The organism is Pseudomonas sp. MRSN 12121, from assembly GCF_000931465.1.
Taxonomy (GTDB): Bacteria; Pseudomonadota; Gammaproteobacteria; order Pseudomonadales; family Pseudomonadaceae; genus Aquipseudomonas.
The window spans coordinates 5,496,266-5,553,936 of sequence record NZ_CP010892.1; the positions used below are offsets into that span (position 1 = coordinate 5,496,266).

Below are 57,671 nucleotides of genomic sequence, written 5' to 3' on the forward strand. Positions count from 1 at the left end.
CCAGCGTGAATTCGCCCAGCATTACCCGCAAGCCGGCTGGGTCGAGCACGACCCGATGGAAATCTTCGCCACCCAGAGCGCGGTGATGGTCGAGGCCCTGGCCCAGGCCGGCCTGCACCATGACCAGGTCGCCGCCATCGGCATCACCAACCAGCGTGAAACCACCGTGGTCTGGGACAAGACCACCGGCCGGCCGATCTATAACGCCATCGTCTGGCAGTGCCGTCGCAGCACCGAGATCTGCCAGCAGCTCAAGCGCGACGGCCTGGAAGAGTACATCCGCGACACCACCGGCCTGGTCACCGACCCGTACTTCTCCGGCACCAAGCTGAAGTGGATCCTCGACAACGTCGAAGGCAGCCGCGAACGCGCGCGCAACGGCGAACTGCTGTTCGGCACCGTCGACAGCTGGCTGATCTGGAAATTCACCGGCGGCAAGACCCACGTCACCGACTACACCAACGCCTCGCGCACCATGCTCTTCAATATCCACACCCTGGAGTGGGACGCGAAGATGCTGGACGTGCTGGATATCCCCCGGGAAATGCTGCCGGAGGTGAAGTCGTCCTCGGAAATCTACGGCCGCACCAAGAGCGGCATCGCCATTGGCGGCATCGCCGGCGACCAGCAGGCCGCGCTGTTCGGCCAGATGTGCGTGGAGCCGGGCCAGGCGAAGAACACCTATGGCACCGGCTGCTTCCTGTTGATGAACACCGGCGACAAGGCGGTCAAGTCCAAGCACGGCATGCTCACCACCATCGCCTGCGGGCCGCGCGGCGAAGTGGCTTACGCCCTGGAAGGCGCTGTGTTCAACGGCGGCTCCACCGTACAGTGGCTGCGCGACGAGCTGAAGATCATCAACGACGCCCACGACACCGAATACTTCGCCGGCAAGGTCAAGGACAGCAACGGCGTCTATCTGGTCCCGGCCTTCACCGGCCTGGGCGCGCCCTACTGGGACCCTTATGCCCGTGGCGCACTGTTCGGCCTGACCCGTGGCGTGCGCGTGGATCACATCATCCGCGCCGCGCTGGAGTCGATCGCCTACCAGACCCGCGACGTCCTGGACGCCATGCAGCAAGACTCGGGCGAACGCCTCAAGGCCCTGCGCGTGGACGGTGGCGCAGTGGCCAACAACTTCCTCATGCAATTCCAGGCCGACATCCTCGGCACCCAGGTCGAGCGCCCGCAGATGCGCGAAACCACGGCCCTGGGCGCGGCCTACCTGGCGGGCCTGGCCTGCGGTTTCTGGGGCAGCCTGGAGGAGTTGCGCGGCAAGGCGCTGATCGAGCGCGAGTTCGCCCCGCAACTGGGCGAGGCCGAGAAGGAAAAACTCTACGCCGGCTGGAAAAAGGCCGTCAGCCGCACCCGCGACTGGGAACCGCACGAAGGCGCTGAATAAGCCAAGTCGCGGATTCGTATCGAGTTGTAACTGGTAGGGAGCACATTCCTGCGGCATCATGGGCAAATTTTGCACGGCAGCCCAAAGGACGCCCCATGAATCTGCCTCCCCGCCAGCAGCAAATCCTCGAGCTGGTCCGCGAACGCGGCTACGTCAGCATCGAGGAGATGGCCCAGCTGTTCGTCGTCACCCCGCAAACCATCCGCCGCGATATCAACCAGTTGGCGGAAGCCAATCTGTTGCGCCGCTACCACGGCGGCGCAGCCTACGATTCCAGTGTCGAAAACACCGCCTACGCGATGCGCGCCGACCAGATGCGCGACGAGAAACAACGCATCGGCGAAGCCATTGCCGCGCAAATCCCCGATCACGCCTCGCTGTTCATCAACATCGGTACCACCACCGAATCCATCGCCCGGGCGCTGCTCAACCACAGCCACCTGAAGATCATCACCAACAACCTGCATGTGGCCTCCATGCTCAGCGCCAAGGACGACTTCGACGTGCTGCTGACCGGCGGCAATGTGCGTCGCGATGGCGGCGTGGTCGGCCAGGCCAGCGTCGACTTCATCAACCAGTTCAAGGTCGACTTCGCCCTGGTCGGCATCAGCGGCATCGACGAAGACGGCAGCCTGCTGGATTTCGACTACCAGGAAGTGCGGGTTTCCCAGGCGATCATCGCCAACGCCCGGCAGGTGATCCTGGCCGCCGACTCAAGCAAGTTCGGACGCAACGCCATGATCCGCCTCGGCCCCATCAGCCTGATCGATTGCCTGGTCACCGACCAGCAGCCGGTTCCAGCCCTGACCCAGTTGCTGCAACAGCACAAGATCCGCCTGGAAGTCGTCTGATCCTGTAGCCCGTAGCCTGTAGCCGCTGCCTCGCCAGACCTCGGCAGCGGCTACATGGCGCGCGCCCTCCCTTGCCTGCCGTCCGTCCGACAATGTTCGTAAATTTTCCTTTCCCTGCCTTTCGATGAGTTTTTTCAATCGAAGTCGACTGGCTGTCGCCCGGTTTCTGCGCTACCATTTTCGCAAATGAACATTCATGTTCGATTTCAAATATCAAAAGAACACGAGGCCAGCCGATGCCCACTTCCACCTTGCCCGCGCCCCCTCTTGCCGAGATTTACGACATTGCCGTGATCGGCGGTGGGATCAATGGGGTCGGTATCGCCGCCGATGCCGCCGGACGCGGCCTGTCGGTGTTCCTTTGCGAAAAAGACGATCTGGCCAGCCACACCTCTTCGGCCAGCAGCAAGCTGATCCACGGCGGCCTGCGCTACCTCGAGCATTACGAATTCCGCCTGGTGCGCGAAGCCCTGGCCGAGCGCGAAGTGCTGCTGGCCAAGGCCCCGCACATCGTCAAGCCGATGCGTTTCGTCTTGCCGCACCGTCCGCACCTGCGTCCGGCCTGGATGATCCGTGCCGGCCTGTTCCTTTATGACCACCTGGGCAAGCGCGAAAAACTCGCCGGTTCCAAGAGCCTGAAGTTCGGCGCCGACAGCCCGTTGAAGGCCGAGATCAGCAAGGGTTTCGAATACTCCGATTGCTGGGTCGACGACGCCCGCCTGGTCGTCCTGAATGCCATGGCCGCCCGCGAAAAAGGCGCCCACGTGCACACCCAGACCCGCTGCGTCAGCGCCCGTCGCAGCAAGGGCATGTGGCACCTGCACCTGGAACGCGCCGACGGCAGCCTGTTCTCGATCCGCGCCAAGGCACTGGTGAACGCCGCCGGCCCGTGGGTCGCCAAGTTCATCAAGGACGACCTGAAGCTGGACTCGCCTTATGGCATCCGCCTGATCCAGGGCAGCCACCTCATCGTGCCGAAACTCTACGAAGGCGAGCACGCGCACATCCTGCAGAACGAGGACCAGCGCATTGTGTTCACCATTCCGTACCTGAATCACTTCACCCTGATCGGCACCACCGACCGCGAGTACACCGGCGATCCGGCGAAGGTGGCGATTACCGAGGGCGAAACCGACTACATCCTGAAAGTGGTCAACGCCCACTTCAAGAAACAGCTGGGCCGCCAGGACATCGTGCACACCTACTCCGGCGTGCGCCCGCTGTGCAACGACGAGTCCGACAACCCGTCGGCCGTGACTCGCGACTACACCCTGGCGCTGTCCGGCGGTACCGACGAGGCGCCACTGCTGTCGGTGTTCGGTGGCAAGCTGACCACCTACCGCAAGCTGGCCGAGTCGGCCATGGCCCAGTTGGCCCCCTTCTTCAAGGGCATCAAGCCGAGCTGGACCGCGCATTCGACCCTGCCCGGCGGCGAAGACATGAGCACACCGCAGGCGCTGGCCGAAGCGATTCGCCAGAAGTTCGACTGGATCCCCAGCGAAATCGCCCGTCGCTGGGCCACCAGCTATGGCAGCCGCACCTGGCGCCTGCTGGAAGGCGTGCACAGCCTGAGCGACCTGGGCGAACACCTGGGTGGCGGCCTGTACACCCGTGAAGTCGACTACCTGTGCAGCGAAGAATGGGCGGTCAACGCCCAGGACATCCTCTGGCGCCGCAGCAAGCTGGGGCTGTTCACCACCGCAGCCGAACAGGAGAACCTGCAGCAGTACCTGCAGAAGGTCGAGCAGAACCGGGCGAAGATCGAAGCCGCCTGATCGCCGCCCCCATAAAAAGCCCCCGCGCCGCACGGCCCGGGGGCTTTTTCATGCCCGCCGCTTTATGTAGGAGCGAGCGGACGGCGATCCGACTTGCCCGCGATGACGGCGCGACATTCGACATAGGTGTAGACAGTCGGATCGCTATCGCGAGCAAGCTCGCTCCTACAGGGGATAGGCCCGGCCTTGCTGGGCATTCGGTTTTCCGAACGCGACTTTCGGGTCGATTCGGATAACCGGATAAAGACTGCCGACAATCTCCGCCACAAATATTTAATAGCCTTTCAAATCAAGGCGTTGATACGGATTAGCTGGCCTGGCACGACTCATGCTCTACACTCTTCGACGAATGCCTGATGCGCCAACACTCATCAGGAGCCGTCAAGGCATTCGCTGTATAAGAGAGCCCGTCGAACTGGCTTCATAAAAAAAACAAATGTCGAGGAAATATTGATGCGCATCGTTCCCCATCTGTTGGGCGCAGCTATCGCTGCCGCTCTGATTAGCACTCCAGTGGTTGCCGCCGAACTCACCGGCACACTGAAGAAAATCAAAGACTCCGGCACCATCACCCTCGGACATCGCGACGCTTCCATCCCGTTCTCCTACATCGCGGATGCCTCCGGCGTTCCAGTCGGCTACTCCCACGACATCCAGCTGAAAATCGTCGAAGCCCTGAAAAAGGACCTCGACATGCCGGACCTCAAGGTCAAATACAACCTGGTGACCTCGCAGACCCGTATCCCGCTGGTGCAGAACGGCACCGTGGACGTCGAGTGCGGTTCCACCACCAACAACGTCGAGCGCCAGCAGCAGGTCGACTTCTCCGTCGGCATCTTCGAGATCGGCACCCGCCTGCTGTCCAAGAAAGATTCGCCTTACAAGGACTTCCCGGACCTGAAAGGCAAGAACGTGGTCACCACCGCGGGCACCACCTCCGAGCGCATCCTCAAGGCGATGAACGCCGACAAGCAGATGGGCATGAACGTGATCTCGGCCAAGGACCATGGCGAGTCCTTCCAGATGCTCGAAGGCGGCCGCGCCGTGGCCTTCATGATGGACGACGCGCTGCTGGCCGGTGAAATGGCCAAGGCTCGCAAACCGACCGACTGGGCCGTGACCGGCACCGCGCAATCCTATGAAATCTATGGCTGCATGGTGCGCAAGGGCGATGCCCCGTTCAAGAAAGCCGTGGACGACGCCATCGTCGCTACCTACAAGTCGGGCGAGATCAACAAGATCTACGACAAATGGTTCCAATCGCCGATCCCGCCAAAAGGCCTGAACCTGATGTTCCCGATGAGCGACGAGCTCAAGGCCCTGATCGCCAACCCGACCGACAAAGCGGCTGACGACAAAAAGTCCTGATTCCTGACTAACCTTGTCTCCCGAGGGGCCCGGCCCCTCGGGAGCCTGTCACTACCTGCTGGCATTTTTGGAAACACTCGAACCGGTGGTTGTCGAGCCGATCGTGTGTGCCTGGCCGTCATCCGGGCGGGAAAGGATTTCCCCAAGCGGGTGCTTGTACATCGATCGATCAGGGGGAGACCCTAATGAATTACAACTGGGACTGGGGCGTGTTCTTCAAGTCCACCGGCGTGGGCAGCGAGACCTATCTCGACTGGTTCATCGCGGGCCTGGGCTGGACCATCGCCATCGCCGTGGTGGCCTGGATCGTCGCGCTGTTTCTGGGCTCGATCCTGGGCGTCATGCGGACTGTGCCGAACCGCCTGGTAGCGGGCATCGCCACCGTCTACGTGGAGATCTTCCGTAACGTGCCGCTGCTGGTTCAGCTGTTCATCTGGTACTTCCTGGTACCCGACCTGCTGCCGGCCAACCTGCAGGAATGGTTCAAGCAGGACCTCAACCCGACCACCTCGGCCTACCTGAGCGTCGTCGTGTGCCTGGGCCTGTTCACCGCTGCCCGGGTCTGCGAACAGGTGCGCACCGGGATCCAGGCGCTGCCGCGCGGCCAGGAATCCGCCGCCCGCGCCATGGGTTTCTCGCTGCCGCAGATCTACTGGAACGTGCTGCTGCCCCAGGCCTACCGGATCATCATTCCGCCGCTTACCTCGGAATTCCTCAACGTCTTCAAGAACTCCTCGGTCGCCTCGCTGATCGGCCTGATGGAGCTGCTGGCGCAGACCAAGCAGACCGCCGAATTCTCGGCCAACCTGTTTGAAGCCTTCACCCTGGCCACGCTGATCTACTTCACCCTGAACATGAGCCTGATGCTGCTGATGCGCCTGGTCGAGAAGAAAGTCGCGGTGCCCGGCCTGATCTCCGTGGGGGGCAAATAATGGAATTCGATTTCTCTGGCGTCGTCCCGGCCATTCCCGGCCTGTGGAACGGCATGCTGATGACCCTCAAGCTGATGGCCCTGGGCGTCGTCGGCGGGATCATTCTCGGTACCATCCTGGCGCTGATGCGCCTGTCCCATAACAAACTGCTGTCGAACATCGCCGGCGTCTACGTCAACTACTTCCGTTCCATCCCGCTGCTGCTGGTGATCACCTGGTTCTACCTGGCGGTGCCGTTCGTGCTGCGCTGGATCACCGGCGAAGACACGCCGATCGGCGCCTTTGGCTCGTGCATCGTGGCCTTCATGATGTTCGAAGCGGCGTACTTCTGTGAAATCGTCCGGGCCGGCGTGCAGTCGATCCCCAAGGGCCAGATGGGCGCCGCCCAGGCACTGGGCATGACCTACGGCCAGATGATGCGCCTGATCATCCTGCCCCAGGCGTTCCGCAAGATGACCCCGCTGCTGCTGCAACAGAGCATCATCCTGTTCCAGGACACCTCGCTGGTGTACACCGTGGGCCTGGTGGACTTCCTCAATGCCTCGCGTTCGAGCGGCGACATCATCGGCCGTTCCAATGAGTTCCTGATCGTTGCCGGTCTGGTGTATTTCACAATCAGCTTTGCCGCCTCGCAGCTGGTCAAGCGTCTGCAAAAAAGGTTTGCCATATGATCTCTATCAAGAACATCAACAAGTGGTATGGGGACTTCCAGGTGCTGACCGATTGCAGCACCGAGGTCAAGAAAGGCGAAGTGATCGTGGTGTGCGGCCCGTCCGGCTCCGGCAAATCCACCCTGATCAAATGCGTCAACGCCCTGGAGCCGTTCCAGAAAGGTGACATCGTGGTCGACGGCACCTCCATCGCCGACCCGAAGACCAACCTGCCGAAACTGCGTTCCCGCGTGGGCATGGTGTTCCAGCACTTCGAACTGTTCCCGCACCTGACCATCACCGAGAACCTGACCATCGCGCAGATCAAGGTGCTGGGCCGCAGCAAAGAGGAAGCCACCAAGAAAGGCCTGCAACTGCTCGAGCGTGTCGGCCTGGCCGCCCACGCCCACAAGCACCCGGGCCAGCTCTCCGGTGGCCAGCAACAGCGTGTGGCGATCGCCCGTGCGCTGGCGATGGACCCGATCGTCATGCTGTTCGACGAACCGACTTCCGCCCTCGACCCGGAAATGGTCAACGAAGTGCTGGACGTCATGGTGCAACTGGCTCACGAAGGCATGACCATGATGTGCGTGACCCACGAAATGGGCTTCGCCCGCAAGGTCGCGGACCGAGTGATCTTCATGGACGCCGGCAAAATCATCGAAGACTGCCCGAAAGAGGAATTCTTCGGCGACATCAACGCCCGTTCCGAGCGTGCGCAGCATTTCCTCGAAAAAATCCTGCAGCACTGATGAAGCACAGCCTGTAGCGCCGCCGCGAGCGGCGACCAGCTTCCCTCGGAAGCGGTCGCAGCCCGCGGCAGCGGCTACAGCCATCGTGCAGTGGTTGACCCAAGGCATCTGTGATGAAATGCGACCCCAATCTCTATCGCGCAGCGCCGCCATCACTTGCCGTGAAACCCCGCCTGATCCGCCACCTGTTCCTGCCGCCACTGGTCATCCTGCTGATGATCGGCCTGGGTTATGTCGGCTTCTGGGTCAGTGAACACTACGGTATCCGCAGCCTCAGCGAGAACGGCGAACGCCAGCTGGAACTGCACGCTCGCGCCGTCGAAAGCGAGATCAGCAAATACACCTACCTGCCCAGCCTGCTGGAACTCGAATCCAGCGTTTCGCTGCTGCTCAACGACCCGACGCCGGAGCACCGGCAGACCGTCAACGATTACCTCGAAGGCCTGAACCGGCGCAGCCGCAGCCGGGCCATTTATGTGATGGACACCACCGGCCGCGTGCTGGCCACCAGCAACTGGCGCGACGTCGACAGCTATCTCGGTGAAGACCTGTCGTTCCGTGCCTATTTCCAGAATGCCGTGCGCGGCCAGCCCGGGCGCTTCTACGGCATCGGCAGCACCAACGGCGAACCCGGCTACTACCTGGCCCACGGCCTGGAAGAACAGGGCAAGATCATCGGCGTGGCCGTGGTCAAGGTGCGCCTGGAAGCCCTGGAAGAACGCTGGCAGCGCGCCCGCCTGGAAGCCTTCGTCAGCGACGAGAACGGCATCATCATCCTTTCCAGCGACCCGGCCCGGCGCCTGAGGTCGGTACGCCCGCTGAGCGACGACACCAAGGAACGCCTGGCCCGCAGCCTGCAGTACTACTGGTTCACCCTCAACGAGCTGGAACCCCTGGCCCGCGAACGCCTGGCCGAAGGCGTGGAGAAGCTGACCTTCCCGGCCAACACCGAGCTGGTGTCCGACGACAAGGAGATCAGCTACCTGTCCCAGACCCGGCCCCTGAGCGACACGCCCTGGAACTTCACCCTGCTGACCCCGCTCAAGGACCTGCGCCGCGAAGCCATCAACCAGGGCATCCTGGTGGCCGTGGCCTTCGCGCTGGTGGCCTTCCTGCTGATCGCCTGGAACGAACGGCGCAAGGTCCTGGCCACCCGCCTCGCCGCCCGCGAGGCCCTGCAAGAAGCCAACAGCCAGCTCGAACGGCGGATCGCCGAGCGCACCACCGACCTGCGCGCCAGCAACGAGCGGCTCAAGAGCCAGATCCGCGAACGCCGCCAGGCCGAGGAAACCCTGCGCCGTGCCCAGGACGAACTGGTCCAGGCCGGCAAGCTGGCCGCCATCGGCCAGATGTCCACCAGCATCGCCCATGAACTGAACCAGCCGCTGGCCGCGCTGCGCACCCTGTCCGGCAACACCGTGCGCTTTCTCGAGCGCGGCGCCCTGGACACCGCCAGCGCCAACCTCAAGACCATAAATGAACTGATCGACCGCATGGGCCGCATCACCGCCAGCCTGCGCTCCTTTGCCCGGCGCGGCGAAGACCAGGGCCAGGCGAGCCTCGGCAAGGCGGTGGACGCGGCCTTGCAGGTGCTCAATGCGCGCCTGGAAAACCTGCCGTTGCAGCTGCACCGCGACTTCGACGACGTGCAGTTGCAGATCGACCAGACCCGCCTGGAGCAGATCCTGGTCAACCTGATCGGCAACGCCCTGGACGCCATGCAGGCCCAGCCACGGCCGCAGCTGTGGCTGGAAGGCGCAAGCAGCGAGGACAAATACCGCCTGCGGGTGCGCGACAACGGCCACGGCATCGACGCCGAAGCGCGCAAGCATCTGTTCGAACCCTTCTTCACCACCAAACCCGGCGAACAGGGCCTGGGCCTGGGCCTGACCCTGTCCGCCAGCCTGGCCGCCGCCACGGGCGGCAACCTGGGCGTCGAGGATCCGGCCGACGGCGGCACCGTCTTCGTCCTCAGCCTGCCCCTGGTCAGCCCCACACAAGCCGAGCCGCTATGAACAACGACCTTACCGTCCTGATCGTCGAAGACGATCCCCATGTCCTGCTCGGCTGCCAGCAGGCCCTGGCCCTGGAAGACATTCCCTGCGTCGGCGTGGGCAGCGCCGAGGAAGCCCTGGAGCGGGTCGGCGACAACTTCGCCGGCATCGTCATCAGCGACATTCGCCTGCCGGGCATCGACGGCCTGGAACTGCTGACCCGCCTCAAGGCCCGCGATCGCAGCCTGCCGGTGGTGCTGATCACCGGCCATGGCGACATCTCCATGGCGGTCGGCGCGATGCAGAAAGGCGCCTATGACTTCATGGAAAAACCCTTCTCCCCCGAGCGCCTGGTGGACGTCGCCCGGCGCGCCCTGGAGCAGCGCGGGCTGGCCCGGGAAGTGTCGTCGCTGCGTCGCCAGCTGGCCGAACGCGATTCCCTCGAAGGCCGGATCATCGGCCGCTCGCCCGCCATGCAGCACCTGCGGGAACTGATCGCCAACGTCGCCGATACCTCGGCCAACGTGCTGATCGAAGGCGAGACCGGCACTGGCAAGGAACTGGTCGCCCGCTGCCTGCACGATTTCAGCCGCCGCCACACCCATCAGTTCGTCGCCCTGAACTGCGGCGGCCTGCCGGAGAACCTGTTCGAAAGCGAGATCTTCGGCCACGAGGCCAACGCCTTCACCGGCGCCGGCAAGCGCCGCATCGGCAAGATCGAGCACGCCCACGAAGGCACGCTGTTCCTCGACGAAGTGGAAAGCATGCCGATGAACCTGCAGATCAAGCTGCTGCGGGTGTTGCAGGAGCGCACCCTGGAACGCCTGGGCTCGAACCAGAGCGTGGCGGTGGACTGCCGGGTGATCGCCGCGACCAAGTCCGACCTCGACGAGCTGGGGCGCGCCAACCAGTTCCGCAGCGACCTGTACTACCGCCTGAACGTGGTGACCCTGGAGCTGCCACCGCTGCGCGAACGGCGCGAGGACATCCTGCAGTTGTTCGAGCACTTCCTGCAGCAGTCGTCGCTGCGTTTCGACCGCGCCGCGCCGGAGCTGGACAACCAGACCCTGTCGAACCTGATGAGCCACGACTGGCCGGGCAACGTGCGCGAGTTGCGTAACGTCGCCGAACGTTTTGCCCTGGGCTTGCCGGCGTTCAAGAAGGCCGCGGGCAATGCCGCCCAGGGCCTGGGGTTCGCCGAGGCGGTCGAGGCCTTCGAGCGCAACCTGCTCAGCGACGCCCTGCAGCGCAGCGGCGGCAACCTGACCCAGGCCAGCCAGGAGCTGGGCATGGCCAAGACCACGCTGTTCGACAAGGTCAAGAAATACGGCCTGAGCCACTAACCAACCTCTGCGAGAAGTACCGTGGACTTATTGCTGAAAGCCTGCCTGGGCGCCGCCGTGGTGGTGATCCTCGCCGCCCTGGCCAAGACCCGCAACTACTACATCGCCGGCCTGGTGCCGCTGTTCCCGACCTTCGCCCTGATCGCCCACTACATCGTCGGCAAGGGCCGCTCGATCGACGACCTGAAGACCACCATCGTCTTCGGCATGTGGTCGATCATTCCCTACTTCGTGTACCTGGCGACCCTCTATGTGCTGGTCGACCGCTTGCGCCTGGAAGCCTCCCTGGCGGTAGCCGCGGTGGCCTGGCTGATGGCCGCCACCGTGCTGGTCAGCGTCTGGGTCCGCGTCCACGCCTGACGGCCCCCTGCGCCTTTAGCCGGGCCGCGTTCGGGCGATAAGGCTTTCGGCGATCTCAAGACCTCTGCGCCCCCTGCGGGGGCGATCGCAGCCTCGCGGGCTCGGCAGCGGCTACAGGCGTCCGGCGCCCTGGCCCGGCCCTTGCATTTACCCGGGAAAGCCCGCTCTGCCTGCGTTTGCGACCCGTGACGCCGGCTTTTTCGAGGGGCGCTGCCAAGGGTAAAGCCTGTTTTGAACATTCTCGATCTCGACCACAGCCTGACCGCCCAGGAGCCTGTCCAACGCCGCTTGCGCAGCGGCCTGGCGCGGCGCCTGGACCTGCTGGACCTCGGCCCGCAATTGCGCCTCTGGTCCACCGAACGCACCTATCGCCGCTTCACCGAACGCCTCGGCCAGCGGCCCGTCCACAGCGGCCCGCAACCGGAAATCTTCTTTGTCGGCTCCGGCGACTATCACCACCTGACCCCGGCCTTCCTCGCCGGCCTGCAAGAACCGGTGAGCCTGATCCATTTCGACAACCATCCCGACTGGGTGCGCTTCGCGCCCCGCCGGCACTGCGGTTCGTGGGTCAACCGGGCGCTGCGGTTGCCACATATCCAGCGCATCGTCACCCTCGGGCCGTGCAGCGACGACCTGCACAACCCGCAGCTGCGCGGCGGCAACCTTGGCGCGCTGCGCCAGGGCAGGCTGCAGTTGTTTCCCTGGCAACACGAGCCGTCCAAGGTCTGGGGCCGGATCGGCGACGGCGCCGGGCACCGGCAGCAGGAAAACCAGCTGCACTGGCGCAACCTGGCCGGGCTCGACTGGACCGCGTTTCTCGAACAACTGATCGACAGCCTGCCCACCCGGGCGATCTGGATCACCATCGACAAGGACGTGCTGGCCAGCGCCGATGCGGCCACCAACTGGGACCAGGGCGGCATGCGCCTGGCCCACCTGCTGCAAGCCCTGCGCAGCCTGGCGGCGGCCAAGCGCATCCTCGGCATCGACGTCTGCGGCGAGTTCGCCGCGCCCGCCTTCAGCAACGCCTTCAAGCGTTGGGAAGCGCGCTCCGACCAGCCACCGGCGGCGCGCTGGAGCGAGGCCGACCTGCTGCGCAACGCGACCACCAACGAAGCCCTGATGGCGCTGTTCGAGGAGCTGTTCCCGTGACCCTGACCGTTGTCTTGCTGGTGGCCTTTTCCATCCTCCTGGATGTCGTCGGCCAGCTCTGTTTCAAACTCGGCCTGGACCGCCTGCCGGAGCTGGAAGGCGGTTTCCGCCTGAATGCCTTCTGGGGCCAGGTGTTCAACGCCCCGCTGCTGTGGTGTGGCATCGGCGCCTACGTGGTCGAGTTCTTCGTCTGGCTCGAAGCCCTGTCGCGCGCGCCGCTGAGCCTGCTGTTCCCGGCGGCGGCCCTGGGCTATTGCGGCGTGGTGCTGGCCGGCAAGGTGATCCTCGGCGAACACGTCAGCCGGCGGCGCTGGATGGGCACCCTGGTGATCACCCTCGGCGTGATGCTGGTGTACGTCGCCAGCACCTGACCTCTCTCGACGATTCACAAGGATATTTGGCATGACTGCACAGACTCATGACTGGCTTCACGGGCGCTTCGGCACGCTGGTGCTCTGGGCCTTGCTGATCGGCTTCGAAAGCGCCGGCCAGATCGCCACCAAGGTGGGCGGCGATCAATTGGGCCAGATGGATTTCAACCTGCAATGGCTGGCTGCCGTGGCGGTCAACCCGGGCGTGCTGCTGGCGATCGCCTGCTACATCGGCGCCTTTTTCGTGTGGATGCTGATCCTGCGGCGCAGCAGCCTGTCCCTGGCCTTCCCCCTCAGCTCGCTGGTGTTCGTGGTGGTCCTGCTCGGCTCCTGGCTGGGCCTGGGCGAACAGATCAGCCTGCTGCACTGGGTGGGGGTGTTCGTGATCATCGGCGGCATCGCCCTGCTGGCCGAGGGCGAGGAAGCCTAGGACAGAGAGGTCGCCTAATGCCCTGTAGCCGCTGCCGAGCCCCGGCGAGGCTGCGATCGGGTGGGCGGCATTCCGATGCAGCCCTGCCAACCTGGCGACGCGCTATGCCTGAAGGTTGGTGTGACCTGGCTTGGCGACCGCTGCGCGGTCGATCGCAGCCTCGCCTAGGCTCGGCAGCGGCTACAGGTACGCGGCGTCAGCGTTGCGGGTGTTTCAGCAAGAAGCCCAAGCCATGGGCCAGCGGGATCACCTTGACCCCCGCCGCCCGCTGCTGCGCGTGGATCTCGCGGTGGAAGGCCTTGACCCGCGTCCAGTGCATCTTCGGCCGGTAGTGGTGTTCGGCGTGGTAGCCGTTGTTCATCCAGAGCAGGTTGTAGAGCGGGCTGTAGCTGCTTACGCCCCAGGCGATCGGCAGGTCCGGGTTGCCCCCCAGGTGCTCGTAGTAGCCGTTGAGCGAGGACAGGCACTGCCCCAGGTACCAGAACGGCAGCAGCACCAGCACCGCGTGCCAGTCGTAGAGCGCCAGCGCCGCGTAGCCCAGCAGCGTCACGCCGATTTCCACCTTGACCCAGCGCGCGTCCGCCGGGCGCTTGCGTTGCATTTCCTGGTAGATGGCCTTGGGGTCGTCGCGGAAAAAACTCAGGAAGGTATAGGCCCAGACATTGTCCGGCTGGCCGTCGCGGCCATGCAGGTAGATCGACAGCGGATCGACCGTGGTGCCGTCCGGCGTGGGCCGGTCCGAGTTGCCGCGGTGATGGCGGTTGTGGATGTCGCGGTACAGGGTCTGGGAAAAACCGATGGTCACCGACAGCAGCAGGTCGAAGCCGCGGTTCATCCACGGCAGGCTGAAATAGGCGTTGTGGATCTGGTTATGGGAAATGCTGTTGATGCTCCACGACAGACTGATCGCATACAGCACCGCCGCCGGCAGGATCACCCACCACGACAGGCTGTGGAAGGCCAGTACCAGCCACAGGACAAACGCCAGATGCGCGACGCCCAGGACAATCGGGACAAGGTCCCACAGCGAATGGGCGAGCAGGCGATAAACGGGACGAGCCATGAAGAACTTCCTGGAAAAGTGGGTTCATGGCGGTCAGTGCAAAGGGTGGACCAAGTCAGCCAAGGCGCTTGCTGACGTGGGGTTTCAGGCAAGCCTCGCATGCCCGAGCTGCCCCGCGTTCCTGTAGGAGCGAAGCTTGCTCGCGATGAACGATGACGCGGAGTTTCAGGTGCTCCGCGGCGGCCGGATCGCGGGCAAGCCTCGCTCCTACAGAGGCCGTGCATGCCACAGTTGCCGCGCTTTCCTGTAGGAACGAGCTGGCGGCGATCCGACTTGCCCGCGATCGCGGGCCTGGAGGCCTCAGAAGTGGTAGCTGAGGGCGGTCTGCACCTGGCCCTGGTTGACCTCGCCGCGCTCGCGCACCAGGGTGCTGTCGGCCGCCGAACCGGTCAGGCGGATCCAGCTGGCGCTGGTCATCCACGACCAGTTGTCCCCCAGCGGCACCTGCAGGTTCTGGGTCAGGGTCAGGTTCTGCAAGCCGCCGCCGGCGCGGTAGGCGCCGATGCCCGTGGCCTGGGCTTCCTCGTCGCTGATGCCGAAAAAGGTCCGGGTCTGCCGGGCGTCGGCGAAATGCGCGGTGAGGTTATTGCTGCCGATGATGCCCAGGCCCAGCGGATAGCCGATCTCGCCGCCGACCTTGCCCAGCAGCCCGCCCTGGCCCTCGCCCGCGGCCACCGCGCTGCCGATGGAGGCGAACAGGCGCCAGAAATCGTCCGGCGCGTACTGGATATAACCGCCGACGTCGGCCATGTTCGGCACGTCCCGCAGGCCACGCAGCGAGCCATTGGCATTACGCCCCGGCAGGTAGTTGATATAGGGCCCGGCGCTGAAACCCTTGGCCTTGAAGGCGTCCCAGGTCAGGCCGTCGTCGGTGTCGAGGCTGACATCGCCCCACTCCAGGTCGACATAGGGCAAGGGCACGGTGTCATGCCGGCTGCCGCTGGGATCATGGGGCTGGTAACCGATGCCCAGGCCCAGCGCGCCGCTCAATCCATCCTGGCCTGCGTCCTCGGCGAAAGCCCCGCAGGCAACCCCCTGGATCAGCAGGACGGCAAGCAGGGCGGAGCGTGTGAAGCTGAACATGGCGCGGGTTTCCTGGAATGGCGATGCGCGCATCAATCACCAGCCCGGCCCTTTCGCGCAAGCACTGATGTTGTTTGTAGCGAGCTACAAAATTTGTAGCTCCAGCCCCCCGCGCCTGCCTGATTTTTTCACCCAGGGCCCGGCCCGCCTGGGCTCGCGCTACTTGGCACAGTCCCTGCTCCAGTGCCTGGCATGCGCAAGGTGCGCTCCTCTACAACAGGTAACTGCAGATGATGCACTGGCATATCGTGTGTGACTTCGACGGGACCATCTCCCGCACCGACGTGATCGATAACGTCCTTCAACGCTTCGCCGACCCGAGCTGGGAAGACATCGAGCAGCAATGGCTGGACGGCCATATCGGCTCCCGGGAATGCCTCAGCCGCCAGCTGGCGCTGGTCAAGGCTTCGCCGGCCGAACTGCTGGCCTACTTCGACAGCGTCGAGATCGATCCGGACTTCCCCGACTTCGTCGACCACGTGATCGGCCTGGGCGCGTCCCTGGAAGTGGTCAGCGACGGCATCGAGCAAGGCATCGCGCGGATCCTCGCGCGCCACTACGTGAGCCTGCTGCCGATCCTCGCCAACCGCCTGCGCCAGGTCGACCAGAACAGCTGGCGCATCGACTTCCCATACGCCAGCGACGCCTGCCGCGCCGCCTCGGGCAACTGCAAGTGCAAGTCCACGCCCAAGGGCAAGCGGGTGCTGGTGATCGGCGACGGCCAGTCCGACATGTGCGTGGCCGCCAGCGCCGACTTCGTCTTCGCCAAGGGCCGCCTGGCCGAATACTGCCAGCGCCACGGCATCGCCCACGCGGCCTTCGATTCCTTCGCCGAACTGCCGGCCCTGCTGGCCCTTCTGCCTAACGACGCGGCCAACGCCGGCGTGTTCGCCGCCGACGCCACCTCCGAACATTCCGTACACACCCAGGAACTCTTTCACCATGTCTGACATTCGTATCGCTACCCCGGAAGACCAGGTACTGCTGGAAAAAGAAGCCAAGTACTGCTCCTACGGCGACACCGTCCACTACATCGAACCGCCACGGATCTTCAGCCGCTGCGAAGGCTCCTACGTCTGGGACACCGAAGACCAGGCCTACCTCGACCTGCAGATGTGGTACTCGGCGGTGAACTTCGGCTACGCCAACCCGCGCCTGAACAACGCCCTGAAACAGCAGATCGACACCCTGCCGCAGATCGCCAGCCAGTACCTGCACAAGGGCAAGATCGAGCTCTCGGAAATGATCGCGGTCGACGCCAAGAAGAAGTTCGGCCTCGACGGCCGCGTGCACTTCAACGTCGGCGGCTCGCAGTCCATCGAGGACTCGCTGAAAGTGGTACGCAACGCCAGCCACGGCAAGAGCCTGATGTTCGCCTTCGAGGGCGGCTACCACGGCCGTACCCTGGGCGCCTCGTCGATCACCTCCAGCTACCGCTACCGTCGCCGCTACGGCCACTTCGGCGAGCGCGCGCAGTTCATCCCGTTCCCCTACCACTTCCGCGGCCCCAAGGGCATGACCAAGGAAGAGTACGGCAGCCACTGCGTGCAGCAGTTCGCCCGGCTGTTCGAGACCGAGTACAACGGCGTGTGGGACCCGAAGGTCGGCGCCAGCGAATACGCGGCGTTCTACGTCGAGCCGATCCAGGGCACCGGCGGCTACGTGATCCCGCCGATGAACTTCTACAGCGAGCTCAAGCATGTGCTCGACCAGCACGGCATCCTGATGGTGGTCGACGAAATCCAGATGGGCTTCTACCGCACCGGCAAGCTGTGGTCGATCGAGCACTTCGACGTCAAACCCGACGTGATCGTCTTCGGCAAGGCCCTGACTAACGGCCTCAACCCGCTGGGCGGCATCTGGGCCCGCGAAGAGCTGATCAACCCCAAGGTGTTCCCGCCAGGCTCGACCCACTCCACCTTCGCCTCCAACCCGCTGGGCACCGCGGTGGGCCTGGAGATGTTCAAGATGACCAGCGAGATCGACTACGGCGCGATGGTCATGGAGAAGGGCAAGTACTTCCTGTCCGGCTTGCAGGACCTGCAGAAACGCTACCCGATCATCGGCGACGTCGACGGCCTGGGCCTGGCCCTGCGCTGCGAGATCTGCGCCCCCGACGGCTTCACCCCGGACAAGGCGACCCTGGACTACATGGTCGAGGAAGGCATGAAGGGCGACATCGAGATCGACGGCCGGCGCCTGGGGCTGATCCTCGATGTGGGCGGCTACTACAAGAACGTCATCACCCTGGCCCCGTCGCTGGAAATCAGCTACGCGGAGATCGACCTTGGCATCGCCCTGCTCGACCGCCTGTTGGACCGGGCCATGAAGCGATGAGTGCGGCCGAGATCGATCTGGGCGAAGGCGATGCCGGCTTCGTCCTCGGCGACGGCCAGGTCGCGGTGTTGCTGATCCACGGCCTCACCGGCACCCCGACCGAGTTGCGGCGGGTGGCCACCGGCCTCGCCGCGGCGGGGTGCACGGTCTACGTGCCGACCCTGGCCGGGCATTGCGGCAACAACGCCGACCTGCAGGCCACCGGCTGGCAAGACTGGTACGAGGGCGTGCGCCGGACGTTCGCCGGCATCCGTCGCCGGCACCGCCAGGTGTTCGTCGGCGGCCTGTCCATGGGGGCCGTGATGTCCATGTACCTGGCCTCGGAGCACCCGGGCCAGGTCAGCGGCCTGCTGATGTACTCGACCACGCTCAAGTACGACGGCTGGAGCATCAACAAGCTGGCGTTCCTCACGCCGTTGCTGATGAAGATCCCGTTCGGCGTGCACATCTGCAGCTTCGAGGAGAAGCCGCCGTACGGCATCAAGAACCCGCGCCTGCGGGCGGTGGTCGAGCGGCAGATGAAGGCCGGCGAAAGCAGCAGTGCCGGCCTGCTGACCATGGAAGGGGTGACCGTGCGCGAGTTGCACCGGATGAACGCGGTGGTGAAGAAACGCATGCCGTCGATCACCACCCCGGCGCTGGTGCTGCACTCCATCGAGGACGACATCACCAGCCGCTGGAACGCCGACTACGTCGAACGCAAGCTCGGCGGCCCGGTGGTCAAGGTGCTGCTCGACAACTGCTACCACATGATCACCGTCGACCTGCAGTACCGCCGGGTGGTGGAGTTGAGCGTGGACTTCATCGAACGCCAGACAGCCCCACAGCCCGCGGTATACGGCAACCAGCTGCAACTCGCCTGACTCAAGGACCGGACGTGATCACCAGCCAAGCCTTTTCGAGCATCCGGGCCATCGACCGCAGCGCCTGGAACGACTGTTTTCCCGGGGCGCTGGAAGATTGGGATTATTACCGGGCGGTCGAGGACGCCGGCATCGAGGACTTCAGCTGGCGCTACCTGGCGGTGTTCGAGGATGCGCGGCTGGTGGCGGTCGCCCCGGCCTTCACCACGTACTACCGCCTGGACACCACGGTTTCAGGACCGGCCAAACGCCTGACCGAGCGCCTGCAACGCTGGTGGCCCGGGCTGCTGCAACTGCGCCTGTACGCCCTGGGCTCGCCGGTGGCCGAACAGTGCCATGCCGGCACCGCCAGCCATATCCCCGCCGTTCGCCGCCAGGCCCTGCTGGAGCAGTTGCTGCACCTGGCCCGGCGCGATGCCGACGCCCAGGGCATCGGCCTGCTGGCGGTCAAGGACGCCGCCAGCCACGACCGGCAGTGGACCGCCAGCTGCCGGACGTTCGGCCTGCACAGCATGCCCAGCCTGCCCAGCGCCCTGCTGCCGATCCCCTTCGCCTCGCTCGACGCCTACCTGGGCACGCTGGGCAAATCCACGCGCAAGGGCCTGCGCCGCACGTTGCGCGGACCCGGGCCGCGGATCGAATGGCGGCACAACGTCGACGACGTCCTGCCCGACATCAGCCGCCTGTACGAAGCCACGCTGCAACGCAGCGACCTGCAATTCGAACGCTTACCCGCCAGCTACTTCACCGGTATCCTCCAGCAGTTGCCGGAGCGTGCCGCCTGTGTGCTGTACTGGGTCGGCGAGCAACTGGTGGCCTTCAACCTGGTGCTGCTCGACGAGCACCGGCTGATCGACAAATTCTTTGCCCATGACCTGGAGGCCAGCCGTGAGCACAACCTGTATCTGCGCAGCTGGATGGCCAATGTCGACTACTGTATCGAGCAGCGGATCGCGCTGTACGAATGCGGGCAGGCCGGCTATGCCAGCAAGCTGCGCCTGGGGTGCCGCTTCACTGGCAACAGCCTGTTCTTCCAGCATCGCAATCCGCTGCTCGACACCCTGCTCAAAGGGTTGAAACATGTTCTCCGGCCGGATCGCTCCGACCCCGCCATGGCCGCTGCACTAAGCGAAAGTTCATGACCAGAAAAGACCGACGCGCTCCCCGCCCCTTCGCCATCTCCCGCTGGAGCCTGCAGCGCAAGCTGGTCCTGGCGTTCTGGATGGTCAGCGTGATTCCCACCATGATCGCCGCGGAACTGGCGGCCACCACCCTGTCGCAGATCTTCGACAGCAACGTGCGGGTCTGGCTGCAGGAATCGACCAAGATCGTCGAGGACGAAATCACCGAGACCCTGCGCGACAACGCCCGTATCGCCCAGCTGTTCCTGCGCTATGCCCGGCCGCCCACCGACCGCGCCGCGGCCCGGCACGACAAGCTGACCGCCGACATCGCCGACTCCATGGGCATCGACGTGGTGGCGCTGATCCGCAAGCGCGACCACCAGGTGGTGTTCAGCACCGCCGCCGACGATATCGTCGGGCAGATCAGCCTGGCCCCCAACGCCGTGCTGCAAACCCTGCAAATCGGCGGTGTGGCCACCGGCGCGGTGGTCTCGACCTTCCAGACCAGCCTCGACGGCATCGACTATCAGCTGCTGATCGCCACCTACCTGGACGCCAGCTTTCTCACCAGCGTGGCCGACGTGCATTCCCTCGACCTGCGCCTGTACCTGGCCAAGGCCAACGACTTCGCGGAGATCTTCGCCACCCAGCGCTTCGAGGACCACCCGAGCCAGGTGCCGGAGAAAATCGAAAGCATCCTGCGCGACACCCGCCAGCCCACGGAGCAATTCACCAGCCGCTACAGCGGGCTGTACCGGCCGATCTTCAACGACAGCGGCGACCTGGTGGGGGTGATTTTCAGCGGCCTGCTGCGCCACAGCAGCCTGATGGGGCTGGTCAACCAGAGCAACCTGTTCATCCTGATCTTCCTGCTCAGCTCCGCCGCCTCGCTGGCCGTCGGCTGGCTGGTCTCGCAACGCCTGACCCTGCCGCTGCGCGGCCTCTCCAAGGGGGTCCGGGCGGTGACCGCCGGGGACTACCGGCAGCGGGTGCCGGTGATCGGCAGCGACGAGCTGGCGGAACTGAGCAGCACCTTCAACCACATGAGCGAACGCCTGGGCGAATTGCAGCACCTGGAAGCTCAGTTGCGCCGGCGCGACCGCCTGCACGCCCTGGGCGAGGTGGCCATGGGCCTGGCCCACGAGATCCGCAATCCGCTGGGCATCATCAAGACCGCCACGCAATTGTTGCACCGTCGGGCGAACCTGCCCGAGGGCGACAAGCGCCACCTGGAATACGTGATCAGCGAAGTCAGCCGGATCAACGACCTGATCACCGACTTCCTCGACTTCGCCAAGCCCAGCGCACCGATCCGCGCGACCCTGGCGGCGCGGCCGCTGGTGGAGGAACTGATCGGCTTCTGCGAGCCGGAACTGGCCAGCCACAAGATCGATGCGCAGATCGACGACCAGGCGCCGGGCGCAACCCTCTACGCCGATTCGCGCCAGCTCAAGCAGGCCTGCCTGAACCTGATCCTCAACGCCATCGACGCGATGCCGGTGGGCGGCCGCCTGACCCTGGGCATCGCCCAGGACGCCGAGCACACCATCCTGCGCGTCAGCGACACCGGCCAGGGCATCGAGCCGGACATGCTCGAACGCATCTTCACCCCCTTCGTCACCACCAAGGCCTCGGGCACCGGGCTGGGCCTGGCCAAGGTGTTCTCGATCATGGAAAACCACGACGGGCACATCGAATGCAGCAGCGAAATAGATGCCGGCGCCACCTTCAGCCTGTACATTCCGGCCAAGGGCGAGGATGACGAAGACGATGAAGACGAAGACGAGCAAAAGGCACAGCCATGACGCATAACCTGCTGGTGGTCGACGACGAGCCCAAACTCTGCGACCTGCTGGCCTCGGCGCTGAGCCAGGATGGCATCCAGGTGTTCACCGCCGGCAATGGCCTGCATGCGCTCAAGGTGCTGGAGCAGGAAGAGATCGACCTGGTGATCAGCGACTGGCGCATGCCCGGCATGGACGGCCCGCAACTGCTGGCCGAGATCAAGCAGCGCTACCCGCAGGTCCCGGTGATCGTCATGACCGCCTACAGCACAGTGAAAAACGCCGTGCAGTCGATGCGCAACGGCGCCTACGACTACATCGCCAAGCCCTTCGACATCGACGAGCTGGACATCACCGTCAGCAAGGCCCTGCAGTTTCGCGACATCCTCAAGGACAACCAGCGCATGCGCGCCGAGCTCGACGAGCAGCGGCAGATCGACAGCCTGGTCGGCGACAGCCCGGCCTTCCGCACAGTGCTGCAGGCGGTGGACTCGGTGCGCGAAAGCAACGCCACCATCCTGCTGACCGGCGAAAGCGGCACCGGCAAGGAAATGGTCGCCCGGGCCATCCACCTGCACGGCAACCGCGCCAACAAGCCCTTTGTCGCGGTCAATTGCGCGGCGATTCCCGAAGGCCTGCTGGAGAGCGAGATGTTCGGCCACCGCAAGGGCGCCTTCACCGGCGCCGTGGCGGACCGGATCGGGCGCTTCCAGCAGGCGGACAAGGGCACGCTGTTTCTCGACGAGGTCGGCGACATGCCGCTGGCCCTGCAGGCCAAGATCCTGCGCGCCCTGCAGGAGCGGGTGATCGAGCCGGTGGGCGACCCGCGCGAACGCAAGGTCGATGTGCGGGTGATCGCCGCCACCAACAAGAACCTGTTGGAAGCGGTGGCCAACAAGGAATTTCGCGAAGACCTGTACTACCGCCTGAACGTCTTTCCGATCCCCCTGCCCGCCCTGCGCGAACGGGTCGAGGACATCGCGCCGCTGGCCCGGCATTTTGCCCACACCCTGGGCGCCACCGCCGGCAAGCGCATCACCGGCTTCAGCCCGCAGGCCTTGCAGGCCATGGCCCAATACGCGTGGCCGGGAAACATCCGCGAACTGCAGAACTGCGTGGAGCGGGCGACCATCGTCGCCGCGGGGTCGGTCATCGAGGAGGGCGACCTGCCGGGTTACCTGTTCAGCGGACACGCCGCCGACACCGGCACCCGCGCCCTGCCGGGCGACAGCCTCGAGGTGCCCGGCGACCTGGACGCGGCCCTGGCCGAAGTGGAAAAAGCCTACATCCTCGCCGCCCTGCAACAGAGCAACGGCGTACAGGCCGCCGCCGCGCAACTGATCGGCATTTCCGAACGCAGCTTCTGGTACCGCCTGAAAAAGCTCGGGATCCAGGTCGACAAGATCGTGCGCTGACCCGCCAGGGCCTGGTGCTCGCGGGGGGGCTATTTCAGACACACCGCGTAGCCTTCATCGCGGGCAAGCCTGGCTCCTACAAAAGCCAAGCCCACCACAGCCCCGTAGAAACCGGGCCCGCCACAGGCTTGCAGGAGACAGGGTCAGAGCAGGTTCGGCGCGCGCTGCGGATCGATCTGTGCCCAATGCGAAGTGTCTTCGCGGTGGCGTTGCAGGTAGGGCAGCACCGCCGCCAGCAGTGGCGCCTTGAAGGCTTCCTGGAAGCGATGGGCCAGGCCGGGGATCAGCTTCAGCTGGCTGCCCTGGATATGCGCCGCCAGGTGCACGCCATGCATCACCGGCAACAACGGATCGGCGGTGCCGTGCACCACCAGGGTCGGCACCCGCAACTGGTTGAGCAGGGCCACACGGCTCGGCTCGGCGAGGATCGCCATGATCTGCCGCTTCACCCCTTCCGGATTGAAGGCCCGGTCATAGGCCACCGCCGCCTGGTGCAACAGCGCCTGGCGATCGTCGGTGACCTGCGGGCTGCCCAGCGCGGCCAGCAGGTCGGCCTGCTGCTCCAGCGCCACTTCGCGATTCGGCGCGCTGCGCCGCGACAACAGCTGCACCAGCGCGGCGTTGGGCGCCGGCAGGCCTTCGGCCCCGGAGCTGGTCATGATCAGCGTGAGGCTCTCGACCCGTTGCGGCGCCATGGCCGCCAGGTGCTGGGCGATCATGCCGCCCATGCTCGCGCCGAGCACATGGAACTGCTCGACCTGCAGGGCATTCATCAGGCCCAGGGCATCGTCGGCCATGTCGGTCAGGCTATAGGGCGCGGCCACCGGCAGGCCGAGCTTGTAGCGCAGCACCTCGAACGTCAGGTTGGCGCTGGCCGGCGCCTGGCGCCAGGTCGACAGGCCGACGTCGCGATTGTCGTAGCGGATCACCCGAAAGCCCTGCTGGCACAGGGCGACGACCACTTCGTCGGGCCAGTGGATCAACTGCCCGCCCAGGCCCATCACCAGCAGCAGGGCCGGATCGGAGGCGCGGCCGATGCTCTGGTAGGCCAGGCTGACCTGCTCCAGCTCGACCCGTTGGGTCGGTACGTTGACATCGCAGCGTGACGCCGCCAGAGACGGCAAGCCGCACATGAGTGCGGCCAGGAAAACGGTGATGGAAAAAAAACGTGCCCACATGGAAAAACACCAAAACGCAGAACCCCAGTAGAGCGCGAGTCTGATGAACTTTGAGCGAGCGCGCTGCCACAGTTGCGTGACAGTTTGATGAAGATTGCCAAATGGTCGTTTTCGACGTGACTTTTGAAGGAGCGCAGCGTACGCGCGATGAACCCACAGACACCGCGGCTATACAGAAGCACCGCGTTATCGTTGGCGAGCATTGCGCGCAAGCTGCGCTCCTACAAAGGTTGGGGGTTGCCGGGCTCAGGCCAGCTGGCTGCGCAGCTGGCGGGCGGCGGCGACCATGTTGACCAGAGCCGCTTCGGTTTCCGGCCAGGCGCGGGTCTTCAGGCCGCAGTCCGGGTTGACCCACAGGCGCCGGGCGGGGATGCGCCGGACCGCCTTGCTCATCAGCTTGACCATTTCGGCGGTGTCCGGCACCCGCGGCGAGTGGATGTCGTAGACCCCCGGGCCGATGTCGTTCGGGTAGGCGAAGGCCTCGAAAGCCTCCAGTAGCTCCATGTCCGAACGCGAGGTCTCGATGGTGATCACGTCGGCGTCCATCGCCGCGATGGCCTCGATCACGTCGTTGAACTCGCTGTAGCACATGTGGGTATGGATCTGGGTTTCATCGCGCACCCCGCTGGCCGTCAGGCGGAAGGCGTGCACCGCCCAGTCCAGGTACGCCTGCCAGTCCGCCCGGCGCAGCGGCAGGCCTTCGCGGAATGCCGCCTCGTCGATCTGCACGATCCTGATCCCGGCCCGCTCCAGGTCCACCACCTCGTCGCGCAAGGCCAGCGCCAGTTGCCGGGCCTGCACTTCGCGCGGCACGTCCTCGCGGGGGAAAGACCACATCAGCATGGTCACAGGTCCAGTGAGCATGCCTTTCATGACCTTGTCGGTGAGGCTCTGGGCATAGGTGATCCAGTCCACGGTCATGGCATGCGGGCGGCTCAGGTCGCCGTAGATCACCGCCGGTTTCACGCACCGCGAACCGTAGCTCTGCACCCAGCCGAAGCGGGTGAACAGGTAGCCGTCCAGTTGCTCGGCGAAGTACTCGACCATGTCGTTGCGCTCGGCCTCGCCGTGTACCAGCACGTCCAGCCCCAGGCGTTCCTGGACCTGCACCGCATGGCGGATTTCACAGCGCATGGCGTCGTTGTAATCGTTGTTCGACAGCTTGCCCTGCTTGAACGCCTGGCGGGCCAGGCGGATCGACGCGGTCTGCGGGAACGAACCGATGGTGGTGGTCGGAAAGGCCGGCAGCTTCAGGCGCGCATGCTGCAGGGCTATGCGCTGGGCGAACGGCGACTGGCGCTGGCTGTCCGCCGCGCCGACCGCCTTGAGCCGCGCCTGGACCTCGGCCTTGTGGATCCGTGGCGACCGCGCGCGGCTGGCCTGCACCTCGCGGCTTTCGGCCAGGGCCGCTTGCACGGCCGGGGCCTGCGGATCGTTCAGGGCATCGCGCAGCACCGAAATCTCGCCGCATTTCTGCACGGCGAAGGCCAGCCAGCTTTTCAACTCGGCATCCAGCTGGTCTTCCCGGGCCAGGTCCACCGGGCTGTGCAGCAGGGAGCAGGAACTGCCGACCCACAGGTTGTCGCCAAAACGCTCCTGGGCGGCTTGCAGCTGCCGCAGCGCCTGCTCCAGCTCACAGCGCCAGACGTTGCGGCCGTTGACCAGGCCCACGGAGAGAATCTTGTAGGTCGGCAGGCGGTCGAGCACCTGGGTCAGTTGCTCCGGCGCCCGCACGGCGTCGATATGCAGGCCGTCCACCGGCAGGCCGACGGCCAGCCCGAGGTTGTCCTGCAGGCCGCTAAAGTAGGTGGCCACCAGCTTTTTCAGCGGCGAATACTGGAGGATGTGGTAAGCCCGCTCGAAGGCGCTCTTCCAGGCCTGCGGCAGGTCGAGGGTCAGGATCGGCTCGTCGATCTGCACCCACTCCACGCCCTGGGCCTTGAGCCGGTTGAGGATCTCGCCATAGACCGGCAGCAGGCGCTCCAGCAGTTCGAGCTTGTCGAAATCCTTGCCCTTGGCCTTGCCCAGCCACAGGTAGGTCAGCGGGCCGATGAGCACCGGCTTGACCCGGTGGCCCAGGGCGTGAGCCTCGTCGACCTCATCGAACAGCTGCTCCCAGCTCAGCGCGAACGACTGGTCGGCGCTGAATTCCGGGACCAGGTAGTGGTAGTTGGTGTCGAACCACTTGGTCAGTTCCTGGGCGTACTGGGTCTTGCCGTGCTCGCCGCCGCAGCAGGCGGCCGAGGCGCCGCGGGCCATGGCGAACAGGGTGTCGAGGGTCGGCCGGCCCTGGGCATCGCGCCGGCTGGCGAAGCGCTCGGGGATCACGCCAAAGGTCAGCGAGTGGGTCAGAACCTGGTCGTACCAGGCGAAGTCGCCCACCGGCAGCAGGTCGATGCCGGCGTCCTTCTGCACTTGCCAGTGCCGGGCCCGCAACTGTCGCCCGGCCTGTTCCAGCGCCGCCTGGTCGAGGTCGCCCTTCCAGTAGGCTTCCAGGGCTTTTTTCAGTTCGCGGTCGGCGCCGATGCGCGGAAAACCAAGAGTGTGGGCCAAGGCCATGAGTGGGTTCCTCCCTGTAAAAGATGGCGCCATTGTCGACAGCCAGGACAACATGAGACAAACTCAACCTTTTCGTGTTGATCACAAAATTTCCTCATGGAGACCCCGGTGCTCGAAATCCGTCACCTGAAGACCCTGCACGCCCTGCGCGAAGCCGACAGCCTGGTCGAAGCCGCCGAACGCCTGCACCTGACCCAGTCCGCCCTGTCCCACCAGTTCAAGGAGCTGGAAGAGCGCATGGGCATGCCGCTGTTCGTGCGCAAGACCAAGCCCGTGCGCTTCACCAGCGCCGGCCTGCGCCTGCTGCAACTGGCGGACGCCACCCTGCCCCTGCTGCGCGCCGCCGAGCGGGACATCGCCCGGTTGGCCGGCGGTACCGCGGGTCGCCTGCACATGGCCATCGAATGCCACAGCTGCTTCCAGTGGCTGATGCCGACCATCGACCAGTTCCGCGATGCCTGGCCGGAAGTCGAGCTGGACCTGGCCTCGGGGTTTTCCTTCGCCCCGCTGCCGGCCCTGGCCCGGGGCGACCTGGACCTGGTGGTGACCTCCGACCCGCTGGAGCTGGCGGGCATCACCTACGTGCCGCTGTTCACCTACGAAGCCATGCTCGCGGTGGCCAACCAGCATCGCCTGGCGAGCAAGCCTTATATCGTCCCGGAAGACCTGCTCAGCGAAACCCTGATCACCTATCCGGTGGAGCGCGACCGCCTGGATATCTTCACCCGCTTCCTGGAACCGGCCGACATCGAGCCGGCCCAGGTGCGTACCTCGGAGCTGACGGTGATGATGATGCAACTGGTGGCCAGCGGCCGCGGGGTGTGCGGCATGCCCCACTGGGCGCTGCACGAGTACAGCTCGCGGGGTTACGTGAAGGCCAAGCGCCTGGGGGAAAAGGGCCTGTTCGCCACGCTGTACGCGGCGATCCGCGCCGACATGCTGGATGCGCCCTATATGCGCGATTTCCTGCTGACGGCCAAGGACACCTCGTTCTCGACCCTGGACGGGGTCAGCGCGGTGCGTTGAAAGGCAGGAGCGAGCCTGGGCTCAAAGTGCGGCACCGACCTCGCGCCACAAGTGCAGCTTATCGAAGTACTCGATGCCCACCCGTACCGCCAGCGGCTCCAGGCCGAACTGGACGAAGCCGCAGCGCCGGTACAGGGCCAGGGCGGCGTCGTTGCCGGCGGTGACGGTCAGTTGCACCAGACGCAACCCGGGGCGCTGGCGCGCCTCCTGCAGCAGCGCCTGGATCAGCTGGTAACCCAGCCCGGCGTTGCGCTGGGCTGCCGTGACATACAGGCCGAACAGCGTAGCCTTGTGCCGGGCCTTTTCCCGGATCTCGAACGCCAGCCCGACGATCCCCACCAGCCGGTCGTCCTCGAACGCCCCGAGCAGCAGCTCCAGCGGGCTGTCCAGGCGCGATTCCCACCAGCTAAGGGGCATCGCCGCACGTTCGGCGACGCTGGAGGTGAACGCCTGCGGATGGCGCTCATAGGCCTCGAGCATCAGCGCCCGGTAGGCGCTGGCGTGAGTGGTATCGAGGCGTTGGATGATCATGGTCGGTGGCGGGTCCCGGGGTGAACCAGCGGGTCAGACCGTCTGGCGTTGATCGAGCAGCAAACGCACCGCCAGCCCCGCCAGCACGAACCCCATGAAATAACGCTGGGTGGAGAGCCACAGCGGGTTGTGCACGAACCAGGCGGCGATGCCCGAGGCGAACAGCGCGATCAGCAGGTTGACGCTGAAGCTCACGCTGATCTGGGTCAGGCCGAGGATGATGCTCTGGGTGAACACCGAGCCGTGCTCCGGGCTGATGAACTGGGGAAAGACCGAAAGGTAGAACACCGCGATCTTCGGGTTCAGGGCGCTGGTGAGAAAGCCCATCAGGATCAGTTTGCGCGACGAATCCGGCGGCAGCTGCTGCGCCTCGAACGGCGAACGCGCGCCCGGCTTGAGCGCCTGCCAGGCCAGCCACATCAGGTACAGGGCACCGAGCCACTTGAGCACTTCATAGGCCAGCGGCACCGCCATGAACACCGCGGTCAGGCCGATCGCCGCGGCGAACAGGTGCACGAAGAACCCCGCCACCACGCCGACCAGCGAGATCACACCTGCACGGCGCCCCTGGCAGATCGAACGGGAAATCAGGTAGATCATGTTGGGGCCTGGGGTCAGCACCATCAGCAGTGCGGCGGCGATGAAGATCAACATGTCGTGGATGGGAATCATGATGGGCAATCCTTTGTCCTAAAAATCAGGCCGAAGCCAGTTGCGAGGCGCGATAGAACGGCAAGATCAGGTCGCGTGTCAATGGTGCCAATGTGAGTTCATCGGCGTTCGCCGGATCGACCCAGCGCACCTCCTCGATCTCGGCCTCAGGCGTGACCTGGTCGCTGTCCAGGTCGAGGCGGAACAATTGCGCCTCGACCACATGGCCCGGCTCGTTGGCCGCCGGCGCAGAAAAACGGCCCAGGTAACGGGCGTCGTCCGGGGCGATGCGCAGGCCAAGTTCCTCTTCCAGTTCACGGGCCAGGGCGTGGCTGGGCAACTCGCCCGGCTCGATCTTGCCGCCCGGTTGCATGAAGGCCTGGGTGCCGCGCTTGCGCACCAGCAGGGTACGGCCGTCCGGCGCGACCAGCAGGGCCGCGGCAATGTGGATAAGAGGGGGGGTGGCGCTGGCAAGAGTCATGAAAAACCTGGATCGGGTACGCGAAGGGCGGCAAGCATCCCACGCCGGCAAGAGGTCGTCACGACACAGTCGGCGTCTGTTTTTTCCATACACCCTGCTCCTCGTCGGGCAGCTTGATGAAGATGCTGTAGCGCGCGCCCTCCATGGCTTCGTAGGCGATCAGCTTGTCCACCAGCGGCCCGTTGAGCACTTTGCCGGCATTGAGCAGCAACATGCCGTTATCGGCGTTGAGATTGCGCGCCAGCACCATGCCTTCCTGCAGTTCGCGCGAGCCCAGGACCTTGACCGACGGATCGCCCAGGGTCACGTCGCGCAGGTAGGCCGCGCAGACCTGGACGAAATCCTCCAGCAGCTGCGGGTCGTACAGGCGCCCGGCGTATTTGCGCAGGTACACCAGCGCTTCGTCGCTGTTCATGTGGCGCTCGAGGATCAGGCCGCGTTGCAGCTCGACGAAGTCCACCGCCAGTTTCAGCAGGCGCGACCCGAAGGGAATCGCCTCCCCCTTGAGATGGTCGGGAAACCCGCTGCCGTCCCAGTGTTCCTGGTGATGCAGGATCAACCGCGCCGCGTCCTGCATCGGCTCCAGGGTCATCAGCAGCGACTCGCTCTGTTTCGGGTAATCGCGGTAACGCTCCCGCTCCGGATGGTGCAGCAGGTCCGCCGGGGCGATCATCATGCTGTCGCTCCAGCCCAGCTTGCCAATGTTGTACAGCGCCGCCGCCATGCCCAGGTCGCGGCGGCTGCCCTCGTCGACCCCGTGGATCTTGCAGTAGGCCCGCACCAGCTCGATCACCTGCCGGTTGGTCTGCCGGGAGGGCGGCAAGCGCTGGTTGACCAGCAGGGAGAACAGCTCGGTGCTGGTGGCGTAGCTGTGCTTGAGCTCCTCATAGGCCAGGTCGAGCATGTCGGCGGTCTGTTGCAGCTCGGCGGTGCGCGCCGCAACCCGCTTTTCCAGCGCCGCGTTGAGCGCCTTGAGCTCGCCGTTCTGCTGCCGGGTCAGTGCTTCAAGGCGCAGGCGTTCGCGTTCGGCATGCCGATGAGCCAGGGCCTGGCGCAGGGTGAGGAGCATCTCATCGTCATTCCACGGCTTGCTGAGGTAGCGATAGACCTGGCCTTGGTTGATCGCCTTGGCGATCAGCGCCAGGTCAGGCTCGCCGGTGAGCAGGATCCGCGTGATCGCCGGATAGTCCCGATGGGCCAGGGCCAGCAGCGTCGCGCCGTCCATCTGCGGCAGGTGGGCGCTGCTCATCAGCAGGTCGATCGGCTCGCGGGCGAGGATCTGCAACGCCTCGGCGGCGCTGGACGCCAGGTGCAGGACATAGGGTTCGTGGCGCAACAACTGGCCCAGGCGCTGCAGTACGCCGGGTTGTTCATCGACCAGCAAGACGCCGGACAGGCGCGGGGAATCGGCAACGCTTGGCTCACCCATGGCGACACCTCGGGTCAACGTCGGTGCACATACTCCTTGTCGGTGGCAGCAGCTGTCCTTGTCCTTGAATCAAGCGTAGAAGTTTTTACTGGCCCAATGATGGCCATTTAATACCATTCATCCGAGAACCGGTTCCAGGACGCGGCATCGCCAGCGCACTCGCCCGACAGGGTCACGCCGTGGCGCGAGCGGGCTGGCGATAAAACACCTCTCAAGACTGATTGGCCTTGCTCGAACCAAAGGACGCGAAACGCTTGTTGAAACCGGCGATCCGGCCTTCGGACTGGGTCTTGCGCTGCTGGCCGGTGTAGACCGGGTGCGAAGCGCTGGAGACGTCCAGGGTGACATAGGGGTAGGTATGGCCATCGCTGTGGCGCTGGGTACGGTCGGTGTCCACGGTGGAGCCGATCAGGAAGTACACGTCCGCGGCGGTGTCGTGGAACAGCACGGTGCGATAGGCGGGATGGATATTGGCTTTCATGGGGACCTCCGGGTTGGTCAGGATCCAATACGTTATACAATAACATATAAATCCAGGCAAACGAGAACTAGTCGCAACAAGAAAGCCCCTGAATCCCCTGGCGCGCCTCCGCCTCTTCATCCCCTGGCGCTGAAAGCGCAAGACCGCAAACCGGCGCCTGCAAGCGCAGCGGTTGCTCCTTCCACAAGATCGCTCGTAAGCTGCCAGTCGCTGCACCCGTGAAACTCCATGAAGAATATCCACGGCAAGCCGGGCAATCGTGGCCCGGCCCGAGCTGTTTTCGATCTGCCTGCAGGCGCAGCCCGCCTGTCGCGCGACAACCGCTTCCCATAACAACAAGATCGTTGGCCAACTTAGAAGAATGAGTCGTAAAAAACGAAATCTATAGAGTCCGAACCAAGGAAACCGTATGAGCCTGTCCCTCCTGAGCCGCTACGCCTTCTTTGCTGCCTGCGTGATTTTCACCCTCGCCAGCTTGCCCTTCCTCGAATATGACTGGCTCTGGCCGATTACGCTGGTCACCGCCCTGCTGAGCCTGCTGGGCATTTTCGACCTGCTGCAAAGCCCGCACGCGGTACGGCGCAACTACCCGATCCTGGGCAATATCCGCTACCTGGTCGAAGGCATCCGCCCGGAAATCCGCCAGTACCTGCTGGAGTCCGACAGCGACGCCCTGCCCTTCTCCCGGGCCCAGCGCTCGCTGGTCTATTCCCGGGCCAAGAACGAAACCGCCGACAAGCCGTTCGGCACCCTGATCGACGTCTATCAATCGGGCTTCGAGTTCATCGGCCACTCCATGCGCCCGGCGCCGTTGAGCGACCCGAGCAGCTTCCGGGTCACGGTCGGCGGCCCGCAGTGCACCCAGCCTTACTCCGCCTCGGTGTTCAACATCTCGGCCATGAGCTTCGGCTCCCTCAGCGCCAACGCCATCCGCGCGCTCAACCAGGGCGCCAAGCTCGGCAACTTCGCCCATGACACCGGCGAAGGCAGCATCAGCCCCTATCATCGGGAACACGGCGGCGACCTGACCTGGGAGCTGGGCAGCGGCTACTTCGGTTGCCGGACCAGCGAGGGTCGCTTCGACCCGGAACGGTTCGCCGCGCAGGCGCAGAACCCGCAGGTGCGGATGATCGAAATCAAGATGAGCCAGGGCGCCAAGCCCGGCCACGGCGGCATCCTGCCCAGGCACAAGGTGACCCAGGAAATCGCCGACACCCGCGGCGTGCGCATGGGCGAGGACTGCATCTCGCCGTCGAGCCACAGCGCCTTTTCCACACCGCTGGAAATGATGCACTTCATCCAGCAGCTGCGTGAGCTGTCCGGCGGCAAACCCGTTGGCTTCAAGCTCTGCCTCGGCCATCCGTGGGAATTCATGGGCATCGCCAAGGCCATGCTGGAAACCGGCATCCTCCCCGACTTCATCGTGGTCGACGGCAAGGAAGGTGGCACCGGCGCGGCACCGATGGAGTTCACCGACCACATCGGCGTGCCGATGCGCGAAGGCCTGCTGTTCGTGCACAACACCCTGGTGGGCCTGAACCTGCGCGACAAGATCAAGCTCGGCGCCAGCGGCAAGATCGTCAGCGCCTTCGACATCGCCAGCGTCCTGGCGATCGGCGCCGACTGGGCCAACTCGGCGCGCGGCTTCATGTTCGCCATCGGCTGCATCCAGTCGCAAAGCTGCCACACCAACAAGTGCCCGACAGGCGTCGCCACCCAGGACAACCTGCGCCAGCGTGCCCTGGTGGTGCCGGACAAGGCGCAGCGGGTGTACAGCTTCCACCGCAACACCCTCAAGGCCCTGGCCGAGATGCTCGCCGCCGCCGGCCTGACCCACCCCTCGCAGCTGGAGGCCAAGCACCTGGTACGGCGCATGTCGGCCACCGAGATCAAGCTGTTCTCGCAGTTGCATGTGTTCCTCAAGCCCGGCGAACTGCTCACCGGCGCGGTCAATGGCGAGTTCTATTCGCGCATGTGGCAGCTGGCCCGCGCCGACAGCTTCGAGCCGAACAGCGAAGCCGCCGCCTGACCCACGCTGCGCCCCGCCACCCCGGCGGGGCGTTGCCTCTCCATTACGCAAAGGATGCCCGCAGTGCTCAAAGTCATCGCCGAAGACTTCATCAAGCCCGAACACCTCGACACCGTGCGCCCCTGGTACGCCGAACTGGTGGAGAAAACCCGCCAGGAACTGGACTGCATCGCCTATGACCTGTTCGTCGACCAGCAAGACCCGGGGCACTTCATCTTTATCGAACAGTGGCCGGACCGCGCCGCGCTCACCGCCCATTGCCAGACCGAACACTTCACCCGCCTGGTGCCCCGGATCAACGCCTTCCAGGCCAGGGAAGGCCGGGTGCTGCTGATGGACGAATTCTGAACGAACACCCCCTCGCCGCTTGACCGGACCACCGAAAGCACAGCGCTACCCCCTGACTCCTGGGAGCTCCCCATGCCGCTGCTGTCATTCGATTCACTGTCCAGCCAATTGCCCACCAGTTGGAAATCCTCCGTGGTGGGCCAGGTCGGGCCGGCACGCATCAAGGTCCTGCGCATGGACCAACAAGCCCACGCCGAAGAAAGCCACGACTACAACGAAGCCCTGCTGGTCATCCATGGCTGCCTGCGCCTGGGCATCGCCGGCCGCGAGGTGAGCGTCGGCGCGGGCCAGATGTACCTGGTCGAAGCCGGGCTGGCGCACGCGGTATTGCCCGGCAGCCATGGCACCCTGGTGATTATCGATGTCTAGGCCGGTGGCCGGCCTTCACCAGCGCAGCGTCGTGATCGGCCGCGGCTCCTCCAGGACGATGAAACGGTAGTCGCCCAGCGGGGAGTGCCACTATCCACTGGCCTGATCCGCTCCGCGCCCCGTGCGACAACTCTTATTTTGCATTTACGCATAAAATAATTTGCACAAATGCATATCGCAACTAAGGTTACTCCTGAGCCCGGCCGGAGCAGGCCATCGAGGATGGCAACCCCGTCAGCCGGCCAGGGCCCTTGCAATGCCGCTTTATCGAAACATGCAACGACGACGCAAGCTGGACGCTTGTTTTCACTCATGGAGGATGAAAAATGCTAACCCTTGAAGACACCCCCTTCACCCGTACAGGCCCCGCCCGGGAGCTGCCAAAGTGCCTGGCCAGCAGCCTGTTCAACGCCGGGCTGAACGAAGTCGAACACCACGCGGAGCGCGCCGGCCGGGCCGCCGCCAGCCTCAACTTCAACATTCAGCAGCAGACCCAGACCAACTGGTGCTGGGCCGCCCTGTCGGCCTCGGTCGGCCACTACTACGGCACTGGCGCCTGGACCCAGTGCGGCGTCGCCAACGCCGAGCTGGGCCGCAACTCCTGCTGTAGCCAACCGGGCCCCTGCAACGTGTACGGCTACCTGGATTCCGCCCTGCGGACCACCCGCAGCTTTGGCGGCATGAGCCAGGGCTCGCTGTCCCTGTCGGCCATCGAAAACCAGATCGGCCTGGGGCGCCCCATCGGCCTGCGCTGCGCCTGGTTCGGCGGTGGCGCGCACTTCCTGGCGATCCACGGCACCAACGGCGGCTATCTGCTGATTGCCGACTCGATCTACGGCTATTCGACCCGTGCGCTCAATAGTTTCCCCCGCTCGTACAACGGCGGCGGCAACTGGACCACCACCTACTTCACCCGCAAAAACTAGGAGGCCCCCATGCAACTGACTTATCCCAAGGCGCCCGCTAACGGCGTCCAGGCTCTGCGCCCGGCGCTCCAGGCCGCGCTGCGCCAGCAGGGCTTCGGTGTCAATCGCCGGTTCGCCCAGGCCACGTCCGGCAATGTGAGCCTGTCCGAACCCTGCCGGGGTTATTCCCTGAGCCTGGAAGACCTGGCCCGGGGCCAGGGCCTCACCCAGGCCACGGCGGGAGACTGGCATTACCTGGTGTTCGGCGACGCGGGGCCGATCGCCGACGCCCAACTGGCGGAAGTCGGCGGCCAGGTCGAGTTCTCTGCACTGAACCACGGCGCCCTGGCAGCGGCCACGGTCAATGCCCTGAACCTGGCGGAGAACACCCCGCACCTGAAGGGCCGGACCTATGAACTGCGCCTGCTGTTCGTCTCGGCGCTGCATGTCGCGGCGATCTGGCTGCACGCCCGCGATGAAGACGTGCTGATCCCGATCGAACCGACGCCCAAGCACCTGGCGAGCACCCGGCTGTACAGCGAAACCGCGCTGCTGGCCCTGTTGAGGGCCGCGGCGCAGCAGGCGAAAACGGCGTTCGATGCCGACACCACCGGGCTGTTGGGGAGCTGACCCGCCACCATGAAAAAAGCCCCGGTCACTGACCGGGGCTTTTCCTGTCTTGCAGACTGGCCTTACGAGGCCGAGCGCACCGCGCCCTGTCGCGCATCGTTCGGTTGCAGCTTGAACAGATAGAACAAGGCCGTCAGCAGCACCAGGAACGCCGGGCCCACATACAGCGCCACGCGGGTGTCGGGGAAATAGGCCATCAACCCGACCACCAGCACCAGGAACGCCAGCGCCAGGTAGGAACTGACCGGGTACAGCCACATGCGGTACTTCAGGCCCGCACGCTCCGAGGCGCTCAGGCCTTTGCGGAACTTGAGCTGCGCCAGCAGGATCATCACCCAGGTCCAGATCGCGCCGAAGGTGGCGATGGACGTCACCCAGACGAACACCTTCTCCGGCACCAGGTAGTTCAGCAGAACCCCCAGCAGCAGGGCGAAGATCGACAGCAGCAACGCGCGACGCGGGACGCCGCTGTTCGAGGTCTTGGCGAAGCTGGCCGGGGCCTGGCCGTTCTGCGCCAGGCTGTAGAGCATGCGCCCGGTGCTGAAAATGCCGCCGTTGCACGACGACAGCGCCGCGGTGATCACCACGAAGTTGATGATGCCGGCCGCGGTCTTGATGCCCAGGCGCTCGAAGGTCATCACGAACGGGCTGCCCTGGGTGCCGATTTCGTTCCAGGGGTAGATCGACAGGATCACGAACAGCGCGCCCACATAGAACAGCAGGATGCGCCAGAACACCGAGCCGATGGCATTGGGGATGGTCTTCTGCGGGTTCTTCGCTTCACCGGCGGTCAGGCCGATCATCTCCACGCCCAGATAGGCGAACATCACCATTTGCAACGACATCAACACGCCGGTCACGCCGTTGGGCATGAAGCCGCCGTGGGTCCACAGGTTGGAAATCCCCAGCGCCACACCGTCGTTGCCGAAACCGAAGGCGATGATGCCGATGCCGCCGATGACCATGGCGATGATGGTGACGATCTTGATCAGGGCGAACCAGAACTCGAACTCACCGAAGGCCTTGACCGCGATCAGGTTGATCGAGCCCATGCTCACCAGGGCCGCCAGGGCCCAGATCCAGCGCGGTACATCGGGGAACCAGATGCCCATGTATACCGCCACCGCGGTGATTTCCGCGACGCAGGTCACCAGCCACAGGAACCAGTAGTTCCAGCCGGTGAGAAAGCCCGCCAGCGGGCCCAGGTAGTCTTGTGCGTAACGGCTGAAGGAACCCGCGACCGGGTTATGCACGGCCATCTCGCCGAGGGCGCGCATGATCACCAGGATCGCCAGGCCGCCGAGGATATAGGACAGCATGATGGCCGGGCCGGCCATCTCGATGGCCTTGGCCGAGCCGAGGAACAGACCGACGCCGATACAGGCGCCAAGCGCCATCAAGCGAATATGCCGTTCGCCGAGTTCGCGTTTCAGCGGGCCGCCTTGAGCGGTCTCGCCGTGGGGCAGGTGGTTGCCAACGGGCATGGGGTACAACCTCATCTTGTTATTGGATATGAGCCACCGAATCTGCAAGGCATGGACGGATGATCCGTGCCCGCCAGAGCGGGTCGACCTTGTGGGCCGACGCGTCTTGTAGGACAAATCCTGCAAGATCAGTGGGGCGTGCAGTATAAAAAGCTCGCGAGAGGCTTTTTCACTCTAAAAGCAGCTAAATTCAGAGAGAAATCTCGGTATTGGCGGGTTTTGCGGAGGAGCATTACCTGAGATTTTCGCCTTTTGTCATTTTTGAACGGCGCCGAGTATTGCACAGCCATGGGGCAGCGTCATGCCCCTACCTAGGGCGTATTTACCGGTCATGATGGCTCTATCTCAGGCTTCTTTAGCCTCGCCCCATACCCTGCAGGAGCGAGCCTGCTCGCGATGAACCGAGGGCGCCGCAATGCTTCGGATCCACCGCGCTATCGGTGACGACCCTCGCGAGCACGCTCGCTCCTACAGCGGGAGGCGAATGCCTTCAGGCCGCGCACAAATTTTTCACCATCGGCCACCACCGTCTAAGCTTCAGGCAAGTCCGATCAATCTGCGTGAATGGATCAGTCGACTATGGGTGCTTTGTGGCAGACCGATTCGAGAAAAACCGTAGTGCCAACCGATCGCGTGGAAGAAGCGCCTATCCCTGAAAAATCCCACTCAAGCCGGCATTGGTGGCGGCTGTTCTGGCTGCTGTTGTTGATGGCGCTGGTCGCCCTGGGCTTTGCCGCCTCCAAGGAAGTACGCACCTCGAAACTGCAGGCCCGCGAATTCAGCAAGTTCGCCGCCGACCTCAGCTATTCCATGGCCCCCGGCCCCAGCGACGCCATCGTCTACCCCGGCGCCGGGCCCTTCGATAAGCGCCTGGGCTACAGCGCCCTCGACGAGTTCGTGCCGCGCCTGCTCAAGCGCGGCTATGTGGTGCAAGCCCAGTCGCGCTTCTCGGCCTCATTGATGAACTACAGCGAAAGCGGCTTTTTCGTACCCTATTCCGAGAAAATCCAGGCCGGGCTGTCGATCACCGACTGTCGTGCAGCGCCGCTCTACCAGTTCAAGTACCCGCAACAGCTGTACTCGAACTTCGCCGCCATCCCGCCGGTGATGGTGCACAGCCTGCTGTTCATCGAGAACCGCGAGCTGCTCGACCCCAACCAGCCCCTGGCCAACCCGGCGGTGGACTGGCCGCGCTTCGCCAAGGCGGCCTGGTCGCAAGTGGCCAAGCTGCTGCACCTGCCCGGGCAGACCGCCGGCGGCAGCACCCTGGCCACCCAACTGGAGAAATACCGGCACTCCCCGGACGGCCTGACCGTCTCCGGCGCGGAGAAGATCCGCCAGATGATTTCCGCCGGCGTGCGCGCCTACCAGGGCGGCGAGCAGACCCTCGAGGCCCGGCGGCGGATCGTCCGCGACTACCTCAACAGCGTGCCGCTCTCGGCGGTGCCCGGCCACGGCGAAGTGCATGGCATGGCCGAAGGGTTGCGGGTCTGGTACGGCGCCGACTTCGCCCAGGTCAACCAGCAGCTGGCGAGCACCGCCAGCGACCCGCAGAGCCTGGCGCAGCGAGGCCTGGCCCTGCGCCAGGTACTGTCGCTGATGATCGCCCAGCGCCGCCCCTCGCATTACCTGGCCAAGGGCCGCGAGGAACTGGCCGAACTCACCGACAGCCATATCCGCCTGCTGACCCAGAACGGGGTGATCGACGCGCCGTTGTCGGCTGCGGCCCTGGCGAGCAAGGCCACCTTTCGCGACTGGGTGCAGCAACCGACGATCCAGCCGATCGAGACCAACAAGGGCATCAGCGTGGCCCGCAGCCGCCTGGCCGGCCTGCTCAACCGGCCGCTGTACGACCTCGACCGCCTCGACCTGTCGGCCACCAGCACCCTGCAAAGCGACCTGCAACGCCAGGCCACCGAATACCTCAAGCACCTGGCCGACCCGGTGTTCGCGGGCCAGATCGGCCTGCTCGGCGAACGCCTGCTGACCCCGACCAGCACCACCCAGGTCCGCTACAGCTTCACCCTGCTGGAACTGACGCCGGACGGCTCGCGGGTGCGGGTGCAGACCGACAGCACCGACCAGCCCTTCGACATCAACGAAGGCAGCAAGCTGGAACTGGGCTCCACCGCCAAGCTGCGGGTGCTGACCACCTACCTGCAGATCATCGCCGAGCTGCATGACCAGTACGGCGCCGAAACGGCCGCGGCGCTGAAGAAAGTCGAGATCGCCGAACAGGATCGCCTGAGCCGCTGGGCCGTGGACTACCTGATCCAGAACAACGATCGCAGCCTGCCGAAAATGCTCGAGGCGGCCCTGGATCGCAAATACTCGGCCAGCCCCGGCGAAAGCTTCTTCACCGGCGGCGGGCTGCACACCTTTCATAACTTCCGCAAGGAAGACAACGGCCGCCTGCCGACCCTGCGCGACGCCTTGCGCGAATCCATCAACCTGCCGTTCATCCGCCTGATGCGCGACCTGGTGCGCTACAGCACCTACGCCGGCCCCAACAACAGTGCCGCCCTGCTCAAGGACGACGGCGACCCGCGGCGCCAGGAGTACCTGGCCCGGTTCGCCGACCGCGAGGGCACCTCGTTCCTGCTGCGGTTCTGGAAGAAATACCGCAACAAGGACACCCAGGAACGCCTGGACACCTTCCTGGACAGCATGCACCCGACCGCGATCCGCCTGGCCGCCGTGCACCGCTATCTGCTGCCGGAAGCCAGCCAGAGCAGTTTCAACACCTTCGTGCGCTCGCACCTCAAGGGCGCCAAGCTGACGGAAAAACTCACCGACGAGCGCCTCGACAAGCTCTACTACAGCTACGGCCCCGGCGCCTACGACCTGCCCGACCAGGGCTACATCGCCAAGGTGCACCCGCTGGACCTGTGGCTGCTCGGCTACCTGCTGAACAACCCCGACGCCAAGTTCAGCCAGATCGTCAAGGCCAGCGAATTCGAACGCCAGGAAGTCTATAGCTGGCTGTTCAAGAGCCGGCACAAGAGCGCGCGCGACAGCCGCATCCGCACCATGCTGGAGATCGAGGCGTTCCTCGACATTCACCAGCGCTGGCAGAAGGTCGGCTATCCCTTCGACCACCTGGTGCCCTCGCTGGCGACCGCCATCGGCAGCTCTGGCGACCGCCCTGCGGCGTTGGCCGAGCTGGTCGGCACCATCCTCAACGATGGGGTACGCATGCCGACCCTGCGTATCGACAGCCTGCATTTCGCCGCCGATACCCCTTACGAAACCCGGCTCACCAACGACCCGGCCGAGGGCAAGCGGGTGATGCCATCGGAAGTCGCCACCGCGCTGCGCGGCGCCTTGTCGCAAGTGGTGGATGCCGGCACCGCCAAGCGCGTTTCCGGCAGTTTCAAACTGGCCGACGGCACCCCGCTGGCCATGGGCGGCAAGACCGGCACCGGCGACAACCGGATCGAGGCCATCGGTTCCGGCGGGCGGATTCTCAGTTCGAAATCCATCAACCGCACCGCCACCTTCGTGTTCTATATCGGCGAGAACCACTTCGGCACCCTGACCGCCTATGTGCCGGGTGCCTCGGCGCAAGCCTTCAAGTTCACCTCGGCCTTGCCGGTCCAGGTCCTCAAGGGCATGGCGCCGATTCTCACGCCCTACCTGCAACCGGGCAGCAATACCCAATGCCTGGGCAGCCTGGCCCAGCGCTGACTCCTCCCCCTATCCTGTAGCCGCTGCCGAGCCTGCGAGGCTGCGAGGCTGCGATCGAGGACGAAGTCCTCGCAAAACCGGCCTCCGCTGTTGTATCTGGAGCAACGGGGGGGCCGGTTTGCGGCCGCTTCGCGACCGATCGCAGCCTCGCAGGCTCGGCAGCGGCTACAAGTATTTCCACTCTTTCTCTCCGACAGACGGCTGGCCGGGCTCGCGTAAAAGGGCTTGCGCAGATTTTAAGATATATCTTAAGTTATGTCTTAATCACACAGGAGAAAGAGAAAATGAGAGAGCACCACCCCCACCACCGCGAATTCGGCGATGGCCATGACGGTTTTGAAAAGCGTCCCGGACGCGAGCGCGGCGGCCGCGGCCCGCGAGTCTTCGCTCCCGGCGACCTGAAACTGCTGTTGCTGGCGCTGATCGCCGAACAGCCGTGCCACGGCTATGACCTGATCCGCCAGATCGAAGGCATGTTCGACGGCGCCTACAGCCCGAGCCCGGGCGTGATCTACCCGACCCTGACCTTCCTCGAAGAGAGCGAACTGATCAGCGGCGACGCCGAAGGCGGGAAAAAACGCTACAGCGTGACCGATGCCGGCCGTCTGTCCCTGCAGGACCAGGCGATTGCTCTGGACGGCGTGCGCATGCGCATCGACGTCAGCAAGCGCTCGCTGCGCGGCCACGATCGCCCGGCGGAAATCCACGAAGCGGTGCACAACCTGCGCCACGCCCTGCAGATGCACCACGGACGCTGGAACCCGCAGGAAATCGTGCGGGTCCGCGACCTGCTGAACAACACGGCCCGCGCCATCGTCGACGGCCCAGCCCCCAAGGAGTCAGAACAATGACCGCAGACCATTCGAAAACCATTCACCGGGTCAGCCACGAGATCAAGCGCCGCCGCCTGCAAGTGCTGCGGGTGATGGACCTGACCCCGCGCATGCGCCGCATCACCCTGGGCGGTCCGGAATTGGCCGGCTTCATCAGCCTGGGCAGCGACGACCATGTGAAGCTGCTGTTCCCGCAGAACGCCGAACAGCAGGCGGCCCTGGAAACCCTGGTGCTGGGCCCGGGCAAGGACAACGGCGCGATGCCGCCCATGCGCGACTACACGCCGCGGCGTTACGACCTGGAGACCGGCGAGCTGGATATCGACTTCGTCCTGCATGGCGACGGCCCCGCCTCGACCTGGGCCGAACAGGCCCGGCCCGGCCAGTTCCTGCATATCGGCGGGCCGCGCGGCTCGATGATCGTGCCGGACATCTTCGACAGCTACCTGCTGATCGGCGACGAAACCGCGATCCCGGCCATCGCCCGGCGCCTCGAAGAGTTGCCGGCCGGACGCCAGGTGCTGGCGGTGATCGAGGTGCAGGACGCGGCTGAACGCCAGGTATTGCAGAGCGCGGCGCAGGTCGAAGTGATCTGGGTCGAGCGCGACCGCAGCCAGGACCTGCTCGACACGGTGCGCGGGCTGGCGCTGCCGGGCGGCAAGCTGTATGCCTGGGTCGCCACCGAAAGCAAAGTCTCGCGCCAGGTGCGCCGGGTGCTGCTGGACGAGCACCGGCTGGACGATGAGTTCGTCAAGGCCGCCGGTTACTGGCGCCTGGACAGCAGCGAGGAAGAATAAAAGCGGCGGCTTCGCCGCCTATCGCGACAGCACGGCTCCCGGATCAACATTGGCCCTGTAGCCGCTGCCGAGCCCGCGAGGCTGCGATCGGCCGCGAAGCGGTCGTAAAACCAGGCGACCTGTTCTTCCCGGCACACCACATGCTCAGGCTTTGCGAGGACTTCGTCCTCGATCGCAGCCTCGCGGGCTCGGCAGCGGCTACAGGAATCTCGGCTCTTCCCGTCACCGCACAATCAAGCGACGCCCCAACCAACGATCCAACCCGACAATCCCCAGCGCCACCAGCACGAACCCCGCCAGGATCCCCAGCGCGTTCACGAACGCCTGGGCATAACCCAGCCTGTCCACATCGATGAAAGGATAGGGATACAGCCCCAGCACATGCCCGCGCAGCAGCACATAGGCGAAATACAGCAGCGGGTAAAGCATCCAGCCGGCGACATGCCGCAGGCGCAACTCGCCCTTGGGCACGCACCACCACCAGTAGGCCAGGAACAGCAGCGGCATCACGTCGTGCAACAACTCGTCGGCGATGAACTGCCAGCCCTGCGGGTGCCACAAGTGACGCAGCAACAAGCTGTACGCCAGCCCCACCACCAGGATGCTGACGGCGATCCCGCTGCTGACCCAGGGTTGCAGGAGGAACCGCTGCCCGCGCGAGCGGCGCAGGTCCAGGGCGCACGTCAGCACCACCGCCGCCAGGGTGTTGGTGAGTACGGTAAAGAAACTGAAGAAGTTGATCAGCCCACCCAGCAGGCTGGCTTCCACTGTCCAGCGCAGATGGAGGATCAAGTACAGCTGGATCGTCAGCCCCGCCCAGCCGAGCACGGCTGCCAGCGCCGTGAACAAGCGCTTGCCGCCTGCGGGAAAAACCGGTTCGAGCGCCATCGGATGGCCTTAGAGCGGGCGTTTGGTGCGCTGCAACTTCACGTACAACTGTTCGACCTTCTCCCGCGCCCAGGGTGTTTTGCGCAGGAAGGTCAGGCTCGACTTGATGCTCGGGTCGCTCTTGAAGCAACGGATATCGATACGCTCGGCCAACCCCTGCCATTGGTAATGCTCCACCAGCGCCTTGAGGATCTGTTCCAGGGTGACGCCGTGCAGCGGGTCGTTGTTCGTTGCAGTCATGCCGGGCCTTCGAGCAAGAGGAAAAAGGAAAGTCGCGCACCTTAGCCGAGGCGTCGATCCGGTGGAAGGGCCGGTGCGGTTACCGAATAACTGTAGGTGAGATCCCGGACACCGCCCCCCCTGTAGGAGCGAGGCTTGCCCGCGATGCAGGCACCGCGTACTGCCTGATGCACCGCGTCGTCGTTGATCGCGGGCAAGCCTCGCTCCTACGGAAAAAGATGTCTGAAAAAGTTCCTTTCTTTTTACACAAAAAGAGATGTTATATTGTATCAATACAAGACAACCCCCCCGATCCAGACACTTCGCCGTGTCGGCCTGTTCTCTTTTGACTCAAAGCGCCCCGCCGCTACGCTTGCCAAGGAATGACCGATGTCCCTCTACACCCACCGCCCCTCCCGCTCATTACTCTGGCGCCTGACGCCGCTCTCCGCCGCCTTGCTGCTCGGCTCCCAGGCCCACGCCCTGGAGTTGCAGCCGCAGGTCATCACCGCCAACCCGCTGGGCAGCCAGCAAACGGCCGCGCCAAGCACGGTCCTGGAAGGCGACGACCTGACCCTGCAACAACAAGGCAGCCTGGGCGAAACCTTGAACAAGCAGCCGGGCGTGTCTTCGTCCTACTTCGGCCCGGGCGCCAGCCGGCCGATCATTCGCGGCCTGGATGGCGATCGCATCCGCCTGCTGCGCAACGGCGTGGGCGCCCTGGACGCCTCGTCGCTGTCCTACGATCACGCCGTGCCGCTGGACCCGGTCAACGTCGACCGCATCGAGATCGTCCGCGGCCCGGCAGCCCTGCTGTACGGCGGCAGCGCCATCGGCGGCGTGGTCAACACCTTCGACAACCGCATCCCCACCGAAGCCATCGAAGGTATCCATGGGGCCGGTGAACTGCGCTACGGCGGCGCCGACACCACCCGCAGCAGCGCCGGCAAGCTGGAAGCCGGCAACGGCACATTCGCCTTGCACCTGGATGCCAACTCGCGGCAATTCAACGACCTGAAGATTCCCGGCTACGCCCGCAGCCGCCACGCCCCGCCCAGTGAAGACGGCGACGGCAAGAAAGGCCGCCTGGGCAACAGCGACGGCCGTCAGGATGGCGGCGCCGTCGGCGGCTCCTACACCTGGGACGACGGTTACGCCGGGCTGTCCTACAGCAACTACGACTCCAACTACGGCTCCCCCGCCGAAGACGATGTGCGTATCCGCATGAAGCAGGATCACTACGCCTTCGCCTCGGAACTGCGCAACCTCGACGGTCCTTTCAGTTCGCTGAAATTCGACGCCGGCTACACCGATTACGAGCACCGGGAAATCGAAGGCGGCGAGACCGGCACCATTTTCAAGAACAAGGGCTACGAAGCCCGCGTCGAAGCCCGCCACCAGCCCCTGGGCCCACTCAACGGGGTCATCGGCACCCAGGTCAGCCGCAGCGAATTCTCCGCCCTCGGCGAAGAAGCCTTCGTACCGCAGACCGACACCGACAGCGCCGCACTGTTCATCCTCGAAGAGCTGCAAGCCACCGAGCGCCTGAAGCTGAGCCTCGGCGGGCGCCTGGAACACACCCGCGTCGACCCGGACAGCAAAGGCAACGAGCGCTTCAGCCAGGCCGACAACGCCAGCAGCTTCACCGCCGGCAGCCTATCGTCCGGCGCGGTCTATACCCTGACGCCGATCTGGTCCGTGGCCGCCACCCTGGGCTACACCGAACGCGCGCCGACCTTCTACGAGCTGTACGCCAACGGCGCCCACGTGGCGACCGGCACCTATGAAATCGGCGACGCCAACCTGTCGAAGGAAAAAGCCGTGTCCAGCGACCTGGCCCTGCGTTTCGACAACGGCACCCATAAAGGCAGCGTCGGGGTGTTCTACAGCCACTTCTCCAACTACATCGGATTGCTCGGCAGCGGCCGCACCCTCAACGACGAAGGCGAGGAAGACGCCGGCGGCATGCCGGAATACACCTACTCCGGAGTCCGCGCGCGGTTTGCCGGGATCGAGGCCCAGGACCACTGGAAACTCGGCGAAAGCGCCTACGGCAAATTCGCCCTGGAACTGTCCGGCGACTACACCCGGGCCAAGAACCTGGACAACGGCGAAGCCCTGCCGCGCATCGCCCCGTTGCGCCTGAACAGCGGCCTGCTGTGGGAACTGGACCGCTGGCAGGCGCGCATCGATGTCGAACACGCCGCCAGCCAGGGTCGCGTGCCCGACAACGAAAGCGGCACCGACGGCTACACCACCCTCGGCGCCAGTGCCGGCTATCACTTCGACATCGGCAGCAGCCAGTGGCTGGCCTTCGTCAAGGGCGAGAACCTGACCAACCAGACTGTGCGTTACGCCAGCTCGATCCTGCGCGACATCGCCCCGGCCCAGGGCCGCAGCGTCGAGTTCGGCCTGCGCACCACCTTCTGACCCAGCGCCAGAAAATCGCAGCCTTCGGGCTGCGATTCCCCCTGCGATGAATCCCCTCGGCTCACACCTTAGAACCGCAGCCCCATGGCGTTCTGCCATTTCCGGCTGTACCGCCGGACCATGACCCGGCAAAATGCGCCACCTGTTCCACGGTTGCGTCCCCACCCTACCGGCCCGAAGCCCGGCCCTCGACACGCAACCTGCTGCAGAAACGGATCTCCACCCCACAAAGGAATGCCCCTTGCTCAACCTCACACGCTCGCTCGCCGCGCTCCTGGCCTTGACCTGCTCGCTGGATGCCGCCGCGCTGTCGCTTCACTCGGAAAAACGCGCGGATGGCAGCACCGTGCTGCTGCTCACCGACGCCCCCGCCCCGGCACGCCCGCCGCAGCTCAATGAAGATCCGGCGGTCCGCGCGGCCCTGGTTGATTTCATCGGCTATGCCACCGGCAGCTTCACCAACGACAACACCCTGATCGTGACCCAGGTCCTGGAAGCCCTCGATTCGGAGTTCACGACCTTTACCGAGGGCGTGCCCGCCGGACGCAAAATGCTCACCGCCATGGACGACGGCAATCATGGCGACGAACGCGCCGCCCTGCTGCTGGACGACAAGGGGCAACTGCTCGCCGTTGGCCTGGTGAATGGACACTGCACCGTCAAGTCCAGGGAAGAATCGTTGTCCTGCAACCCGGGGCCGGAAACCGTGCTGACCGTCTTCCAGGCCAAAGACGCGAAGAAGAGTGACGCCGAGCCGATCATTGCCTGGAGCAAGGAGCTGCCGCCCATGGTCGCGTACTGGGCCGAAAGCGAAGACCCCGAAACCCGTGCCAAGGCGCAAAAGATCGCCACCGTCGAGTACATCACCACGGCACCGAAAAAAGACTCCTGGAATGCCGCGCAACTGCCTGCCGACTTCCCGCAGGCGATGCTCGGGCTGCTGCCCAGGAACTCCCACCTGGTGGGCGCTGGCGTGGACGGCGTGTTCACCACGCCGGGCCTCAAAGGCGCGCCGATTTACGGCGACTACGACGAAATGGCGGGCAGGCCGCGGCATGATTTCGAGGTGCTGCTGCAAACCTACACGCCGTTCCCCGACGTCGTGAAGTTCTACCAGCAACAGGCAAAAGGCGCCGAGCTGCGGGCCAATGACGAAAAAGCGCTGATCGAGGGCGTGGCGGGCGGCGGTACTTATCAGATCGAGATCAAGGATAAAGAGGAAGAAGGCACCTCCATCACCTTCTCCGGCTGGAGAAAGGAAGTCTGAAGCAGGTCGTCGAGCGCGCCTGGAAAAACAACGGCGCCACGCCGGCTGCGCGCAAAGACATACTGTTACCGAATCCGAAATGATTCATGTCACGAAAAGCGCTTTCTCTCCATGAGAAGGCGCTTTATCCTTCCCGCCGCCAAAGCTGAATCGATTTTCGTCCTTAAAAACAGTAGCTGCCGCTGCGATCCCCCCGAGATCCGCAACGGACGATATTTGCTGTTTCTGCCCATCAATAAAAAGCACTCATTCAACGACTTATGCCTAATTTCAAGCCTCTAAAAGACAGCGCTGTCTTTCACCCGATCGCCAGCCAGAAAGCCATGACCCTGCTCGGCGCCCTCGGCCTTGCCACCTGCGCCCAGGCCGCTCCGGCCTTCGACAGCGAATCGCCCTGGATGCTCGGAGACTGGAACGGCGCCCGCACAGAACTGGCGAAAAAAGGCTACGACTTCAAGATCGACTTTGTCGGCGAAATGGGTTCCAACCTGCATGGCGGCTACGACCATGACCGCACCGCGCGCTTCAGCGACCAGTTCGCCTTCGGCAGCCACCTGGACCTGGACAAGATCCTCGGTTGGCACGATGCCGAGTTCCAGCTGACGGTGACCAAGCGCGACGGCGACAACATCAGCAACGACCGCATCAACGACCCGCGCGTCGGCGGCTTCAGCTCGGCCCAGGAAGTCTGGGGCCGTGGCCAGACCTGGCGCCTGACGCAGATGTGGTACCAGCAGAAATTCCTCGACCAGAAACTGGACATCAAGGTCGGCCGCTTCGGGCAGGGCGAAGACTTCAACAGCTTCCCCTGCGATTTCCAGAACCTGGCGTTCTGCGGCTCCCAGGTCGGCAACTGGGCCGGCAGCGTCTGGTACAACTGGCCGGTCAGCCAGTGGGCGCTGCGGGTCAAGTATCACCTGACGCCTGAGCTCTACGCGCAGATCGGCGCCTTCGAGCAGAACCCGTCCAACCTCGAGCGCGGCAACGGCTTCAAGCTCAGCGGCAGCGGCACCCAGGGCACCCTGCTGCCGGTCGAATTGGTGTGGACACCCAAGCTCAATGACCTGCCGGGCGAATACCGCGCCGGTTACTACTACAGCAGCGCCAAGGCCAGCGACGTCTACAAGGACAGCAACAGCCAGCCGGCCGCCCTGAGCGGCGAGGCCTATCGCAGCAGTTCGAGCAAGCACGGCCTGTGGCTGGACGCGCAACAGCAGGTCACCAGCCTGGCCAGCGACCACTCGCGCGGCCTGAGCCTGTTCGCCAACGCGACGATGCACGACAAGAAGACCAACGCCATCGACAACTACGTCCAGGCCGGCCTGGTCTACAAGGGCCTGTTCGATGCCCGCGCCAAGGACGACATCGGCTTCGCCATGGCCCGGATCCACGTCAACCCGGCCTATCGCAAGAATGCCGAGGCCAGCAACCGCGCCCGCCTCGTCCAGGACTACGACAACCTGGCCTACCTGCCGCCCCAGGACACCGAATACAGCGCCGAGCTGTACTACGGCGTGCACGTCACCAACTGGCTGACCGTGCGCCCGAACCTGCAATACATCCGCCACCCGGGTGGCGTGGACAAGGTCGACGACGCACTGGTCGGTGGCATCAAGATCCAGAGTTCGTTCTGACGGGCCCGGTGGCCCGCCCAATCTGAAGAAAACTGTTTTCCCCAAACAACACTGAACCAAGCCCGTGCCTGATCGTCATCTACAGTGAACATGCGCGGGACTACCTTAAACATCACGGAGAACCACACTATGAGCACTGAGGGTGCTTCAAGTCCGAGCCGCTTGCTGCCAAGCCTGCTCGGTATCTTGCTGCTGCTAATGGGCCTGGCCATGCTGGCCGGGGGGATCAAGCTGAGCATGCTCGGCGGCTCGCTGTACTACCTGTTGGCCGGTCTCGGCCTGATCCTCAGCGGCGTGCTGCTGCTGGCAGGTCGTAGCGCGGCGCTGCTGGTGTATGGGGTGGTGCTGTTCCTGAGCTCCGTCTGGGCCCTGTGGGAAGTCGGCCTGGACTGGTGGCAACTGGTGCCGCGCCTGTCGCTGTTCTTCGTCCTCGGCATCGTCCTGCTGCTGCCCTGGTTCCGTCGTCCGCTGCTGCGCAACGGCCCGGCGCCGCTGGGCACCGCGGTACTGAGCGTGGCCGTGGTCCTGGCCGGTGGCGCCGCGCTCGGCAGCCAGTTCACCAACCCGGGCGAAATCTCGGGCGAACTGGGCCGTGAAACCGCCGACACCGCCAGCGCCGCGCCCGCCATGCCCGAAGGCGACTGGCAGGCCTATGGCCGTACCGAATTCGGCGATCGCTACTCGCCGCTGAAGCAGATCACCCCGGCCAACATCGGCAAGCTGCAGGAAGCCTGGCGCATCCGCACCGGCGACATGCCGACCGCCAAGGACCCGGTGGAAATCACCAACCAGAACACCCCGCTGAAGGTCAACGGCAAGCTCTATGCCTGCACCGCCCACAGCCAGGTGCTGGCGCTGGACCCGGACACCGGCAAGGAAATCTGGCGTTTCGACCCGAAAATCCAGGGTCCGAACGGCGATGACTTCCGCGGCTGGGCCCACATGACCTGCCGTGGCGTGTCGTACTACGCCGAAGCCAACTTCACCCAGAGCGACGCCAGCAGCACCCCGGCCAGCCTCTCGGCCGCCGGCCAGGCCATCGCCGCCAGCTGCCCGCGCCGCTTGTTCCTGCCGACCGCCGATGCCCGCCTGATCGCGATCAACGCCGACACCGGCAAGGTCTGCGAAGACTTCGGCAACAAAGGCGCGGTGGACCTGAAAGCCGGTATCGGCCCCTTCACGCCAGGCGGCTACTACTCGACGTCGCCGGCGGCCATCACCCGCAACCTGGTGATCATCGGCGGCCACGTGACCGACAACGAGTCGACCAACGAACCGTCCGGCGTGATCCGCGCGTTCGACGTGCACGACGGCCACCTGGTGTGGAACTGGGACGCCGGCAACCCCGACGAGACCGCTCCGCTCGCCGAAGGCAAGACCTACACCCGCAACTCGCCGAACATGTGGTCCCTGGCCAGCGTCGACGAGAAGCTGGGCCTGATCTACCTGCCGCTCGGCAACCAGATGCCTGACCAGTGGGGCGGCAACCGCACCGCGGGCGCCGAGAAATTCAGCGCCGGCACCGTCGCCCTGGAGATCGACACCGGCAAGCTGCGCTGGAACTACCAGTTCACCCACCATGACCTGTGGGACATGGACGTGGGCAGCCAGCCGACCCTGGTGGACCTGAAGACCGCCGACGGCGTGAAGCCGGCGCTGATCCAGCCCACCAAGCAAGGCAGCCTGTATGTGCTGGACCGTCGCGACGGCACCCCGATCGTGCCGATCCGCGAAGTACCGGCACCGACCGGCGCGGTCGAAGGCGACCACACCGCACCGACCCAGGCCCGTTCGGACCTGAACCTGCTGCCGCCGCCGCTGGAAGAAAAAGGCATGTGGGGCGCCACGCCGTTCGACCAGATGCTGTGCCGCATCCAGTTCAAGGAACTGCGCTACGAAGGCCAGTACACCCCTCCGTCGACCCAGGGCAGCCTGGTCTACCCGGGTAACGTCGGTGTGTTCAACTGGGGCAGCGTGTCGATCGACCCGGTCCGCCACCTGCTGTTCACCAGCCCGAACTACATGGCCTTCGTGTCCAAGCTGGTGCCGCGCGCCGAAGTCGCCGCCGGCAGCAAGCGCGAAAGCGAAACCTCCGGCGTGCAGCCGAACACCGGCGCACCTTATGCGGTGATCATGCACCCGTTCATGTCGCCGTTCGGCGTCCCTTGCCAGGCCCCGGCCTGGGGCTATGTGGCCGGTATCGACCTGACCACCAGCAAAGTGGTGTGGAAGCACAAGAACGGCACCAGCCGTGACAGCTCGCCCGTGCCGATCGGCCTGCCTATCGGCGTGCCGAGCATGGGTGGCTCGATGGTCACCGCCGGCGGCGTGGGCTTCCTCAGCGGCACCCTGGACCAGTACATCCGCGCCTATGACGTGAACAACGGCAAGGAACTGTGGAAATCCCGCCTGCCAGCGGGCGGCCAGGCCACGCCGATGAGCTACACCGGCAAGGATGGCAAACAGTACGTGCTGGTAGTCGTGGGCGGCCACGGCTCGCTGGGCACCAAGATGGGCGACTACATCATTGCCTACAAACTGTCGGAATAAGCGTTACCAGCGGTGAACGAAAGGCGGCTACCCACGGGTAGCCGCCTTTTTTGTTGCCTGTACCGACGCCATCGCGAGCAAGCTTCGCTCCTATAAAAGCAGCGCTCCCCCGTAGGAGCGAGGCTTGCCCGCGATAAGCCCGCCCAACCGCCACAAGCCCCGCAGGCGATAGAGCCTCTGTAGCCGCTGCCGAGCATCAGCGAGGCTGCGAACGTCTGCGCAGCAGACGCAAGATCGGGCATCCCCAATTAATCTGACACACCGCGTTGCCTGGTTTGGCGTCCGCTTCGCGGCCGATCGCAGCCTCGCTAGCGCTCGGCAGCGGCTACAGGACCAATGTCGATCCCGCAGCGGCATTGCTGCCGTACGCTGATCGACTGTAGGAGCGAAGCTTGCTCGCGATAGGGCCCTCCCAACCACCACAAGGCCCGCCAGGCAACAGAGATCCATGTAGCCGCTGCCAAGCGCTAGCGAGGCTGCGATCGTCTGCGCAGCAGACGCAAGATCGGCATCCCCAATTAATCTGACACACCGCGTTGCCTGGTTTGGCGTCCGCTGCGCGGCCGTTCGCAGCCTCGCTGACGCTCGGCAGCGGCTACAGGACCAATGTCGATCCGGGGGTGATAGCGAAAATTCCTACAGCACGCGTCGACTCCCATCACCTTGTCCCGCTGGGACCCGGACTCTATGGTTTGGCCTGTCACTGCCAATTCAGTGACAGGGCGTAGGAACCCTTTTGATGACCCTGGGCGTACTGGAGCCAGTTCAATGAAAAAGGTCGTTCCCGATCCACCCGCCACAACCGACGACACCCCACCCCGCCGCTACATGGCCCTCACCAGCAACGACTGCAGCATTCCCACGCTGCTGATCGACACCGAGGCGCCGCTGGATGTGCTGCACGAGGCCGCCGCGCACCGGATCCGCGCCGTGGCCCAGTTGCTGGAGAACATCGCCAGCGACGACAACCTGCTCGGCAACCCGGCGCTGTTGCAGGATTTCGCCCAACTCTGCGTCATCCCGCTGCGCGACGGTTGCGACTTGCTGGACGTGCTGGGTCGGCGCCTGCAGGCGCCCCTGCTGGCCTGAACCTCGACTCCGGACCGGCTGCGCTACACCGGTCCTGCCAGCACAACCGCCCGTCATTGCAAAGGGACATTAGCCCATTTGTGCTAATCGACCCTCTCCCAGCGCACCGATATAGTGCCAACCAACCACCCGTTTCTCCCAACGCTGCCATTGCGCGGCGTCGGGAGCGGCTGCGCCGTGGAAAACACAACAACGCCAAGGAAGAGTCATCATGAAGCTCCATTCCAGCCTCCGCCCCCTCACCCTGCTCAGTATCCTGGCCCTCGCCCTGGGCGGCTGCGCGATTGCCAAACCGAGCAACGACGACCTCAAGAACCGCGCCCAGACCACCCTCGGCAAGCCCGTGACCACAGTCTCCAACGTGCGTAGCGACGCGTCCCAGACCTACTTCACCGCCAGCACCAGCAACGGCGAATACAACTGCATCCTGCCCAGTGGCGGCATGGTCGCCTTCGCCTCCATGGGCGGAGTGGTAGCGCTCCCCGCCGAGTGCACCAAGCAGTAAGCCAGCCCCTGCCGAGCGAGGTTTACCGCGACAGGTGGCCTGCCGGGCACAGCAGCGCCCGCGGATGGCCGGCCCGCAACTCCCGGGCCGCCCCTCCCGCGTGGCTCAACTCGATACCCGCGACTTGATCACCCACGCCTCGAACGCCGCAGCGGCCAGCGGCCGGCTGATCAGGTAGCCCTGGGCCGTGTCGCAATGCCAGCGCTCCAGCAGGCGCAGGCTGCGCTCCTGCTCCACCCCTTCGGCCACCACCTTGAGCCCCAGGTTGTGGCTCATCTCGATGGTGGAACGCACGATCACCGCGTCGCCGCTGGTTTCGTCGAGATTGCGGATGAACGACTGGTCGATCTTCAACTCCTGCACCGGCAGGCGCTGCAATTGCGCCAGCGACGAATAACCGGTACCGAAGTCGTCCACCGACAGGCTGATGCCGCAGTCGCGCAGGCTCTGCAACATCTCCAGCGCCTGCTCCGGGTGACGCATGATGGCGCTTTCGGTGATCTCGAAGATCAGTTGCTCGGCAGACAGCTGGTAACGCTGCAGCAGCACACTCACCCGCGCTGCCAGGTCCACGCCATGCAGGTCGTCCACCGAGATGTTCAGCGACAGCTGCAGGTGCAGCCCGCGCATGTTCCATTCGGCCAGTTGCCGCATCCCCTCCTCGATCACCCACAGGGTCAGGCTGTTCATGCTGCCGGTACGCTCGGCCAGGGGGATGAATTCCGCCGGCGAGACCATGCCGAACTCCGGGTGCTGCCAGCGCAGCAAGGCTTCGGCCTGGTGCACATGCCCATGGCGCAAGTCCAGCTTGGGCTGGTACAGCAGGAACAACTCGCCTTCCGCCGCGGCGCGGCGCAGGTCGCGGATCAACCCCACCTGGCGCTGATGGGCCAGGTCGCGATCCTGCTGGTAGATCTGCAAGTAACCGGGCTGCGTCGCAGCATCGTGACGGGCGATGGCGGCGCGGCTGATCAGCTCTTCCGCCGACTGCCCGTCGGTGGGGTAGACCGCCACGCCGATGCACACCTGGCGCTGCACTTCATCGCCATGGAGGGTCTGGGGCCGGCTCAACAGCGCATGCAGCCGATCGGCCATGGCCACCGCGCCATCGATCTCGGTGTTTTCCAGCAGCAACAGGAACTCGTTGGCGGTGATGCGCGCGGCGGTGTCCCCGGCGGACACCGTCTCCGACAGCCGCCGGCTGACTTCGCGCATCATCTGCTCCACGCCCTCCGGGCCCAGGCCTTCGTTGATCGCCCGATAGTCCTCGATCCCCAGGTACAACAGCACCACGTTGCGTCCGGCACCGATGGCGTTGCTCAGGCGCTCCATCGCCAGCGCGCGGTTGGGCAGGCCGGTCAGCGGGTCGTGCAGGGCATTGTGGGCCAGTTGCTGCTCGCGACTGGCAATGCCGCTCTGCATGGCGTTGATCGCATCGGCCAGCAGGCCGAACTCGTCGGTGCGCTTGAGCACCACCGGCGTCTGGTAGTTGCCCGCCCCGATGCGCTGGGCCGCCTCGGCCAGCACCGTCAACGGCCGCGACACCCGCCGCGCCATGAACAAGGCTCCGGCCAGCGAGATCACCAGCGCCGCCACGGCGATCGCCAGGAACTCCCGGTCCAGCGGCGCGAAGGCTTGCAAGGCATGATCCAGCGGGCTTTGCAGCAACGCCAGGACCTGCGGATCGCCGGGATCGCCGGTATTGGCCAGTTGCAACGCCTGGTTGAGAAAACGCTTGCCGTGGGCATCGCTCAATTGCGGTCGCGAACGCCAGGCCACATTGCGCAAGGTGGTGATGACGGTGGCCCAGAAAATATCCGGCTGGGTGCTGAACAACTCCCCGGCGCGGCCCTCCTGGAGGGTGAGGAAAGACACCTCCAGGTTGCTCATCGAACGCAGCTCGTTGGCGAACAGGTCGTCCATGCGGAACGCCATGACCACCCGGTGCAAATGCTCCGGCGTCAGCACCTGGCCCTGGACCAGCAGGTAGGGCTGGCCCTTGAGCGCGACGATCAACATGCTCTTGTTCTGCCGCAAGGCCGTGCGCAGCGCCTGGTCGTAAGGAAAATACTCATGCTCGGCAATCGCCGGCAGGGTACTGGCGATCACCCGCCCCTCGCCTCCGAGCACGAACAGCTCGCTGCCGCGGGTCCCGGTGCCGTGCTGGCGCAGCGCTTCGAGAATCTCTTGGGCGTCGCCGTTGATCACCGCCTGGCGAAACTCCGAGTCCACCACCAGCCAGTCCACGCCATAACGCAACCGTCGGCCGCGCAGCTCGAGCAGACGCTCGAACACCCGGGTGCCCGTCTGCAGTTGTACTTGCGCCTGGTTTTCCACCGCATGGTTGGTCGCGGCCTTGACGGCGAAATACACCACCCCGATCACGATCAACAGCAATAGCGCCAGTACCCCGGTGATCCTTACCTGGAATGTATGGCGCCACTTCATGAGTCGGCTCTCGCCGCCTCGACCCCGCTCTCGTCGTCCCTACATCCCCACGGCGACACCCGCCGCGCCCCGCTGCAAAGTCCTTTGATCATTACGCGTCCCTCTGGGCAGCTGTAGATGCGTCAAATAAATGCCATTTCCCTAATGGCATTTAATCGGTCCAGATTAGACCGCCAAGACCAGAAGATCACGCAATAAAATCAGGGGGTTTTAATGTCATTTTTCTGTCGCCGCCAATTTACCAACGCCCCGACGCAAAAATGACAGCCTCCCCGTCGCGGCTCGGGAAATTGCACCGCGTGCCGCTGACAAGGACTGAAATAATTGATCCGGCTCGCGCACCATTGAAACCGCTCATCCACCGCCCCATCTAACTGGGCATACCCCATTGCGCAGGTGCCCCATGAGCGACCAGCAAGAACTTCCTGACACCATGAGTGAATACGCCGACCCGGAAAACGCCGAACTTCATCCGTCTTCCGCTACCGGCCTGGCCCTGCCCGGGCAGAACCTGCCGGACAAGGTCTACATCATCCCGATCCACAATCGGCCGTTCTTCCCGGCGCAAGTGCTGCCGGTCATCGTCAATGAAGAGCCCTGGGCCGAGACCCTGGAATTGGTGAGCAAGTCCGAACATCACTCGCTGGCGCTGTTCTTCATGGATACGCCGCCGGAAGACCCACGGCATTTCGACACCTCGTCCCTGCCGCTGTACGGCACCCTGGTCAAGGTCCACCACGCCAGCCGCGAGAACGGCAAGCTGCAGTTCGTGGCCCAGGGCCTGACCCGCGTGCGCATCCGCACCTGGCTCAAGCACCATCGCCCGCCGTACCTGGTGGAAGTCGAATACCCGCACCAGCCGAGCGAACCGACCGACGAGGTCAAGGCCTACGGCATGGCACTGATCAACGCGATCAAGGAACTGCTGCCGCTCAACCCGCTGTACAGCGAAGAGCTGAAAAACTACCTCAACCGCTTCAGCCCCAACGACCCGTCGCCGCTGACCGACTTCGCCGCCGCGCTGACCTCGGCCACCGGCAACGAGCTGCAGGAAGTGCTCGATTGCGTGCCGATGCTCAAGCGCATGGAAAAAGTCCTGCCGATGCTGCGCAAGGAAGTCGAGGTCGCGCGCCTGCAGAAAGAGATTTCCGCCGAGGTCAATCGCAAGATCGGCGAACACCAGCGCGAATTCTTCCTCAAGGAACAGCTCAAGGTCATCCAGCAGGAGCTGGGCCTGACCAAGGATGATCGCAGCGCCGACATCGAGCAGTTCGAGCAGCGCCTGACAGGCAAGGTGCTGCCGCCCCAGGCTCAGAAGCGTATCGAGGAGGAAATGAACAAGCTGTCGATCCTCGAGACCGGCTCGCCGGAGTACGCGGTCACCCGCAATTACCTGGAATGGGCCACCGCGGTGCCCTGGGGCGTGTACGGCGAGGACAAGCTCGACCTCAAGCACGCGCGCAAGGTGCTGGACCAGCACCACGCCGGGCTCGACGACATCAAGAGCCGGATTCTCGAATTCCTCGCGGTCGGCGCCTACAAGGGCGAGATCAGCGGTTCCATCGTCTTGCTGGTGGGCCCGCCCGGCGTGGGCAAGACCAGCGTCGGCAAGTCCATCGCCGAGTCCCTGGGGCGGCCGTTCTATCGCTTCAGCGTGGGCGGCATGCGTGACGAGGCCGAGATCAAGGGCCATCGCCGCACCTACATCGGCGCCCTGCCGGGCAAGCTGGTGCAGGCGCTGAAAGAGGTCGAGGTGATGAACCCGGTGATCATGCTCGACGAGATCGACAAGATGGGCCAGAGCTACCAGGGCGACCCGGCCTCGGCGCTGCTGGAAACCCTCGACCCGGAACAGAACGTGGAATTCCTCGACCACTACCTGGACCTGCGCCTGGACCTGTCGAAGGTACTGTTCGTCTGCACCGCCAACACCCTGGATTCGATCCCCGGCCCGCTGCTGGACCGGATGGAAGTGATTCGCCTGTCGGGCTATATCACCGAGGAAAAACTGGCCATCGCCAAGCGTCACCTGTGGCCCAAGCAGTTGGAAAAGGCCGGCGTGTCCAAGGCCAACCTGAGCATCAGCGACGCGGCGCTGCGCGGGGTCATCGACGGCTACGCCCGCGAGGCCGGTGTGCGCCAGCTGGAAAAGCAGCTGGGCAAACTGGTGCGCA

The 57,671-nt window shown here is 64.7% G+C and carries 48 protein-coding genes (2 of these 48 running past the window's edge); 35 read left to right on the top strand and 13 right to left on the bottom strand.

Translation table 11 applies throughout. The features are described from left to right. The 13 genes from glpK to TO66_RS24980 form a co-directional block, all read left to right on the top strand. Positions 1 to 1,402, top strand: the 3' portion of a protein-coding gene (glpK, locus tag TO66_RS24920; protein ID WP_044464770.1) for a glycerol kinase GlpK. It extends 104 nt beyond the left edge of the window; the window shows 1,402 of its 1,506 coding nt (coding positions 105–1,506); its start codon lies beyond the left edge, outside the window; its stop codon occupies positions 1,400 to 1,402. 95 nt (positions 1,403 to 1,497) lie between these two features. Beyond that, a complete protein-coding gene (locus TO66_RS24925) occupies positions 1,498 to 2,253 on the top strand; it encodes a DeoR/GlpR family transcriptional regulator (RefSeq protein WP_044464771.1) in 756 nt (251 codons plus the stop codon). A gap of 236 nt (positions 2,254 to 2,489) precedes the next feature. Next, on the top strand, positions 2,490 to 4,028 hold the full coding sequence (gene glpD / locus TO66_RS24930) for a glycerol-3-phosphate dehydrogenase (protein ID WP_044464772.1): 1,539 nt from the start codon (positions 2,490 to 2,492) through the stop codon (positions 4,026 to 4,028). A 453-nt stretch (positions 4,029 to 4,481) separates the two neighbouring features. Beyond that, positions 4,482 to 5,396, top strand: a complete 915-nt coding sequence (locus TO66_RS24935) for a glutamate/aspartate ABC transporter substrate-binding protein (RefSeq protein WP_044464773.1) — start codon at positions 4,482 to 4,484, stop codon at positions 5,394 to 5,396. Positions 5,397 to 5,581: 185 nt separating this feature from the next. After that, positions 5,582 to 6,328, top strand: coding sequence for an amino acid ABC transporter permease (locus tag TO66_RS24940; protein WP_044464774.1), 747 nt, complete (start codon positions 5,582 to 5,584; stop codon positions 6,326 to 6,328). Beyond that, entirely contained in the window at positions 6,328 to 6,999 is a 672-nt protein-coding gene (locus tag TO66_RS24945) for an amino acid ABC transporter permease (protein WP_044464775.1), read from the top strand. Before TO66_RS24940 ends, TO66_RS24945 begins: the two co-directional genes overlap by 1 nt. After that, a complete protein-coding gene (locus tag TO66_RS24950) occupies positions 6,996 to 7,730 on the top strand; it encodes an amino acid ABC transporter ATP-binding protein (protein ID WP_044464776.1) in 735 nt (244 codons plus the stop codon). The genes TO66_RS24945 and TO66_RS24950 overlap by 4 nt, the downstream gene beginning before the upstream one ends. Positions 7,731 to 7,843: 113 nt before the next feature. Next, complete coding sequence (locus TO66_RS24955) at positions 7,844 to 9,745, top strand: sensor histidine kinase (protein ID WP_044464777.1); 1,902 nt, start codon at positions 7,844 to 7,846, stop codon at positions 9,743 to 9,745. Further along, positions 9,742 to 11,067, top strand: coding sequence for a sigma-54 dependent transcriptional regulator (locus tag TO66_RS24960; protein WP_044464778.1), 1,326 nt, complete (start codon positions 9,742 to 9,744; stop codon positions 11,065 to 11,067). The genes TO66_RS24955 and TO66_RS24960 overlap by 4 nt, the downstream gene beginning before the upstream one ends. A 30-nt stretch (positions 11,068 to 11,097) precedes the next feature. After that, entirely contained in the window at positions 11,098 to 11,427 is a 330-nt protein-coding gene (locus TO66_RS24965; protein ID WP_171820102.1) for a GlpM family protein, read from the top strand. A gap of 231 nt (positions 11,428 to 11,658) precedes the next feature. Next, entirely contained in the window at positions 11,659 to 12,579 is a 921-nt protein-coding gene (locus tag TO66_RS24970; protein WP_044464780.1) for an arginase, read from the top strand. Continuing rightward, entirely contained in the window at positions 12,576 to 12,950 is a 375-nt protein-coding gene (locus TO66_RS24975) for a transporter (RefSeq protein ID WP_044464781.1), read from the top strand. Before TO66_RS24970 ends, TO66_RS24975 begins: the two co-directional genes overlap by 4 nt. 31 nt (positions 12,951 to 12,981) lie before the next feature. Beyond that, the gene (locus TO66_RS24980) at positions 12,982 to 13,380 is read left to right on the top strand and encodes an EamA family transporter (RefSeq protein ID WP_044464782.1); all 399 of its coding nucleotides are present in this window, start codon (positions 12,982 to 12,984) and stop codon (positions 13,378 to 13,380) included. A gap of 196 nt (positions 13,381 to 13,576) precedes the next feature. Here the strand turns inward: TO66_RS24980 and TO66_RS24985 are convergent, their stop codons facing one another. Beyond that, the gene (locus TO66_RS24985; RefSeq protein WP_044464783.1) at positions 13,577 to 14,443 is read right to left on the bottom strand and encodes a fatty acid desaturase; all 867 of its coding nucleotides are present in this window, start codon (positions 14,441 to 14,443) and stop codon (positions 13,577 to 13,579) included. Positions 14,444 to 14,743: 300 nt separating this feature from the next. Further along, a complete protein-coding gene (locus TO66_RS24990) occupies positions 14,744 to 15,526 on the bottom strand; it encodes a MipA/OmpV family protein (protein WP_044464784.1) in 783 nt (260 codons plus the stop codon). 230 nt (positions 15,527 to 15,756) lie between these two features. Here TO66_RS24990 and TO66_RS24995 point away from each other — a divergent pair, with 230 nt between their 5' ends. The 6 genes from TO66_RS24995 to TO66_RS25020 are packed head-to-tail and all read left to right on the top strand — an operon-like array spanning position 15,757 to position 23,049. Then, positions 15,757 to 16,476 carry an MtnX-like HAD-IB family phosphatase gene (locus tag TO66_RS24995; protein WP_044464785.1) on the top strand — a complete coding sequence of 240 codons (720 nt, stop codon included), beginning with the start codon at positions 15,757 to 15,759 and terminating at the stop codon, positions 16,474 to 16,476. Continuing rightward, a complete protein-coding gene (locus tag TO66_RS25000; protein ID WP_044464786.1) occupies positions 16,469 to 17,863 on the top strand; it encodes an aspartate aminotransferase family protein in 1,395 nt (464 codons plus the stop codon). The genes TO66_RS24995 and TO66_RS25000 overlap by 8 nt, the downstream gene beginning before the upstream one ends. Continuing rightward, positions 17,860 to 18,726, top strand: coding sequence for a carboxylesterase (locus TO66_RS25005; protein WP_044464787.1), 867 nt, complete (start codon positions 17,860 to 17,862; stop codon positions 18,724 to 18,726). The genes TO66_RS25000 and TO66_RS25005 overlap by 4 nt, the downstream gene beginning before the upstream one ends. Before the next feature lie 14 nt (positions 18,727 to 18,740). Continuing rightward, positions 18,741 to 19,868, top strand: coding sequence for a GNAT family N-acetyltransferase (locus tag TO66_RS25010; RefSeq protein WP_044464788.1), 1,128 nt, complete (start codon positions 18,741 to 18,743; stop codon positions 19,866 to 19,868). Further along, on the top strand, positions 19,865 to 21,655 hold the full coding sequence (locus tag TO66_RS25015; RefSeq protein WP_044464789.1) for a HAMP domain-containing sensor histidine kinase: 1,791 nt from the start codon (positions 19,865 to 19,867) through the stop codon (positions 21,653 to 21,655). The genes TO66_RS25010 and TO66_RS25015 overlap by 4 nt, the downstream gene beginning before the upstream one ends. Further along, a complete protein-coding gene (locus TO66_RS25020; protein WP_044464790.1) occupies positions 21,652 to 23,049 on the top strand; it encodes a sigma-54 dependent transcriptional regulator in 1,398 nt (465 codons plus the stop codon). The genes TO66_RS25015 and TO66_RS25020 overlap by 4 nt, the downstream gene beginning before the upstream one ends. Positions 23,050 to 23,192: 143 nt before the next feature. Here the strand turns inward: TO66_RS25020 and TO66_RS25025 are convergent, their stop codons facing one another. Further along, the gene (locus TO66_RS25025) at positions 23,193 to 24,227 is read right to left on the bottom strand and encodes an alpha/beta fold hydrolase (protein ID WP_044464791.1); all 1,035 of its coding nucleotides are present in this window, start codon (positions 24,225 to 24,227) and stop codon (positions 23,193 to 23,195) included. A 246-nt stretch (positions 24,228 to 24,473) separates the two neighbouring features. Then, on the bottom strand, positions 24,474 to 26,786 hold the full coding sequence (gene metE, locus TO66_RS25030) for a 5-methyltetrahydropteroyltriglutamate--homocysteine S-methyltransferase (protein ID WP_044464792.1): 2,313 nt from the start codon (positions 26,784 to 26,786) through the stop codon (positions 24,474 to 24,476). Positions 26,787 to 26,894: 108 nt separating this feature from the next. Here metE and metR point away from each other — a divergent pair, with 108 nt between their 5' ends. Further along, entirely contained in the window at positions 26,895 to 27,812 is a 918-nt protein-coding gene (gene metR, locus TO66_RS25035) for a transcriptional regulator MetR (RefSeq protein ID WP_044466155.1), read from the top strand. 21 nt (positions 27,813 to 27,833) lie between these two features. On the opposite strand, the gene TO66_RS25040 is transcribed toward metR, so the two are convergent. The 5 genes from TO66_RS25040 to TO66_RS25060 all read right to left on the bottom strand — a co-directional run bounded on the left by TO66_RS25040 (position 27,834) and on the right by TO66_RS25060 (position 31,385). After that, positions 27,834 to 28,343, bottom strand: a complete 510-nt coding sequence (locus TO66_RS25040) for a GNAT family N-acetyltransferase (RefSeq protein WP_044464793.1) — start codon at positions 28,341 to 28,343, stop codon at positions 27,834 to 27,836. A gap of 33 nt (positions 28,344 to 28,376) precedes the next feature. After that, complete coding sequence (locus TO66_RS25045) at positions 28,377 to 29,015, bottom strand: LysE family translocator (protein WP_044464794.1); 639 nt, start codon at positions 29,013 to 29,015, stop codon at positions 28,377 to 28,379. A 25-nt stretch (positions 29,016 to 29,040) separates the two neighbouring features. Continuing rightward, entirely contained in the window at positions 29,041 to 29,475 is a 435-nt protein-coding gene (locus tag TO66_RS25050; RefSeq protein ID WP_044464795.1) for an NUDIX domain-containing protein, read from the bottom strand. 58 nt (positions 29,476 to 29,533) lie between these two features. Further along, positions 29,534 to 30,904 carry an HD domain-containing phosphohydrolase gene (locus TO66_RS25055; protein ID WP_044464796.1) on the bottom strand — a complete coding sequence of 457 codons (1,371 nt, stop codon included), beginning with the start codon at positions 30,902 to 30,904 and terminating at the stop codon, positions 29,534 to 29,536. A 211-nt stretch (positions 30,905 to 31,115) separates the two neighbouring features. After that, on the bottom strand, positions 31,116 to 31,385 hold the full coding sequence (locus TO66_RS25060; protein ID WP_044464797.1) for a type B 50S ribosomal protein L31: 270 nt from the start codon (positions 31,383 to 31,385) through the stop codon (positions 31,116 to 31,118). A 409-nt stretch (positions 31,386 to 31,794) separates the two neighbouring features. Here TO66_RS25060 and TO66_RS25065 point away from each other — a divergent pair, with 409 nt between their 5' ends. The 5 genes from TO66_RS25065 (at position 31,795) to TO66_RS25085 (ending at position 35,666) form a co-directional block, all read left to right on the top strand. Next, complete coding sequence (locus TO66_RS25065; RefSeq protein WP_044464798.1) at positions 31,795 to 33,414, top strand: FMN-binding glutamate synthase family protein; 1,620 nt, start codon at positions 31,795 to 31,797, stop codon at positions 33,412 to 33,414. Between the two features lie 63 nt (positions 33,415 to 33,477). Further along, on the top strand, positions 33,478 to 33,762 hold the full coding sequence (locus tag TO66_RS25070) for a putative quinol monooxygenase (RefSeq protein ID WP_044464799.1): 285 nt from the start codon (positions 33,478 to 33,480) through the stop codon (positions 33,760 to 33,762). Between the two features lie 72 nt (positions 33,763 to 33,834). Beyond that, a complete protein-coding gene (locus tag TO66_RS25075; protein WP_044464800.1) occupies positions 33,835 to 34,131 on the top strand; it encodes a cupin domain-containing protein in 297 nt (98 codons plus the stop codon). A gap of 326 nt (positions 34,132 to 34,457) precedes the next feature. Beyond that, positions 34,458 to 35,057: a papain-like cysteine protease family protein gene (locus TO66_RS25080; protein WP_044464801.1), complete on the top strand. Its 600-nt coding sequence runs from the start codon at positions 34,458 to 34,460 to the stop codon at positions 35,055 to 35,057. Between the two features lie 9 nt (positions 35,058 to 35,066). Beyond that, complete coding sequence (locus tag TO66_RS25085; protein WP_044464802.1) at positions 35,067 to 35,666, top strand: hypothetical protein; 600 nt, start codon at positions 35,067 to 35,069, stop codon at positions 35,664 to 35,666. Between the two features lie 62 nt (positions 35,667 to 35,728). Here TO66_RS25085 and TO66_RS25090 read toward each other — a convergent pair whose 3' ends face one another. Then, positions 35,729 to 37,150, bottom strand: a complete 1,422-nt coding sequence (locus tag TO66_RS25090) for an amino acid permease (protein ID WP_044464803.1) — start codon at positions 37,148 to 37,150, stop codon at positions 35,729 to 35,731. 579 nt (positions 37,151 to 37,729) lie between these two features. Here TO66_RS25090 and TO66_RS25095 point away from each other — a divergent pair. The 3 genes from TO66_RS25095 (at position 37,730) to TO66_RS25105 (ending at position 42,467) form a co-directional block, all read left to right on the top strand. Then, positions 37,730 to 40,837, top strand: coding sequence for a transglycosylase domain-containing protein (locus tag TO66_RS25095; protein ID WP_044464804.1), 3,108 nt, complete (start codon positions 37,730 to 37,732; stop codon positions 40,835 to 40,837). 284 nt (positions 40,838 to 41,121) lie between these two features. Beyond that, positions 41,122 to 41,688 carry a PadR family transcriptional regulator gene (locus TO66_RS25100; protein WP_044464805.1) on the top strand — a complete coding sequence of 189 codons (567 nt, stop codon included), beginning with the start codon at positions 41,122 to 41,124 and terminating at the stop codon, positions 41,686 to 41,688. Further along, positions 41,685 to 42,467 carry a siderophore-interacting protein gene (locus tag TO66_RS25105; RefSeq protein ID WP_044464806.1) on the top strand — a complete coding sequence of 261 codons (783 nt, stop codon included), beginning with the start codon at positions 41,685 to 41,687 and terminating at the stop codon, positions 42,465 to 42,467. The genes TO66_RS25100 and TO66_RS25105 overlap by 4 nt, the downstream gene beginning before the upstream one ends. 222 nt (positions 42,468 to 42,689) lie before the next feature. Here TO66_RS25105 and TO66_RS25110 read toward each other — a convergent pair whose 3' ends face one another. After that, a complete protein-coding gene (locus TO66_RS25110; protein ID WP_044464807.1) occupies positions 42,690 to 43,355 on the bottom strand; it encodes a Pr6Pr family membrane protein in 666 nt (221 codons plus the stop codon). Positions 43,356 to 43,364: 9 nt separating this feature from the next. Beyond that, complete coding sequence (locus TO66_RS25115; RefSeq protein WP_044464808.1) at positions 43,365 to 43,595, bottom strand: VF530 family DNA-binding protein; 231 nt, start codon at positions 43,593 to 43,595, stop codon at positions 43,365 to 43,367. 369 nt (positions 43,596 to 43,964) lie between these two features. Between TO66_RS25115 and TO66_RS25120 the strand changes: the two genes are divergently transcribed. From TO66_RS25120 to TO66_RS25145, 6 genes are all read left to right on the top strand, one after another. Then, positions 43,965 to 46,004: a TonB-dependent receptor gene (locus TO66_RS25120; protein ID WP_044464809.1), complete on the top strand. Its 2,040-nt coding sequence runs from the start codon at positions 43,965 to 43,967 to the stop codon at positions 46,002 to 46,004. A gap of 241 nt (positions 46,005 to 46,245) precedes the next feature. Beyond that, positions 46,246 to 47,271 (top strand): hypothetical protein, encoded by a 1,026-nt coding sequence (locus TO66_RS25125; protein ID WP_044464810.1) that lies wholly within the window; start codon positions 46,246 to 46,248, stop codon positions 47,269 to 47,271. A gap of 260 nt (positions 47,272 to 47,531) precedes the next feature. Beyond that, positions 47,532 to 48,905, top strand: a complete 1,374-nt coding sequence (locus tag TO66_RS25130; RefSeq protein ID WP_044464811.1) for a carbohydrate porin — start codon at positions 47,532 to 47,534, stop codon at positions 48,903 to 48,905. Positions 48,906 to 49,034: 129 nt separating this feature from the next. Beyond that, positions 49,035 to 51,455: a glucose/quinate/shikimate family membrane-bound PQQ-dependent dehydrogenase gene (locus tag TO66_RS25135; protein ID WP_044464812.1), complete on the top strand. Its 2,421-nt coding sequence runs from the start codon at positions 49,035 to 49,037 to the stop codon at positions 51,453 to 51,455. Between the two features lie 768 nt (positions 51,456 to 52,223). Then, positions 52,224 to 52,544, top strand: a complete 321-nt coding sequence (locus TO66_RS25140) for a hypothetical protein (RefSeq protein WP_044464813.1) — start codon at positions 52,224 to 52,226, stop codon at positions 52,542 to 52,544. A 211-nt stretch (positions 52,545 to 52,755) separates the two neighbouring features. Next, positions 52,756 to 53,049, top strand: coding sequence for a hypothetical protein (locus TO66_RS25145; protein WP_044464814.1), 294 nt, complete (start codon positions 52,756 to 52,758; stop codon positions 53,047 to 53,049). A 105-nt stretch (positions 53,050 to 53,154) separates the two neighbouring features. Here the strand turns inward: TO66_RS25145 and TO66_RS25150 are convergent, their stop codons facing one another. Beyond that, positions 53,155 to 55,497, bottom strand: a complete 2,343-nt coding sequence (locus tag TO66_RS25150) for a bifunctional diguanylate cyclase/phosphodiesterase (protein WP_044464815.1) — start codon at positions 55,495 to 55,497, stop codon at positions 53,155 to 53,157. Positions 55,498 to 55,900: 403 nt separating this feature from the next. On the opposite strand from TO66_RS25150, the gene lon reads away from it, so the two are divergent. Then, positions 55,901 to 57,671, top strand: the 5' portion of a protein-coding gene (lon, locus tag TO66_RS25155; RefSeq protein ID WP_044464816.1) for an endopeptidase La. The gene runs 650 nt beyond the window's last position; only the first 1,771 of its 2,421 coding nucleotides appear in the window; its start codon is at positions 55,901 to 55,903; its stop codon lies off the right edge, out of view.

What these genes read in the sequence shown, in the direction of transcription:
- TO66_RS25090 (WP_044464803.1), bottom strand. Translation starts at nt 37,150, where the DNA reads ATGCCCGTTGGCAACCACCTGCCCCACGGCGAGACCGCTCAAGGCGGC.
- TO66_RS25055 (WP_044464796.1), bottom strand. Translation starts at nt 30,904, where the DNA reads ATGGGTGAGCCAAGCGTTGCCGATTCCCCGCGCCTGTCCGGCGTCTTG.
- TO66_RS25095 (WP_044464804.1), top strand. Translation starts at nt 37,730, where the DNA reads ATGGGTGCTTTGTGGCAGACCGATTCGAGAAAAACCGTAGTGCCAACC.
- TO66_RS25120 (WP_044464809.1), top strand. Translation starts at nt 43,965, where the DNA reads ATGTCCCTCTACACCCACCGCCCCTCCCGCTCATTACTCTGGCGCCTG.
- TO66_RS24985 (WP_044464783.1), bottom strand. Translation starts at nt 14,443, where the DNA reads ATGGCTCGTCCCGTTTATCGCCTGCTCGCCCATTCGCTGTGGGACCTT.
- TO66_RS25140 (WP_044464813.1), top strand. Translation starts at nt 52,224, where the DNA reads ATGAAAAAGGTCGTTCCCGATCCACCCGCCACAACCGACGACACCCCA.
- TO66_RS25130 (WP_044464811.1), top strand. Translation starts at nt 47,532, where the DNA reads ATGCCTAATTTCAAGCCTCTAAAAGACAGCGCTGTCTTTCACCCGATC.
- TO66_RS25020 (WP_044464790.1), top strand. Translation starts at nt 21,652, where the DNA reads ATGACGCATAACCTGCTGGTGGTCGACGACGAGCCCAAACTCTGCGAC.
- TO66_RS25080 (WP_044464801.1), top strand. Translation starts at nt 34,458, where the DNA reads ATGCTAACCCTTGAAGACACCCCCTTCACCCGTACAGGCCCCGCCCGG.
- TO66_RS25150 (WP_044464815.1), bottom strand. Translation starts at nt 55,497, where the DNA reads ATGAAGTGGCGCCATACATTCCAGGTAAGGATCACCGGGGTACTGGCG.
- TO66_RS25015 (WP_044464789.1), top strand. Translation starts at nt 19,865, where the DNA reads ATGACCAGAAAAGACCGACGCGCTCCCCGCCCCTTCGCCATCTCCCGC.
- TO66_RS25040 (WP_044464793.1), bottom strand. Translation starts at nt 28,343, where the DNA reads ATGATCATCCAACGCCTCGATACCACTCACGCCAGCGCCTACCGGGCG.
- TO66_RS25025 (WP_044464791.1), bottom strand. Translation starts at nt 24,227, where the DNA reads ATGTGGGCACGTTTTTTTTCCATCACCGTTTTCCTGGCCGCACTCATG.
- TO66_RS25000 (WP_044464786.1), top strand. Translation starts at nt 16,469, where the DNA reads ATGTCTGACATTCGTATCGCTACCCCGGAAGACCAGGTACTGCTGGAA.
- TO66_RS24935 (WP_044464773.1), top strand. Translation starts at nt 4,482, where the DNA reads ATGCGCATCGTTCCCCATCTGTTGGGCGCAGCTATCGCTGCCGCTCTG.
- TO66_RS25105 (WP_044464806.1), top strand. Translation starts at nt 41,685, where the DNA reads ATGACCGCAGACCATTCGAAAACCATTCACCGGGTCAGCCACGAGATC.
- TO66_RS24940 (WP_044464774.1), top strand. Translation starts at nt 5,582, where the DNA reads ATGAATTACAACTGGGACTGGGGCGTGTTCTTCAAGTCCACCGGCGTG.
- TO66_RS24955 (WP_044464777.1), top strand. Translation starts at nt 7,844, where the DNA reads ATGAAATGCGACCCCAATCTCTATCGCGCAGCGCCGCCATCACTTGCC.
- metE (WP_044464792.1), bottom strand. Translation starts at nt 26,786, where the DNA reads ATGGCCTTGGCCCACACTCTTGGTTTTCCGCGCATCGGCGCCGACCGC.
- TO66_RS25110 (WP_044464807.1), bottom strand. Translation starts at nt 43,355, where the DNA reads ATGGCGCTCGAACCGGTTTTTCCCGCAGGCGGCAAGCGCTTGTTCACG.
- TO66_RS25115 (WP_044464808.1), bottom strand. Translation starts at nt 43,595, where the DNA reads ATGACTGCAACGAACAACGACCCGCTGCACGGCGTCACCCTGGAACAG.
- TO66_RS25045 (WP_044464794.1), bottom strand. Translation starts at nt 29,015, where the DNA reads ATGATTCCCATCCACGACATGTTGATCTTCATCGCCGCCGCACTGCTG.
- TO66_RS25135 (WP_044464812.1), top strand. Translation starts at nt 49,035, where the DNA reads ATGAGCACTGAGGGTGCTTCAAGTCCGAGCCGCTTGCTGCCAAGCCTG.
- TO66_RS25065 (WP_044464798.1), top strand. Translation starts at nt 31,795, where the DNA reads ATGAGCCTGTCCCTCCTGAGCCGCTACGCCTTCTTTGCTGCCTGCGTG.
- TO66_RS24980 (WP_044464782.1), top strand. Translation starts at nt 12,982, where the DNA reads ATGACTGCACAGACTCATGACTGGCTTCACGGGCGCTTCGGCACGCTG.
- TO66_RS25075 (WP_044464800.1), top strand. Translation starts at nt 33,835, where the DNA reads ATGCCGCTGCTGTCATTCGATTCACTGTCCAGCCAATTGCCCACCAGT.
- TO66_RS25145 (WP_044464814.1), top strand. Translation starts at nt 52,756, where the DNA reads ATGAAGCTCCATTCCAGCCTCCGCCCCCTCACCCTGCTCAGTATCCTG.
- TO66_RS24990 (WP_044464784.1), bottom strand. Translation starts at nt 15,526, where the DNA reads ATGTTCAGCTTCACACGCTCCGCCCTGCTTGCCGTCCTGCTGATCCAG.
- TO66_RS25100 (WP_044464805.1), top strand. Translation starts at nt 41,122, where the DNA reads ATGAGAGAGCACCACCCCCACCACCGCGAATTCGGCGATGGCCATGAC.
- TO66_RS25005 (WP_044464787.1), top strand. Translation starts at nt 17,860, where the DNA reads ATGAGTGCGGCCGAGATCGATCTGGGCGAAGGCGATGCCGGCTTCGTC.
- TO66_RS24925 (WP_044464771.1), top strand. Translation starts at nt 1,498, where the DNA reads ATGAATCTGCCTCCCCGCCAGCAGCAAATCCTCGAGCTGGTCCGCGAA.
- TO66_RS24960 (WP_044464778.1), top strand. Translation starts at nt 9,742, where the DNA reads ATGAACAACGACCTTACCGTCCTGATCGTCGAAGACGATCCCCATGTC.
- TO66_RS24950 (WP_044464776.1), top strand. Translation starts at nt 6,996, where the DNA reads ATGATCTCTATCAAGAACATCAACAAGTGGTATGGGGACTTCCAGGTG.
- TO66_RS24945 (WP_044464775.1), top strand. Translation starts at nt 6,328, where the DNA reads ATGGAATTCGATTTCTCTGGCGTCGTCCCGGCCATTCCCGGCCTGTGG.
- TO66_RS25060 (WP_044464797.1), bottom strand. Translation starts at nt 31,385, where the DNA reads ATGAAAGCCAATATCCATCCCGCCTATCGCACCGTGCTGTTCCACGAC.
- TO66_RS24995 (WP_044464785.1), top strand. Translation starts at nt 15,757, where the DNA reads ATGATGCACTGGCATATCGTGTGTGACTTCGACGGGACCATCTCCCGC.
- TO66_RS25050 (WP_044464795.1), bottom strand. Translation starts at nt 29,475, where the DNA reads ATGACTCTTGCCAGCGCCACCCCCCCTCTTATCCACATTGCCGCGGCC.
- TO66_RS25085 (WP_044464802.1), top strand. Translation starts at nt 35,067, where the DNA reads ATGCAACTGACTTATCCCAAGGCGCCCGCTAACGGCGTCCAGGCTCTG.
- glpD (WP_044464772.1), top strand. Translation starts at nt 2,490, where the DNA reads ATGCCCACTTCCACCTTGCCCGCGCCCCCTCTTGCCGAGATTTACGAC.